This is a genomic window from Delftia sp. DS1230, assembly GCF_040112715.1.
Classification (GTDB): domain Bacteria; phylum Pseudomonadota; class Gammaproteobacteria; order Burkholderiales; family Burkholderiaceae_C; genus Comamonas; species Comamonas tsuruhatensis.
In genome coordinates, this window is the sequence record NZ_CP157763.1 from 3,867,166 (window position 1) to 3,922,978 (window position 55,813).

Annotated in this window: 52 protein-coding genes, 2 pseudogenes and 1 other annotated feature (2 of these 55 running past the window's edge); of the genes and pseudogenes, 16 read left to right on the forward strand and 38 right to left on the reverse strand. The window is 63.1% G+C overall.

The features are described from left to right. Both AAN986_RS17375 and AAN986_RS17380 read left to right on the forward strand, forming a co-directional pair. Positions 1 to 962, forward strand: partial view of an FAD-binding oxidoreductase gene (locus AAN986_RS17375; protein ID WP_034369195.1) — the 3' portion only. 49 nt of this gene lie to the left of the window's left edge; only the last 962 of its 1,011 coding nucleotides appear in the window; its start codon lies beyond the left edge, outside the window; the stop codon is at positions 960 to 962. 319 nt (positions 963 to 1,281) lie between these two features. Further along, positions 1,282 to 2,516 (forward strand): IS3 family transposase gene (locus AAN986_RS17380; RefSeq protein ID WP_287170391.1). Its coding sequence is split into 2 segments (ribosomal slippage): positions 1,282 to 1,564 and positions 1,564 to 2,516, totalling 1,236 coding nucleotides; the frame shifts between segments, so codons are not numbered across the junction. Next, positions 1,560 to 1,676, forward strand: a sequence feature (AL1L pseudoknot). It overlaps the preceding gene by 117 nt. Before the next feature lie 231 nt (positions 2,517 to 2,747). Here the strand turns inward: AAN986_RS17380 and AAN986_RS17385 are convergent. Next, on the reverse strand, positions 2,748 to 5,663 hold the full coding sequence (locus AAN986_RS17385; RefSeq protein ID WP_003049965.1) for a Tn3-like element IS1071 family transposase: 2,916 nt from the start codon (positions 5,661 to 5,663) through the stop codon (positions 2,748 to 2,750). Positions 5,664 to 6,051: 388 nt separating this feature from the next. Further along, positions 6,052 to 6,750 carry a YoaK family protein gene (locus AAN986_RS17390; protein WP_086265130.1) on the reverse strand — a complete coding sequence of 233 codons (699 nt, stop codon included), beginning with the start codon at positions 6,748 to 6,750 and terminating at the stop codon, positions 6,052 to 6,054. A 256-nt stretch (positions 6,751 to 7,006) separates the two neighbouring features. On the opposite strand from AAN986_RS17390, the pseudogene AAN986_RS17395 reads away from it, so the two are divergent. Further along, positions 7,007 to 7,189 (forward strand): annotated as a pseudogene (locus AAN986_RS17395) (Tn3 family transposase); the annotation flags it as partial. A gap of 35 nt (positions 7,190 to 7,224) precedes the next feature. Here AAN986_RS17395 and AAN986_RS17400 read toward each other — a convergent pair. Genes AAN986_RS17400 through AAN986_RS17425 form a run of 6 tightly spaced genes read right to left on the reverse strand, consistent with a single transcriptional unit; the run spans position 7,225 to position 17,330 of the window. Then, the gene (locus AAN986_RS17400) at positions 7,225 to 8,400 is read right to left on the reverse strand and encodes an RNA-binding domain-containing protein (RefSeq protein ID WP_166226536.1); all 1,176 of its coding nucleotides are present in this window, start codon (positions 8,398 to 8,400) and stop codon (positions 7,225 to 7,227) included. Next, positions 8,382 to 11,051, reverse strand: coding sequence for a TrlF family AAA-like ATPase (locus tag AAN986_RS17405; protein ID WP_116356570.1), 2,670 nt, complete (start codon positions 11,049 to 11,051; stop codon positions 8,382 to 8,384). Before AAN986_RS17405 ends, AAN986_RS17400 begins: the two co-directional genes overlap by 19 nt. Next, positions 11,048 to 12,259: a GIY-YIG nuclease family protein gene (locus tag AAN986_RS17410; protein WP_166226534.1), complete on the reverse strand. Its 1,212-nt coding sequence runs from the start codon at positions 12,257 to 12,259 to the stop codon at positions 11,048 to 11,050. Before AAN986_RS17410 ends, AAN986_RS17405 begins: the two co-directional genes overlap by 4 nt. Then, positions 12,252 to 14,306 (reverse strand): DEAD/DEAH box helicase, encoded by a 2,055-nt coding sequence (locus AAN986_RS17415; protein WP_166226532.1) that lies wholly within the window; start codon positions 14,304 to 14,306, stop codon positions 12,252 to 12,254. Before AAN986_RS17415 ends, AAN986_RS17410 begins: the two co-directional genes overlap by 8 nt. After that, entirely contained in the window at positions 14,303 to 17,071 is a 2,769-nt protein-coding gene (locus tag AAN986_RS17420; protein WP_166226530.1) for a class I SAM-dependent DNA methyltransferase, read from the reverse strand. The genes AAN986_RS17415 and AAN986_RS17420 overlap by 4 nt, the downstream gene beginning before the upstream one ends. Before the next feature lie 58 nt (positions 17,072 to 17,129). Beyond that, positions 17,130 to 17,330, reverse strand: coding sequence for a helix-turn-helix domain-containing protein (locus tag AAN986_RS17425; RefSeq protein ID WP_010378957.1), 201 nt, complete (start codon positions 17,328 to 17,330; stop codon positions 17,130 to 17,132). A 329-nt stretch (positions 17,331 to 17,659) separates the two neighbouring features. Between AAN986_RS17425 and AAN986_RS17430 the strand changes: the two genes are divergently transcribed. Continuing rightward, positions 17,660 to 18,028: an XRE family transcriptional regulator gene (locus AAN986_RS17430; protein WP_166226528.1), complete on the forward strand. Its 369-nt coding sequence runs from the start codon at positions 17,660 to 17,662 to the stop codon at positions 18,026 to 18,028. Further along, positions 18,025 to 18,384 (forward strand): transcriptional regulator, encoded by a 360-nt coding sequence (locus tag AAN986_RS17435; protein WP_047350575.1) that lies wholly within the window; start codon positions 18,025 to 18,027, stop codon positions 18,382 to 18,384. The genes AAN986_RS17430 and AAN986_RS17435 overlap by 4 nt, the downstream gene beginning before the upstream one ends. Positions 18,385 to 18,627: 243 nt before the next feature. On the opposite strand, the gene AAN986_RS17440 is transcribed toward AAN986_RS17435, so the two are convergent. From AAN986_RS17440 to AAN986_RS17470, 7 genes are all read right to left on the reverse strand, one after another. Continuing rightward, positions 18,628 to 18,858 carry a type I toxin-antitoxin system ptaRNA1 family toxin gene (locus AAN986_RS17440; RefSeq protein ID WP_010378963.1) on the reverse strand — a complete coding sequence of 77 codons (231 nt, stop codon included), beginning with the start codon at positions 18,856 to 18,858 and terminating at the stop codon, positions 18,628 to 18,630. A 62-nt stretch (positions 18,859 to 18,920) separates the two neighbouring features. After that, positions 18,921 to 19,199: a hypothetical protein gene (locus AAN986_RS17445; protein WP_047350574.1), complete on the reverse strand. Its 279-nt coding sequence runs from the start codon at positions 19,197 to 19,199 to the stop codon at positions 18,921 to 18,923. Further along, positions 19,196 to 20,794, reverse strand: coding sequence for a P-type conjugative transfer protein TrbL (gene trbL / locus AAN986_RS17450; RefSeq protein WP_166226526.1), 1,599 nt, complete (start codon positions 20,792 to 20,794; stop codon positions 19,196 to 19,198). The genes AAN986_RS17445 and trbL overlap by 4 nt, the downstream gene beginning before the upstream one ends. After that, positions 20,791 to 21,060: an entry exclusion lipoprotein TrbK gene (gene trbK, locus AAN986_RS17455; protein ID WP_026437069.1), complete on the reverse strand. Its 270-nt coding sequence runs from the start codon at positions 21,058 to 21,060 to the stop codon at positions 20,791 to 20,793. The genes trbL and trbK overlap by 4 nt, the downstream gene beginning before the upstream one ends. Before the next feature lie 15 nt (positions 21,061 to 21,075). Further along, on the reverse strand, positions 21,076 to 21,861 hold the full coding sequence (gene trbJ, locus AAN986_RS17460; protein WP_033996778.1) for a P-type conjugative transfer protein TrbJ: 786 nt from the start codon (positions 21,859 to 21,861) through the stop codon (positions 21,076 to 21,078). A gap of 265 nt (positions 21,862 to 22,126) precedes the next feature. Further along, positions 22,127 to 22,498 (reverse strand): conjugal transfer transcriptional regulator TraJ, encoded by a 372-nt coding sequence (traJ, locus tag AAN986_RS17465; protein ID WP_166226524.1) that lies wholly within the window; start codon positions 22,496 to 22,498, stop codon positions 22,127 to 22,129. A 319-nt stretch (positions 22,499 to 22,817) separates the two neighbouring features. Further along, positions 22,818 to 23,096 (reverse strand): TraK family protein, encoded by a 279-nt coding sequence (locus AAN986_RS17470; protein ID WP_047350570.1) that lies wholly within the window; start codon positions 23,094 to 23,096, stop codon positions 22,818 to 22,820. A gap of 692 nt (positions 23,097 to 23,788) precedes the next feature. Between AAN986_RS17470 and AAN986_RS17475 the strand changes: the two are divergent. Next, positions 23,789 to 24,549 (forward strand): annotated as a pseudogene (locus AAN986_RS17475) (IS5 family transposase). Positions 24,550 to 24,658: 109 nt separating this feature from the next. Here AAN986_RS17475 and repC read toward each other — a convergent pair. From repC to AAN986_RS17490, 3 genes are read right to left on the reverse strand one after another with little or no spacing between them, the layout of a single operon-like run. Next, a complete protein-coding gene (repC, locus tag AAN986_RS17480; protein WP_166226522.1) occupies positions 24,659 to 25,528 on the reverse strand; it encodes a replication protein C, IncQ-type in 870 nt (289 codons plus the stop codon). After that, positions 25,518 to 26,393: a helicase RepA family protein gene (locus tag AAN986_RS17485; protein WP_166226519.1), complete on the reverse strand. Its 876-nt coding sequence runs from the start codon at positions 26,391 to 26,393 to the stop codon at positions 25,518 to 25,520. The genes repC and AAN986_RS17485 overlap by 11 nt, the downstream gene beginning before the upstream one ends. A gap of 3 nt (positions 26,394 to 26,396) precedes the next feature. Continuing rightward, entirely contained in the window at positions 26,397 to 26,630 is a 234-nt protein-coding gene (locus AAN986_RS17490) for a plasmid-related protein (protein ID WP_033996783.1), read from the reverse strand. Between the two features lie 91 nt (positions 26,631 to 26,721). Between AAN986_RS17490 and AAN986_RS17495 the strand changes: the two genes are divergently transcribed. Both AAN986_RS17495 and AAN986_RS17500 read left to right on the forward strand, forming a co-directional pair. Next, positions 26,722 to 27,702, forward strand: coding sequence for a LuxR family transcriptional regulator (locus AAN986_RS17495; protein WP_240936558.1), 981 nt, complete (start codon positions 26,722 to 26,724; stop codon positions 27,700 to 27,702). 79 nt (positions 27,703 to 27,781) lie between these two features. Continuing rightward, a complete protein-coding gene (locus AAN986_RS17500; protein WP_015649464.1) occupies positions 27,782 to 28,027 on the forward strand; it encodes an AlpA family phage regulatory protein in 246 nt (81 codons plus the stop codon). An 89-nt stretch (positions 28,028 to 28,116) separates the two neighbouring features. Here AAN986_RS17500 and AAN986_RS17505 read toward each other — a convergent pair whose 3' ends face one another. The 5 genes from AAN986_RS17505 to AAN986_RS17525 all read right to left on the reverse strand — a co-directional run bounded on the left by AAN986_RS17505 (position 28,117) and on the right by AAN986_RS17525 (position 33,047). Further along, positions 28,117 to 29,319 (reverse strand): site-specific integrase, encoded by a 1,203-nt coding sequence (locus tag AAN986_RS17505; protein ID WP_166226515.1) that lies wholly within the window; start codon positions 29,317 to 29,319, stop codon positions 28,117 to 28,119. 307 nt (positions 29,320 to 29,626) lie between these two features. Then, positions 29,627 to 31,243 carry a glutamine-hydrolyzing GMP synthase gene (gene guaA / locus AAN986_RS17510; RefSeq protein WP_016448864.1) on the reverse strand — a complete coding sequence of 539 codons (1,617 nt, stop codon included), beginning with the start codon at positions 31,241 to 31,243 and terminating at the stop codon, positions 29,627 to 29,629. A gap of 31 nt (positions 31,244 to 31,274) precedes the next feature. Then, positions 31,275 to 31,709, reverse strand: coding sequence for a type II toxin-antitoxin system VapC family toxin (locus AAN986_RS17515; RefSeq protein ID WP_012204856.1), 435 nt, complete (start codon positions 31,707 to 31,709; stop codon positions 31,275 to 31,277). Further along, entirely contained in the window at positions 31,706 to 31,975 is a 270-nt protein-coding gene (locus AAN986_RS17520; RefSeq protein WP_016452372.1) for a type II toxin-antitoxin system prevent-host-death family antitoxin, read from the reverse strand. The genes AAN986_RS17515 and AAN986_RS17520 overlap by 4 nt, the downstream gene beginning before the upstream one ends. 142 nt (positions 31,976 to 32,117) lie before the next feature. Then, positions 32,118 to 33,047 carry a LysR family transcriptional regulator gene (locus AAN986_RS17525; RefSeq protein WP_047217240.1) on the reverse strand — a complete coding sequence of 310 codons (930 nt, stop codon included), beginning with the start codon at positions 33,045 to 33,047 and terminating at the stop codon, positions 32,118 to 32,120. A 93-nt stretch (positions 33,048 to 33,140) separates the two neighbouring features. On the opposite strand from AAN986_RS17525, the gene ilvD reads away from it, so the two are divergent. Continuing rightward, entirely contained in the window at positions 33,141 to 34,835 is a 1,695-nt protein-coding gene (ilvD, locus tag AAN986_RS17530; protein WP_047217239.1) for a dihydroxy-acid dehydratase, read from the forward strand. 112 nt (positions 34,836 to 34,947) lie between these two features. On the opposite strand, the gene guaB is transcribed toward ilvD, so the two are convergent. Continuing rightward, positions 34,948 to 36,423, reverse strand: a complete 1,476-nt coding sequence (gene guaB / locus AAN986_RS17535) for an IMP dehydrogenase (RefSeq protein WP_013803023.1) — start codon at positions 36,421 to 36,423, stop codon at positions 34,948 to 34,950. 84 nt (positions 36,424 to 36,507) lie between these two features. Here guaB and AAN986_RS17540 point away from each other — a divergent pair, with 84 nt between their 5' ends. Beyond that, the gene (locus AAN986_RS17540) at positions 36,508 to 37,062 is read left to right on the forward strand and encodes a DUF4124 domain-containing protein (RefSeq protein WP_034364364.1); all 555 of its coding nucleotides are present in this window, start codon (positions 36,508 to 36,510) and stop codon (positions 37,060 to 37,062) included. Positions 37,063 to 37,081: 19 nt separating this feature from the next. Here the strand turns inward: AAN986_RS17540 and AAN986_RS17545 are convergent, their stop codons facing one another. After that, a complete protein-coding gene (locus AAN986_RS17545) occupies positions 37,082 to 37,426 on the reverse strand; it encodes an RnfH family protein (RefSeq protein ID WP_016448868.1) in 345 nt (114 codons plus the stop codon). After that, a complete protein-coding gene (locus AAN986_RS17550) occupies positions 37,419 to 37,871 on the reverse strand; it encodes a type II toxin-antitoxin system RatA family toxin (RefSeq protein WP_016452375.1) in 453 nt (150 codons plus the stop codon). The genes AAN986_RS17545 and AAN986_RS17550 overlap by 8 nt, the downstream gene beginning before the upstream one ends. 168 nt (positions 37,872 to 38,039) lie before the next feature. On the opposite strand from AAN986_RS17550, the gene smpB reads away from it, so the two are divergent. The 4 genes from smpB to AAN986_RS17570 all read left to right on the forward strand — a co-directional run bounded on the left by smpB (position 38,040) and on the right by AAN986_RS17570 (position 40,453). Then, positions 38,040 to 38,513: an SsrA-binding protein SmpB gene (gene smpB / locus AAN986_RS17555; protein ID WP_016448870.1), complete on the forward strand. Its 474-nt coding sequence runs from the start codon at positions 38,040 to 38,042 to the stop codon at positions 38,511 to 38,513. A gap of 109 nt (positions 38,514 to 38,622) precedes the next feature. Beyond that, entirely contained in the window at positions 38,623 to 39,039 is a 417-nt protein-coding gene (locus AAN986_RS17560) for a hypothetical protein (protein ID WP_016448871.1), read from the forward strand. Between the two features lie 30 nt (positions 39,040 to 39,069). After that, positions 39,070 to 39,603, forward strand: a complete 534-nt coding sequence (locus tag AAN986_RS17565; RefSeq protein ID WP_016448872.1) for a sigma-70 family RNA polymerase sigma factor — start codon at positions 39,070 to 39,072, stop codon at positions 39,601 to 39,603. Positions 39,604 to 39,613: 10 nt separating this feature from the next. Then, a complete protein-coding gene (locus AAN986_RS17570; protein WP_047217238.1) occupies positions 39,614 to 40,453 on the forward strand; it encodes an anti-sigma factor in 840 nt (279 codons plus the stop codon). Positions 40,454 to 40,468: 15 nt separating this feature from the next. Here AAN986_RS17570 and AAN986_RS17575 read toward each other — a convergent pair whose 3' ends face one another. After that, positions 40,469 to 41,164: a hypothetical protein gene (locus AAN986_RS17575; RefSeq protein ID WP_047217237.1), complete on the reverse strand. Its 696-nt coding sequence runs from the start codon at positions 41,162 to 41,164 to the stop codon at positions 40,469 to 40,471. Between the two features lie 156 nt (positions 41,165 to 41,320). On the opposite strand from AAN986_RS17575, the gene AAN986_RS17580 reads away from it, so the two are divergent. Next, positions 41,321 to 41,986 (forward strand): TetR/AcrR family transcriptional regulator, encoded by a 666-nt coding sequence (locus AAN986_RS17580; protein ID WP_016448875.1) that lies wholly within the window; start codon positions 41,321 to 41,323, stop codon positions 41,984 to 41,986. A 75-nt stretch (positions 41,987 to 42,061) separates the two neighbouring features. Here the strand turns inward: AAN986_RS17580 and AAN986_RS17585 are convergent, their stop codons facing one another. The 4 genes from AAN986_RS17585 to AAN986_RS17600 form a co-directional block, all read right to left on the reverse strand. Further along, a complete protein-coding gene (locus AAN986_RS17585) occupies positions 42,062 to 43,153 on the reverse strand; it encodes an enoyl-CoA hydratase/isomerase family protein (RefSeq protein WP_349335425.1) in 1,092 nt (363 codons plus the stop codon). 153 nt (positions 43,154 to 43,306) lie between these two features. After that, the gene (locus AAN986_RS17590; protein WP_047217236.1) at positions 43,307 to 44,320 is read right to left on the reverse strand and encodes a tripartite tricarboxylate transporter substrate binding protein; all 1,014 of its coding nucleotides are present in this window, start codon (positions 44,318 to 44,320) and stop codon (positions 43,307 to 43,309) included. Positions 44,321 to 44,362: 42 nt separating this feature from the next. Continuing rightward, on the reverse strand, positions 44,363 to 44,860 hold the full coding sequence (locus AAN986_RS17595; protein ID WP_047217235.1) for a MaoC family dehydratase: 498 nt from the start codon (positions 44,858 to 44,860) through the stop codon (positions 44,363 to 44,365). Between the two features lies 1 nt (position 44,861). Then, positions 44,862 to 46,058 carry a CoA transferase gene (locus AAN986_RS17600; RefSeq protein ID WP_047217234.1) on the reverse strand — a complete coding sequence of 399 codons (1,197 nt, stop codon included), beginning with the start codon at positions 46,056 to 46,058 and terminating at the stop codon, positions 44,862 to 44,864. Between the two features lie 83 nt (positions 46,059 to 46,141). Between AAN986_RS17600 and AAN986_RS17605 the strand changes: the two genes are divergently transcribed. Next, positions 46,142 to 47,032 (forward strand): LysR family transcriptional regulator, encoded by an 891-nt coding sequence (locus tag AAN986_RS17605; RefSeq protein ID WP_047217233.1) that lies wholly within the window; start codon positions 46,142 to 46,144, stop codon positions 47,030 to 47,032. A 123-nt stretch (positions 47,033 to 47,155) separates the two neighbouring features. Here the strand turns inward: AAN986_RS17605 and typA are convergent, their stop codons facing one another. The 7 genes from typA to AAN986_RS17640 all read right to left on the reverse strand — a co-directional run. After that, a complete protein-coding gene (typA, locus tag AAN986_RS17610; RefSeq protein ID WP_026062109.1) occupies positions 47,156 to 48,985 on the reverse strand; it encodes a translational GTPase TypA in 1,830 nt (609 codons plus the stop codon). Positions 48,986 to 49,008: 23 nt separating this feature from the next. Continuing rightward, positions 49,009 to 49,974 (reverse strand): tRNA pseudouridine(55) synthase TruB, encoded by a 966-nt coding sequence (gene truB / locus AAN986_RS17615; protein ID WP_047217232.1) that lies wholly within the window; start codon positions 49,972 to 49,974, stop codon positions 49,009 to 49,011. Positions 49,975 to 49,978: 4 nt separating this feature from the next. Continuing rightward, positions 49,979 to 50,350 carry a 30S ribosome-binding factor RbfA gene (rbfA, locus tag AAN986_RS17620; RefSeq protein ID WP_016448883.1) on the reverse strand — a complete coding sequence of 124 codons (372 nt, stop codon included), beginning with the start codon at positions 50,348 to 50,350 and terminating at the stop codon, positions 49,979 to 49,981. Between the two features lie 6 nt (positions 50,351 to 50,356). After that, entirely contained in the window at positions 50,357 to 53,212 is a 2,856-nt protein-coding gene (infB, locus tag AAN986_RS17625) for a translation initiation factor IF-2 (protein ID WP_016448884.1), read from the reverse strand. 23 nt (positions 53,213 to 53,235) lie between these two features. Then, positions 53,236 to 54,723, reverse strand: coding sequence for a transcription termination factor NusA (gene nusA / locus AAN986_RS17630; protein WP_016448885.1), 1,488 nt, complete (start codon positions 54,721 to 54,723; stop codon positions 53,236 to 53,238). 86 nt (positions 54,724 to 54,809) lie between these two features. Then, a complete protein-coding gene (rimP, locus tag AAN986_RS17635; RefSeq protein ID WP_026062108.1) occupies positions 54,810 to 55,388 on the reverse strand; it encodes a ribosome maturation factor RimP in 579 nt (192 codons plus the stop codon). 278 nt (positions 55,389 to 55,666) lie between these two features. Next, a protein-coding gene (locus tag AAN986_RS17640; RefSeq protein WP_016452383.1) for a thioredoxin family protein crosses the window boundary here: on the reverse strand, positions 55,667 to 55,813 show its final stretch. It continues 255 nt past the right edge of the window; the window shows 147 of its 402 coding nt (coding positions 256-402); its start codon lies off the right edge, out of view; it ends in the stop codon at positions 55,667 to 55,669.

Genomic DNA, 55,813 nt, shown 5'->3' on the forward strand with positions numbered 1-55,813 from the left:
CGCCCGGGCAATCCGTGCTGGATGCCGCCCTGCAGGCTGGCATCGAACTACCTTATTCCTGCCGCAAAGGTAGCTGTGGCAATTGTGCGAGCACCCTGCTCGATGGAAATATTACTTCCTTCAATGGCATGGCCGTGCGCAGCGAACTCTGCACCTCGGAGCAGGTATTGCTGTGCAGCTGCACCGCCGCCAGCGATATCCGTATTCAGCCGAGCTCCTTTCGCCGCCTCGACCCGGAAGCCCGCAAACGTTTTACGGCCAAGGTGTACAGCAATACACTGGCGGCACCCGATGTCTCGCTGCTGCGCCTGCGCCTGCCTGCGGGCAAGCGCGCCAAATTTGAAGCCGGCCAATACCTGCTGATTCACCTCGACGACGGGGAAAGCCGCAGCTACTCTATGGCCAATCCACCCCATGAGAGTGATGGTGTCACATTGCATATCCGGCATGTACCGGGTGGCCGCTTCAGCACTATCGTCCAGCAGTTGAAGTCTGGTGACACATTAGATATTGAACTGCCATTCGGCAGCATCGCACTGAAGCCTGACGACACCAGGCCCCTGATTTGCGTTGCAGGTGGCACGGGATTTGCGCCCATTAAATCCGTTCTTGATGACTTAGCCAAACGCAAGGTTCAGCGCGACATAACGCTGATCTGGGGGGCTCGCAACCCCTCGGGCCTGTATCTTCCTAGCGCCATCGACAAGTGGCGCAAAGTCTGGCCACAGTTTCGCTACATTGCAGCCATCACCGACCTAGGCGATATGCCTGCGGATGCTCACGCAGGTCGGGTGGATGACGCGCTACGCACACACTTTGGCAACCTGCACGATCATGTGGTGCACTGCTGTGGCTCACCCTCCCTGGTTCAATCAGTGCGCACAGCAGCTTCCGATATGGGCCTGTTAGCACAGGACTTCCACGCGGATGTTTTTGCGACGAGCCCGACTGGTAGCCACTAGAAGTAGCTATTCATGCGATATCAACACGGCGGGATATGACGGAGGCTGAGCTTGCGAGTGACTTGATGGGGAATGTTTGATAAACACTGAAAGGGGCTTTATGCCTAATGCCAGTCAGTTAAGGTTCAGCTGCCTCTAGATGAGCTAAAAGGCAACGTGTTTACACGTTGCCTTTTTCATTGATGGGTATTCTCTCAGGCGCATTGCGCCAATGTCTCTCTCAAGCGCCAGATCAGCTTGATCAATTGGCAGCTTTCATTGATCGTTCTTGAATCGCCCCGGGTTTTGAGGAGGCTCCAACACTTGAGAAGATGGAGCTATGACCAAGTCAAACAAGTTCTCGCCCGAGGTGCGCGAGCGTGCCGTACGCATGGTGCAGGAGCACCGAGCCAACTACCCTTCGCTGTGGGCAGCCATTGAATCAATAGCCCCCAAGATTGGCTGCGTGCCGCAGACCTTGAACGATTGGGTCAAGAAGGCCGAGGTCGACAGCGGCCAGCGTGCCGGTACCACCACGTCAGAAGCCCAGCGCATCAAGGAGCTGGAACGTGAGGTCAAGGAGCTGCGCCGGGCCAACGACATCCTGAAGACGGCCAGCGCGTTTTTTGCGCAGGCGGAGCTCGACCGCCGATTGAAGTCTTGAAGAACTACATCGACCGCCACCGTGACGACTACGGGGTCGAGCCCATCTGCCGGGTGCTGCAGATGGCCCCATCGTGTTACTGGCGCCACGCAGCCCGGCAACGTAACCCGCAACTGCGCAGTCAACGCGCCCAGCGTGACGAGTGCTTGAAGGCGGACATCCAGCGCGTGTGGCATGCCAACTGGCAGGTCTACGGGGCCGATAAGGTCTGGCTGCAGATGAACCGCGAGGGCATCCCGGTGGCACGTTGTACTGTGGAGCGACTGATGCGTGCCATGGGCTTGCAAGGGGCTCGCCGTGGCAGGGCGGTACGTACCACCACGCCTGACACATCAGCGCCGTGCCCGCTGGACCACGTCAACCGGCACTTCAAGGCCAGCCGTCCCAACGAGCTGTGGGTATCGGACTTCACCTACGTCTCCACCTGGCAGGGCTGGCTGTACGTGGCCTTCGTGGTGGATGTGTACGCCCGGCGCATCGTGGGCTGGCGGGTCAGCCGCAGCATGCAAACGGACTTCGTGCTGGATGCGCTGGAGCAGGCGCTGTATGCCCGCCAGCCAGCAGCCCATGCCTTGACGCACCATTCCGACAGGGGCAGTCAATACGTCAGCATCCGCTACACCGAACGGTTGGACCAGGCGGGCATACAGCCCTCGGTGGGCAGCCGGGGTGACAGCTACGACAACGCGCTGGCCGAGACCATCAACGGTCTGTACAAGGCCGAGCTGATTCACCGCCGGGGACCCTGGAAGACCAGGGAATCCGTGGAACTGGCCACCCTGCAATGGGTGCACTGGTTCAACCATGTCCGATTGCTCACGCCGATTGGGGGCATCCCTGCGGCAGAAGCTGAGGCAAACTACTGGAGGCAACTAGCCGTCAGCGACACCTCTGCAGAGGTGTCAACTTAAACCAATCGGCCTCCTTGAAACCCGGGGCGATTCAGAACTGCTCAAGCGGGTCGACCTGAGCCGGCCGACCCTCTACCGCTTGCTCGATGGGGTCTCCTCGTTTTCAGTGCAATAAGTGACGGTACGAAAAGCTAGCACTGGCGCGGAGGTGGTGTTGGTAGATCGTTGATTTCATTGACTTTCCTGTTCACTTTCAAATCTGCGATTCGTGGCGTCAAACCGTGGTCGGTTTCATCCATTGGTGCCAGTTATCGATGCATTTGGCCGCGAAGGCAGGATTTGGTCAGCATAGCGGTCAACCGGGAAGCGAAACACACCCCGCAAGTTGATGCTCTCCAGCCTGGTGGGCGCAATCTTCCCGATCAGTTCCGGTGGAATGACCTGGCGGCGGTTCGACCAGCGATCCAGGACCGCCTGCATCTGTGAGGTATTCCACGCCATCACGATGTTGGCCATCAGGCTCAACGCATCGGCCACAGCCTGCATTTCATCGACACGTTTGGCCTGCGCCGGGCTGATCCGGCCGGTATAAATGGCGCGCTTGAGGGCGTTAACAGCCTCGCCCCGATTGAGCACCCGGCGCAACTCGTTCCTGAAAGCGTCCTTGACAAAGTAGTCAGCCAAAAACGCCGTACGCAGCAACCGCCCCAATTGCACGCCAGCCTCATAGATTGGATCGCCCTGGGCGGCAGAACCGAACCGCGCAAGAGCTGCCACCGCACTGGCATGTCCGCTCATGACCGAGGCTGCCAGGTGCACCAGACTATCCCAATGCTTTTCGATCAAAGCGACGTCGACATTGGCTTCGCACACCGCAGCGATTTCTGCGGGCACTTTGGTGCCGCGTGGCACAAAGAGGTGGCGCTGTTTGAGTTCCTTCAACCGCGGGCAAAGATCAAAACCAAGCAAACGGGCATGTGACATGGCAAAGTCGGTGTAGCCATGGGTATCCACAGCAAGCTGGCTGGTCTCCAGCTTTTCTTGGCGGATGACACCTTCAATGGCCACGCCCGCCTGGCGCTCATTGAGCACAAAGGGCTGCGCATGGAAGATGCCCCACCGGTCTTTTACATGGGAGTAGATTCCAATGGAAGGTGTGTTGCGCCGAGGATCAAGCCGGGCTTGCCACACCCGTTTGGTGGTCTCCATGCTCATCATGTCAGAAGATGCCAAATCGGACCGCCCCCAGGTGGCGGCAATCGGGTGTCGCTGCATGAATTCCAGCACAGCCTGGCAGGCCTGGCTCAGACGCCGTTCGTCCCGCGCCCAGCGCATGGCCTGGCGAATGCTGGTGGCAGACAATTGCGGAATCATGCGCGCGCATTCGACCGCAGTCAGACTGGTGCCGTGGGCCATGATGCCGGCATAGACCATCAGCAGCTCGTCGGTAGAGCGCGGCTCACGTCCGAGCATGATCCAGCTAAAGCGCACCTGGGCGTCAACGGCCAGAATCACTTCCGGCAATTGAACCTCACCGATGCGGTGATCCAAAGCCGCGCGCAGCTTGGTCACTTCTGGGTCTTCGTCCTCTGCGGGCAATGGCGACAAATGGAGTTCATCATCCACGCGCAGTACGCCACTGCGGGCTGCAGCGGCCACCGCATCGACACCGGCAGTTACTCTGGCCAGCAAAGGCTTCAAGAAAGTGGCAGCCTTGCTGGGTAACGATAGACGGGCATAGTGTTTCTTGGACTCTGCCTGCCAACGCTCGTCCGTGAAGAACAAGCGCGCACGACCCCGAAAGCTCAGGCTGTGCTCAATCCAGACCGAGCCATTGCGCACCGCGCGGCGCAGGGCAAACAGGGTGGCCACCTCCAACGCCTGAAACGCCCGTTCCCGGTCTGGGCTGGAGATCGAAACCTGCCAGATCATTCCCAGACTTGGTGCCACCACTTCAACTGGCAGCTTTCTGGATCCTTTGAGATATAAAGCTTGCAGCTTGGCAAGGTACTCGATGGCAGGATGCTCGCCGGTGGCCTGCCAGGGCAGCTTTGCAATGGCGACGAGCAACGACCGCACGGGGCGAATTCCATCAATCAATCCCTCGCGGACCAGGGAGGCCCTGCTCGGTGGTTTGCGTTTCTGGGTTTCGGTGATCAAGGCTTCAAGACGGGCACGCAACTCAGCATCTGGCACCGCACCTTGCGCGCTCAAGGCAACAAGTTCGCCGAGCAGCGTTTTGTACATTGCGGCCCAATTGACGGTAGCGGGGACATCGGCGGCAGCCTGACGCCACAGATCGGCGATCCGGCGCTGCACCATAAGGATCAACTGGTCTGTGGTGGTGAACAGGCAATACCGAAGAAAGCATGCGACCTCCACGGTGCGCGCTGGCTCTTTGATCTTGGCTCCGGCTGAGGGCGGCCTGGAGACAAGTCGGCGCGCGTAGCGGCGCAAGATGAGATCGGGGATGTCTGCCAGGTGCTTATGAACGTCCAGCGTGTAAAGCAGGTCGATGCGCTCCAGTACCTCGCTGATTTGGCGGGTTGAGTGTTTCGCCGGTGCAGCCCATAGCCAACTCTGCTGGGTTTGTCCATCTGGGCGCAGCTCTGAAACTGAGGCTCGCCAGCGATCAAGTGTTGCTGGATCAACGCTGGCGGCGATGGCGGTGCCTGTTTCAACTTCAAGCTGGGCAAGTGCCGCCGCAATCAGTGTCCGAATTGCCCGCTCGTGCACGATCACCAGCTTGTTCTTGTACAGCCATTGACGCGCCCGCACGAGTAGCTGATCGCGGTCGGCGCAGCGCGCCACTTCGTCGCGCAGTTCACGTACCAGTGAGCGGCGCTGGTGCTCGCTCATCCACTGGAATCCAAGGACCGTGCAGGCTACTTGTTGGTGATCGAATAGCGTGCGCCCGCGTTCATACATGGCTCTCAGCGAGGCGACTTCTGGTGCTGCAATGCCAAGCTCGTTGCCAAGGTGGCGCCACAAGGCTACTGGAATTACCCGAAAGGCACCGAGCAAACGCCCACTCATGCGCAGGAAACCAATATGGAGCGCCAGACCAAGCTTGTGGGAATCACCTCGGCGTGCATTGATTGCGTCGCGCTCGGCACCATCGAAGGTGAAAAATGCCTTCATCTCGAAGTCGCTGATATCGCGGGGGAGCCCACGCATCCCCAAAAACGTTGTGTGCCAACCCTGCATCGTGAACCTCAAAAGTGGGAGGCCACCATACCCGTTTACAAAGCGAACAGGAAAGTCAATGAAATCAACGGTCTACCCAGACCACCCCCGCGCCAGTGCTAGCTTTGCGTACCGTCACTTATTGCACTGAAAACGAGGAGACCCCGCGTACTGCTACATCTCAATGGTGGCCGAACGGTGGCATCGTAAGATGTGCCGGTGTCGATGAGGCCGATAAGGCTGACTCCGTTCGGTTCCGATACCCGCCAGATTAGCCTCTCCGGTGGTGGCCATAGCATCACTCTTCGGAGACAGCTCCATGACAATTCCCTCACAATCTGGCGGTAAATTTCAGCGGGAATCGTAGCCCGGCCAAGCAACGCGACGCCGAAATTAAATAACAGGCAAGTTATTTCTGATTATGCTCAGGAACTATTCTGTCGCTAAATTTCACACAATGAAACATAAGCAGCACGGCGGGAATAAATAGACCCAGAAAATCGACCCAGCGAGACAGAATAGCCATCAGCACCACACCACAGCAAAAGCTGCTATGCGCCTTAAGATAATGCGTTAACGTGCCTTTGTTCTCAGGTGCTCTGTGTTTCTGAGTTAGCCAGTTCACAAAACTACTGATCATACTGACGTAGTTACCGGTCATGACCACCGTACCGGTCTGTGATTTGTGGTTATGACTGATAACATAGTTCTGCAGATAAACAGGCAGCATCCCAAGACTGGCGACCAGGAACGACAGCCATCCATCCGGGGTTAATAACCCATGCCTGAGCGCGTAACTGCCAATGATAGCGTAAATAATAATCAGGCCGACCTGAATGCGAATATAGGTCTCGTTGGCAATGATTTTTTTCACGCTGGCTTTTTCATGCAACAGTTTCAGCAGAAAAACGGACACGATGAAAAATGCCACCAGATAAAGGTGCAGACCTATTTTAATACCAGACTCAGGATTGAAAAAACCGATCAAACCGTACATGGTATTAAACGTCATTAAACCCAGCAGCGTATGGAATAACAATAAAAAACTGATGCAGTCCATACATCCACCGACAAAACACAGCACATAAACCAAAGAACTCTTTTTCATACTACCCCGTAGACCCGCTTGCCAAAGGACACATCAACCATAAATTAACTAGCATTGATAGCTGCATTAATCTAGTTTTCTTGTGAGCTTTTGAAACGCCCAGGCTGACCTGCTTCCCGTTATTCATACAGAATGTTGTTAGAAATGTCCGTTTCTCGCTCAAAGCTGCCTGTCAAAGTGGTCAAGCTCTACCACAGCTCAGAGGTACAAAAAATCACCTTAACGTACAATAATTTTCGATATCCAAACTGACCCCTATCTGGAACGGGCTGCGCACGCGCTGCGTGGCAACGGCCATGCCGTTGATGACGCGCTGTTGCAGTACCTGTCGCCGCTCGGTTGGGAGCACATCAACCTCACCGGCGATTACCTCTGGCGCAGCAGCGCCAAGATCGGCGCGGGCAAGTTCAGGCCGCTACGACCGCTGCAACCGGCTTAGCGTGCTTTATTTTCCGTTTTCTGAGACGACCCCAGTCAAGAACTTCCGGCCGGCTCCAGCAAGCTGGGACGCGCCACGATAGCCTTGAACAGATTGGCGGACCGATCATCGATGAGTTCGATCTGCGGCCATGCCCTCAGTGAGCGCAGCAGGCCGCTACCCAATCCGCGATAAGGCAGGAGCTTGGCGGCAAAGGACGCCAGGATGGGGTTGCGCATATTGGAGTTGCCGGCCTTGATGTTCTCGATAGTCAGGTTGTTGGGCAGGTGGCCAGGGCTGATGATCTCGACACGATCCGCGAAGACCAGTACGCGGATCGGCGCGCTGACGAAGTAGTCGCGGTGAATGAGGGCGTTGGCGACCAGTTCTTCCCAGACGATGCGGGGAATCTCAGGCTGCCCCTGGGAGTTGAAGCCCTGCTCGCCCTGCGCGGCGCGGGTGTTAGCGACGATAAAGCCCAACGTCTGCTGGAACACGTCGGCCAGCTTGCCGACGATGTCGCGGCTGTCGATGTAGCGTTCGTCCTCAATCTGGGTGCCGACAAAGGCGACGGCCTTGACGACGAAGGCGGGTAGCGCGTAGTGCGGTGATTTGGCGAACAGCAGACCGCCCGCCACGTTGAGCTGCCCCTGGTTCATCAGGTTCATGTTGGTCAGCAACTGCGGCAGCGGCTGGTTATGCTGGGCGAGCGGCTCACCGAATTGCTGCTCGAAGAAGGTTTCGAAATAGGGCATGTCCACATCGCCCGCGCTCAAGCCCGCTACGGGCGTTTCGTCGGCGTGCACCAAACCCGCCTGCTGGAACAGGCGCTGCAATTCCTCGCGCGAGGTGGCGCGGCGCTTGTCCGAGCCGTTCTTCACCCAAATCGCGCCGTTCTTGTCCATGTAGGGCTTGTTGACGCCCTCAGCGATAGAGAGCACCAGCACCGTGCCTGCCGGGTGAGGCACGTTTTCCGTGAGCGGGTTCACGGCGGGACGCACGACCTGCGAGGCCACGTTGGCGATGAGCATGTTGAGACGAGCAACGTCGGCGCCGGATAGACCGCGCACCGAACCGTCGTCGTTCACCCCAATGAAGATGCGACCACCAGCGGTGTTGCTGAAGGCAACGATCTCTGCTGCCAAGGCGTCGGCATTGTTGATGTCCGTCTTGAACTGCTGCCGACTGTCCTCGCCCCGGCTGAGCAGGTCGATCAGCTCTGTGGTTTCCATAGGTTGTAGACCTCTTTGCGACGGTTGAAGGCTTCCTGGCCTCCTTCCATGATGTTGATGATGGCGTCCTGCACCGGGCGGGCGTCGATGCTGCCGCTTCGCGTGGCGACCTTCTCGTCCTGGTATTGGCAGGCGTGCACCTGTTCCGCGTCACCCAGCACCGGGAAGTTGGCGTTGTGGGTGGCGAAGATGAATTGGGCGTGAGGCTTCATTTCCCGTAGCAGCTTGATCACATCGTCGTAAATGGTCTGGTTGTCCAGATCGTCTTCCGGTTGGTCGATGATGATCACGTCGTTCTGGCGTTGACTGAGCACGTACAGCAACAGCGCCGAAGCGCGCTGCCCGAGAGAGTGGTGCTTCAACTCTTTGCCGCGATAGCGGATGACGAAGCGGTTGGGCACCTGCCAGGTGACGAAATCGGTCAGGTTCTGCATGAAGGTCTTTTCGAAGACCTCGGGGGTGCTGCCGGCCTTCGCCAAGGCTCCCGGCAAGGCACGTAGGAGGCCGCCAAAATCGGCATAGTCCTCCATCACTGCGCGCAGCGTGGTTTCGCGAATGTTGCTGCCCTTGAAGAGCTGCTGCATGAAGCTGATGGCGGCTTCCTTGTCGCCCTTGAAGTCCGCTTCGATCTGCAGGGCGGTGTGGCCAGCGTTCACGCGGTCCAGCTCTACCTTGATGGTATTGAACTCGCGCAGCCATAGTTCATTGAGTTTGTCGATCTCGGCAAACAGCGCGTCGCGGATGCTGGTCTGCTGTGATTCCTGCTTGGCCAGCGCCTCCAGCATTTGCTCCGCCTTGGTTTTGCGCTGCTGCTGGGCCAGGAAGTCGTCCGGCTGGATGGCAGTCATGCCGGTTTGCTTGAGCTCCTGAGCCAGTTGGCGCTCGACTTGTGCGAACTCCTCCTGAAGGCTCCTGCTTGCGCCTTCAAATTCGCCCTGTTTGGTCTTGAGGCGAGCTGCAATGACGTTCGCTTCTCGCTCGATCTGCTTGAGCTGATCGACCTTGGCAACGAGGCTGGAGAACTCAGCGTAGTAGGCCGTGAAGAAATCCGGGTTCTGCTTGGAAACGTAGCTCGTTGCGTTCCGCAGCTCGTCCTCATGCTCGGCAATCAGACTTCCTAGAGCGAGGATGAAGCTGTCTGCCCGCTCCATCATGCGCGCGAGCGCTGTGGCGTCCTGCTGGAAGCCAAGTCGCTTTTGGAGCTTATCGGCGACACCGTGCTCCGCGAACTTGGTCAGACGGAAGTTGGCATCATTTAGTTGGGTCTCGAAGTCGCGCTTGAGTTCGGCCGTGTTGCTGAGCTTGAGCCAGCGCTGAGCAGCGTCACGCACGCGCTGGCGTTGAACCTCTATTTCGTCACGCAGCACACGCAGCTTCTCGCCAACCAGCTTTTCCACCAGATCGGTCTCGAAGCCTTCGCCGGTGCTGGAAAGGTCCTTCTGGCCGAAGTAGATCGGACGGCGCAGTACGGTTTCCCGGATCGACACGCCGGGTTGCAACTTGCCGCCCAAATAGACATTCGGGGCTTCGCGGAAGATGCGGGAGATGGTGAACTCCTGTCCGTACACGTCACATGCTGTCAGCGTCACCTTGCCGCCGCTGCCAAGGGTATGGCGGATCAACTCATCCTTGTACTTGGTGTCCTGCGCCTTCTCGCCGCGTGGAATGTCGAGGGCGTAGCGTACTGCCTCCAGGATGGACGATTTGCCGCTGCCCCGGATGCCGATCAACGTGTTGAGTTCGGAAGAGAAATGCAGCACTTGCCCATCGAGGATGCCGCCGTCGAAGCGGATGCTGCGGATGTGCGACGCTTGATGTTTGGGCGGCTCCATGGCTACCCGCCCAGCGGGATCGCTCAAGGCAAACTTGACCGCCTCGAAGGACAGTTCGCCCAGCTTCAGGTAGCTGGCTTTGCCTCGACCGATTTCATCGACACTCTTAGGGTCGCTGCCTTCCAGTTCGGCGGGGTACCAGCTCTGTAGCCAGCTTTGAATCTTGGTGCGGCAGGGTTTGTCTTTGCCTGCGCCGTCGTGCGTGCGTACCTTCTGAAAAGCCAGCGTTCTGCGTCGGAAGAACTCGTTTTGCCCCAACTCAGTAAGCCGGCCGCCATCCAGCTCCGCCCACAGGCCACTCGGGGCTTCGACATGGGCGAAGACAAGGAAGAAGTCCCGGTGATAGCCTTCCAGCTTCTTGATGGTCTCCAGAAGCGACCATGAAGTGCGCCCGTTCTCCTGCTCGTACTGCGCGGGCGTTTTACCTTCGAATGCGCTGGTCAGAAAGGGGTTGATGTAATTGTGTTCATCGATCCATTCGTCGGAGAACACAACAAGCGTGTGGATGCCATTAGCCCCGTCATTGACCGACAACTCAACGCCTGGCAGCAGCGCAATACCCTTCTTCTGGGCCGTCTTGCGCAGTGCTTTGAATTCTTCGAAGTCGAACTTGTTGTGGTTGGTAATGACGCCCAATCGGATGTCCGCTTTCTCCAACGCATCCACATAGTTGCTGTTGTAGAAGTTGTCATCGCCCGTGAACTTGAATTCTCGGTCCGCTCGGGTATGCAGATGAAAGTCAGCACGGACCCACTGCGCCCCTTCTGCAAAGACCATGGATCGAGCCTCTGACTGCTTCGGTCGCAGACTTTCCATCATGGTTCATCCTTATAGTTAGTCCGCGCGTAGCCCACCAGTCGAGCGGTCTGCGGGTCATAGATAAACTCGGTGATCGATCCATCTCGAATGCGCTGAACCGCCTCGTCGATCACATGAAGTGGCACTAGGAACCATTCCTCAGGCTGCACAGGATGACCGAAGCGGTCGTTGATCGTGATGTTCAACCGCGCGGGCGCGAACAGTCTGTGGAACAGGTTCTCCATCCGGGTGCGGTTGACGCCCGCGAGCTTGTAGGTCGCTACCACTTCGACCTTCGCCAGCAGGTAGGTGGAGTCGTGTTCGGCGTTGGCAATGCGCGTCTCCACCCTGCCCCCGGTCACGCCCATCTTGTGGATGATGTCGCGGTGCTGCGCGACATAGGGATGATCGGAGAGGGAGCGCAGGACGTAGATCGTGCCGCTTTCGACATCATCGGCCTCAAGCTCGCCGCCGAAGGAGAGTTGTCCGCTCTCGGGCGAGGCCAGCCGCCGCGCGGCGGGGTCGTTGTAGAAAGCGCGCTGGAGCGAGCGCAACAGCAGATTGCTTTCGGTGCCGTTGGAGAAGATGAGGCGCAGGCGGCGGTCCACTTCCCCGGCGGTGGTTCTCAGCGGTTCGCCGACGTCTGCGACGTAGAGCGTGATTCCATCGAGAACGAAAAAGTCCCCGGCCTCAATCGCGCGGCGGCCCGCCTCTATGGGCTGGGACTGGCGCAATCCGGTCTTGACTTCCGTCGCTACGCGCTCGAACAGTGGCTTGAACGCCTCGAAGTCTTCGCAAGGCTTGCGATCCGCGATCTCCTCGGCGGCGCGCTTGTCGGCGCTGGTGCGGACATGGCGTAGGACCGTGATGTCGTCTGCGTCGGCTACGCCCGCCAGCTCGGCGGCCAGGTCGTCGATGTCGATGGCTTCATCTGCCGAAGCGGCAACGGTAGGCGCCCCGGCAAGCAAGCCCTGATGGTCCAGCGGCTCCAGCAGGGCGCGGCAGTCCGGGAGCGCACGCAAGCGGTCCAGGCGCACGGCATAGAGGCGCTCGAAAATATCGCGATCCTCACCATGCTGCGGCGCACGCCCGTGCTTCTCGGTGAAGCGTTGGATTTCCTCGAAGCCCGCGATGACGCGCTCCTCACTGGCCGGCCGTCCGGCCTTCGCCTCGGGCGGTGCGAACTCGGCAAGCTCCGCAGCGAGTTCGTCAAGATCGGAGTTACTCATAGCGCCCCTCCGCCTTGAATCGCATAAAGGCGGCCGCGCCTTCGGCCATGCGTCGCTCCCAGGCATCCTGGGAATCGAGTGCAGGAATGCGTCCGCGCTCCTTCTTGAACTGAACGGCGCGAACAGCCATCTCCTTCGCCTCGTCCGGCGTCAGACTCGTGCGCTTCGCCGAGATGGCCGCCGCGACCTGCTTCAAGCTGTCCTCGCTCATGGTCTTGGCGAGGATGGCGTAGGCTTCGCCAAAGGGGTTGATGCGGTCGATGAGGTCAATGTCCAGCTCGCGCACGTCCATCGCGAAGCGGCGCACGCCGTCGATCAGGGCGGTGTTGGGCGACCCGTCGCTCTCGCCTTCGGTGACAAGCCGCTTGGCCTGTTGCGTCAGGTTGAGGGCGGCGATGGCATGCTGGCGCACGGCCTCCTGATCTTCGGCGTCAAGCTCGGGATACTTGTCCTTGATGATCTTGCCCATGCGAACCTGCGTCAGCTCCTCGGGCACCAACTCCTCATCGAACAGGCCGCGCTCAATGGTGGGCTTGTCCTGCACGAAGGCCGCGATGACTTCGTTCAGGTCTTCCTGACAGATTCGCGCCGCCTCCTTGCTCTTGGGCTCGGCGATGCCCTTGATCTCGATTTGGTACGCCCCTGTCTGCTCATTGACGCCGATGTTGCAGCGATCCGGGTCGTAGCCACCCTCGCCGTAGTTAAAACCCGGCACCGGGCCACTGTCGGGGTTCTTGGGCTTGAACTCGAAGCGCGGAGCAAGAACCTGCTCCATCAGCAGGCTCGCCGCGATGGCCTTTAACGTATCGTTAACGGCCTCGGTGACAGCTTCCTCGGCTGCGTCCGGCTCGGCGATCAGGTTGGTGAACCTCGCGCGGGTCTTGCCGGGCGCGTCGCGGGTAGCTCGGCCGATGATCTGCACGATCTCGGTCAGGCTGGCGCGGTAGCCCACGGTCAGTGCATGTTCGCACCAAATCCAATCGAAGCCTTCCTTCGCCATGCCCAGCGCGATGATGATGTCCACATGGTCGCGGCTGTTCTTCTGCGCCGGGTCTTTGAGCGCGGCGGACACGCGGTCGCGCTTGGCGGCATCGTCATCGACGAGATCGGCGATCCGCAGCACGCGGCCATCGGGGCGCTTGACACGTTGGAAGCCGGTCGCAGGGTCGATGCCTTGCCATTCACCCAGCGCCTCGATGATGTGCTCCACTTCCCGCATCTTGTCCTTCGTGCTCTCGCGCGAATTGACATTCGGGATGTGGATGATGGTCTTCTCGGCGGGATCGAGGACATTGAGGATGTCGTCGACGTAAGGCCCGCTGTAGAAGAAGTAGCCGATGTCGAGTTGCTTGAGGTACTCGTAGCCGTTGAGCTGCTCGTAGTAGGTGTAGGTGACGGTATCGAACTTCGACTCATCCTGCGGCGCGAGCACGGCCTCGGCGTCGCCACGGAAGTAGGAGCCGGTCATGGCGACGATGTGCGTCTTGCCCCGCGCGAAGAACTGCCCCAGGTGCAAGCCGAGCTTGTTGTCCGGATTGGCCGAAACGTGGTGGAACTCATCGACCGCGATCAATCGGTCGTCGAACGCCTCGACGCCGTAGGCATCGACAGCGAAGCGGAAGGTCGCATGGGTGCAGACCAGCACCTTGTCCTCGCCTTCGAGGAATGCGCCCAGCGACTTGACCTTGCCGCCGTTGTCGTTGCCTGGCGCATTGCACAGGTTCCACTTGGGTTCGACCTGCCAGTCCGCCCAGAAGCCGTACTTCGACAGCGGTTCGTCGTTGAAGCTGGCACCGATGGACCTCTCCGGCACAACGATGATGGCCTGCTTCAAGCCTTGGTTCTTGAGCTTGTCGAGTGCCACGAACATCAGCGCACGGCTCTTGCCCGATGCGGGCGGCGACTTGATAAGCAGGTATTGCTCGCCCCGCTTCTCGTAGGCCCGCTCCTGCATGGGCCGCATCCCAAGAGCATTGGCCTTGGTCGATGCGCCGTTTCGGGCGTAGGTGACGGAAACGGACGGTACGGACTTGATCTTGTCGCTCATGCGTTGGCTCCCGCCTTGCGTTTCTTGCCCTTGGCCGGTGCAGCCGAAGCGGTCATCTTGGTATAAAGGTCAAACAGCTTTTCCAGCCGCTCAGTGTCGTTCTTGAAGCGCCGACCGATGTAGATGCGCTCCAGCACTTCGTCGTTGCGATCATGTGCGGCACGCAGGTCAGCGGGCATGTTCTCGGGGTCGTACAGGTCCGCGATGGTCGCGGGGAAGTGATGCTCCCGCGCCAGCAAGATATCCTCAGCGCAGCGCGTGAGATCGACCTTGTTCTTGTCGGTGAGCGTGGGCACGGGGAAGGTGTTCCAGCCGAGGGTATTGGAGTAGCGAATATCGGTCTTCAGCCTGCCACAAACGGTGGCGATCCAAACGAGATGCAGGCGTGATGCAATCAGTGCCAAGTTCCAAAGCGGCGCATCGTAAATCACCGACGCGAGATTGGAGACAACGGTGTCATATCCAGTTATCTCGCACGGAAGAAACAACCTTCGTTCCGACGACACATTCGGAACTGCGATTGCAGCGTGGCGACTATGAGGGGCGAAAACGAAGCGATGCGGCGTGGCAGCGTTCTCGTTGGCTTGAGCTCCGTTACTACTCAAGCGCATTTCGCGAACCTTTTCGAGGCGGTCACGAAGAATATCGATGCGATTTACCTCTTCAAGATCGTCATCCTCGATCCATATGCACCAGCGAGCTCCACCGTTTATCAATTCGCGCGATCCAACGTAGCGCTTTAGGAAGCGTCTGGCATCTGGACTCGCTGCAATTATTTGATCCTTCTCTTCAGTAGATGGTGTCAGATGACCTCCATCAGTCGGCTTATTCCCCGACTGCATATGTCCGATGGCTGAAAGCGCACTCGATCTCTTCGTGACAATCACGGTATCAGCAGCGACAAGATACGGACTAATGTTGGCGCATGATCTAACAGTGCCTTCGCCGAACAGTTTCCTTTCAGAGCCAGGGTTGGTCGTCAGGCCGAGAATCACACACGTGACAGCAGCTTTGTTACTAGCGAGGTTGCTCCACAAGAACGATGTGTGCGCAAAGTTGATCGTGTTGCACTCTTTAAATACGAGCGGCCAAAGCATTGCAACTTGCTCTCCTTGAGTGATGGAGTTAGTCGTTACGAATGCGCTTGCCGCCCCAGTAAAATTGTTGAACTGAGCTGCTTTCAGAACGAACGCGGCTACATAGTCCAAATCCTTGTAAGTCTTTAGAAGGGGCGCGAGGACTCGCGCCATGTCTTCCTTCTGCTGCGCTGTCTGACCAACGCTTCCTTGGTACGGCGGATTGCCGCAGATGTACGTCTCGCCGCCTTCGTTCTCGAAGTCAATCTCCGCTTGGTCGAGCGGCGTCTCAAACAGATCATCCGCCAGCACCTTCACGTCCGTCCCGGTGGGCGGGCAAACGCTCAACCAGTCGAGCCGCAGCGCGTTGCCGCAGGTGATCCAGTTCTCGTTACGCAGGGGCAGAAACTCGGCCAGGGCCAGCTTCTGCCCCCGGTACAGCACGTCGCACTGATACTCGGCGATGACCAGCGCAAGGCGGGCAATCTCCGCCGGGAAGTCACGCAGCTCAATCCCGCGAAAGTTGGTGAGCGGGATCTCCGACGCGCGATCCGGCTCGCCGCGCCGCCGATTGATCTCGGCCTCGATGGCGCGCATTTCCTTATAAGCGATGACCAGAAAATTGCCCGAGCCGCAGGCCGGGTCGAATACCCTGATCTTGGCAATGCGCTTGCGCAGGTTGAGCAACACGCGGGCGTTGTCGCCCGCCTCCTCCAGCTTCGCCCGCAGGTCGTCGAGGAACAGCGGATTGAGCACCTTCAGAATGTTGGGAACGCTGGTGTAGTGCATCCCCAGCTCGCCGCGCTCCTCGTCTTCGGCCACGGCCTGGATCATCGAGCCGAAGATGTCAGGATTGATCTTGGTCCAGTCCAGGCCACCAACGTGCAGCAGGTAGGACCGGGCGATCTTGCTGAATCGCGGCACCTCGTCGCCGCCGGAGAACAAAGCCCCGTTGACGTAGGGGAAATCTTCGGCCCATCGAGGAATCTTGGCGGCAGCCCGGTCCTCGCGCTTGGTGTTCATGGCGCGGAACAGCGTGGCGATGACCTCGTGCGTGTTGGACGAGTCCTTGGCGCTCATCTGCGCAACGGTTTCGGTGAAACGCCCCTTCCCGATGAAAATGTCGGTGTCCTCGGCGAAGAAACAGAAAATCAGCCGCGCCATGAGCTTGTTCATGTCGTGGCGGCGCTCCGCCGTGCCCCATTCAGGGTTGTCTTTCAGCAGTTCGACGTACAGACGGTTCAGGCGGCTGGTGGCCCGAATGTCGAAGGCGTTTTCGCTGATCTGGCGGACGGTACTGATGCCCGCCAGCGGCAGGAAGAAGCCGAAGTGGTCGGGAAAGTCTTTGAAGGCACAGGCGACGGTCTCACCGCTGGCCAGGTCTTCGGCCTCGAAGTCCGCACCGTCGGTGGCGAGGATGAACTTCGCCTTGGCCTTGGCCGTCGCCGGGCTGGCCTTGAGAGCGGCCAGCGTCTGTGTCACCCGCCCTACGTCGCAGGTCAGGATGTGGATATTGCTGGTCTGGAGAACACCGCCGAGGTCGGACTTGTTCGACGCCCCCGCGCGCAGGCGCTTGATGGTGGTCGCTTTGTTGCCGAACGCCTCAAGAAAGGCATAGGGGAACTCCGCACGGTCGAACGGCTGCTCCGCGAGGTCGGTGATGGCTTGTTCGATTTCTACGGCGTTCATGGACGTGCAGCCCCCTCTCGGGGCGAGGCCGCCTGGTTGCTATCGTTTTTCGGGGCGCTCATGTCTTGTCCTGCGTTTTCTCGGCTATCTGCGCGGCAATCCAGCGATCCAGCTCGCTGCGACGAAACCGCCAGGTGCCGCCCAGCTTGAATCCCGGTATCTCCCCCTGCTGGGCCAGCCGGTAAACGGTCTTCTTCCCTGCCTTGAGGTAGACCGCCACTTCATCCAGCGTGAGAATTTCGCTATCAGGTTGGTTCATGTCAGGCGGCTCGCTTGGTGTCGCGCGGCGAAGTCTTCCAAAGTTTGGCCAAGTTTACCATCTGATCCACCCAAGTGAACCCCGAATCTCATGTGCGCGACGCCATGGATTCGGCCGGCGCCATGCGTTGCGGCGGGCTCGCGGCACCGGCTCGATGGCAAGGCCATGTGCTTTAGCCACCGGGTCGTAGATGGTTTACGCCAAGAAGGTGGTCGGCGTGTCTTCTTCCGGGGAAAACACGCAACGTAGTACTCTTTGGCCTTCACAGCCGCGCTCTCTGTGGCCTCATCTGGATGAGACGGGCTAGGCAAATCAGCGTGAGGTGTGCGATGGGCAGGAAGGAAACCGAGGAAGCAATTGCAGACAGCCGCGCCGGCCGTGTCTCGGGGCGGTTCGCCACAGTCGCCGAGCTGCTGGCCGACCTGAACGCTGACGACACCCCGAACATTCAGCACGGCAGCGCCAACGTCTATGCCGACCTGGGCTATCCCGACGCCGGCGAAATGCTGGTCAAGACCCGACTCGTCACCAAGATCGGCGAGGCCATCAAGGCGCGACAGTTGTCGACCGAGCAAGCGGCTACGCTTCTCGGATTGACGCCGGCCGCGCTGCACGAGCTGCTGACCGGCCGCTTTCGCTCGCAATCGGTCAATGACCTGGAGCGCCTGGCATCCATGCTTGATGAGGCCAGTCGATGACAGGCTCGAAGAACCTGGAAAACTGGCTGCATGAGAAGGTCGGCCCGGCCTATGACGCCTTGAAGGCCGATCCCGCCCGCGCCGTCACGCCTGACCAGGTGCGCTACACCCTGGCCGAGCTGCTGGCCGAGGCCGAAGCCGCCGGCGTGTATCCACTGCCGCCGGAACAACGCGAATGGGTGGATGCGCCGGCCGTTGGCCGTGAGCTGACGCCTTTCGACCCGGCCGAGACGCTGACCTCGGCCGAGGCGATCAGCACCTTCCTGGCCGAAGCCGAGGCCACAGCCGACCCGGCCTATATCGAACACGCACAGGCCGTCGCAGCGCGGGCGAAGGCCATGCACGGCATCGAGTAGGAGAGCTGGCCAGCATCGCCATTCCTGGCGGTGCTGCAGCTCGACGTGCGCCGTTCTGGTGCGCTGGATCTCATCGCTAGAAGCGACGATGCGATCCACGCCAAGGGAGAAGGCCAGAGCGGCCGTCATCGTCCGATCTGGCGATGCTCGAGCACGCCAGCGCACATCGTCACCTTTGACGATGCAGGCCCGGAAATGACAAGGGCGGCCAATGGCCGCCCTTGCTGCTCCTGGTGCGCGTGCCTACGCGGCGCCGAGTGACTGCCGCACCGCGTCCAGGGCCTCGCGAAAGTCGGCAGGTGTCGCCTGGCCCGTCTCGGCCTGGTAAAACACGACCATGAAAGCGTTCGCCACGGCCTCGGCGAGCGGCCCGAGCTGCCGCGCCGCGTCCTGGTCTAGCCAGTCGAGCGCGGCGAGTTGCACGGCTGCATGATGAACGGCCTGCGTTGCATTGGTAGGATTCAGGGTTGCCATGATTCACCTCTCTAACAGGTGGGTTGTGGAAGTGTCGGCCGGCCCCACGCCGGCCGACGCGCTTATCGGCTGCCGGTGCCGTAGAAGCCGGCGGCCTCGGCCAGCGGCGTGCTTCTCGCGCTGCTGCCGTAGCTGCTGGCGTAGCCGCCCGACCTGGCCGCCAGCTTGGTGGCCTCAATGACGGGCGGAGCAGGTCGATCAACAAAGGCCGCAACTTCTGCCGCCGGGTCTGCATCAGTCGATTGATCGTCGACCGGCTCAACCTCAACCGCCTGCGCCTGGCGCTGCTCGGCAGCGGCAACGTCCAGGCAGTCGAAAAATCCTCTCGGCGTCATCGTCATACCTCCTTGTCGCGGTTGGCGAACGCGACCACTTCATCATCAGGATCAGCAGCAGCCGAATCGGCCCCTGCCAGGCTGTTGCCGCCGAAGCTGGGCACATCGTCGACCGCCCGGTCTGTCTGGCTGCTCGCCCGGATTGCGGCGGCGATCTTCCCTCCGGTGGTGTCGGCGATGCGTTCGGCGGCGGCGTCGCGGATGCTGGCCGCCTTGGCCTGCGCAACGTCGCCAATGCCTTGCACCAGGTTCGCAGCCGTCGCAGCGACAAGGCCTCCCGCACCTCGGCCGGCTTGGCCGCCAGCGTCGCTGCCGCCGCCGGCCTTCGAGCCGCCGACATCGCCGCTACCCTTCGAGCTGGAGCCGGCTTTGTCGCCGCCCCTCGATTCGCCGCCGCTGCCGCCCGAATTGCTGGAGCTTCCAGAGCTGTAAAAGCCAGCCGCCTGGCCGAGCGGCGTACTTGTGCCGGCACTGGAACCGCCGCCACCAAAGCCCGCCGCCTGCGCGAACGGTCCAGCATCGGAATCACCGCCAGCACCACCACCAAACATGGGCACTCCGCCCGATTCGCCACCGGCGCTAGCCCCTGCTTTCTCGAACGCCGCCCTAATCGCCGACATGCCGCCGGCGGCCGAGGCCGCACCGCCCATCACGGCCGCGCCAGCCACGCTGGCCGCTCCGGCGGCCATACTCGACGCGCCCATAGCCGCACCGATGGCGGCACCTGCACCGAAGTTGCCAATGCCGCCAGCGCCACCGATCCCCGAGCCGGTGATGATGCCGGCGACAAGCGGGGGCACACGATTGACCAGCATGAGCAACGCCACGCAGAACACCAGCATCACGCCCAGCTCTTCAAAGTTCAGGGTGCCGGTGTTCATCCTGGCGTAGAAGCTGGAAAGCAGGTCGTTCCCGATGCCGACCAGGAGCACCATCGTCATGATCTGCGCGGCCACGCCCAGCACGGTCTTGTAGTAGTTGATCGCCATGTCGGAAGTCCAACGGCTTCCACCGAAGCCGAGGAAGAAGATTCCGGCGTACATCAGCAGCCAGCCTGATACGAGCAGCAGCAACATATTCACGGCGACAACAGCCAGCAGGATCAGGATGCCGACGCTCAAGGCCACACCGATGAAGCTATCCACGGGCGACCAGATCGACGAGTTCCTGAATGCCTGCTTCAAGATCATGAAGCCGATATCCACAATGCCCGAGGGTGTCACCGACGCCACCCCGGACGCCTGCTCGCCGATCCGGGCCAGTGACTGGATGATCGAGTTGGCGAAGGCCGGGCCGTTGCGCAATAGCCAGAGGAAGAAGCCGAAGAACAGGATGAACCTGATGAACTCGGCGAAGAACTCGCCAATGTCAGCCTTGCGCAGCGCCATGAAGCCGAAGGTGAAAACCAGCGAGATCGTGCCCAGCGTCCAGAACAGGAACATCGCGGCATTCATCACCACCGTCTGCCAGGACGTGGCTCGCGTGGCGAACTCCGTCACCACCTGGTCAAGCATCCCCTGATTGGTGAGTTGGGCCGATGCGGCGGTGGAGTAAAGCGCGAGGGCGACGCCGATCAGCGCCGCCTTGTGCAGTGTTTTCATGGCTTCGCCTCCTTCTGGTCTTTCGGGTCGGCCAGTTCGAGCCAGTTCATGGGCTTCTCGGTCGGCGCGATGCCGCCGGCGGCCGGCGACCGGCGCGAGCACAGCCCGGCGAATTTCTCGCGCGTGGCCCTGTCCTCGATCTTCTTGATCGCCTCGATCTGGCAATTGGTGTCATTGACCTCGGGCATGGGCGGGATGGCCGGCTTGTTGTCGCAACCAGCCACCAGCACCACCACGAGGCCGGTAAGCAGCATCGTTTTCTTCATGGTGCAGGGCCTCCGTCAGCGGGTCAGTTCGAGCCAGTTTCTCGGGTTGGCCGTCCGCTCGATCCTGGACTCCCGGGAAGTCGCGCCGGCGGCCTGCTGTTGCGCCTCTAGGTCGGCCTGCGCCTGCATCCTGGCCGTCGCGGCGTTCTGCTGTGCGATCAGCAGGCCACGGATTTGCAGAAGCTGGTTTGCCTGGTTGGCGGCGAGCTGGTTGGCGTAGCCGATGGCCTGCATCTGCCCGGTCGCGCCCTGCGCGGCGGACTGGAGCCGTTCGAGCTGGCGAGCATCGGCGGAAAGGTTGCGCTGCTGTTGCTCCAGGCCCTTGAAAAGCGCGTCGTTCGCCTTCTTCTGACTCTCGCTCGCCAGGCTGCGGTTTTGCTCCATCGCAGCGCGCTCGGCATCCGAGCACCCAGCGGCCGAGAAGCAAGGCGAACCACGGTAATAGGCCACATCCTGGAACTTGCCCAGGTACGCATCGATGCTGCCGAGCTGATTCCGGTAGTAGTTCAGCGTGTCGGTGGCGGCCATCAGTCCATTGATGGTGGACTGCGCCTGGTCCCAGATATAGGCGGCCGGAGCCATGGTGTTTTGCAGCATGTTTTCGTACTGCTGCAATTGAGTCTGGTACTGCTCGATCTGCTTGAGCGTCTGCGCCACCGACTCAATGGCGGTCATGACGTTCTGCACCAGGTTGCCGCCGTCGATGACGGGGATGCCGGCCTGCGCCGGGGTGACGATGATGCTGCCGGCCAGAGCGGCGGCGAGCGCGGTTTTAGCCGCTAAAAAACGGACGTGCTTCATGGTCGCAATCTCCATTCGATGAAAGAAAGGCAATGCCTTGACCAAGCTCGCGCTTGCCCACGGCAAGGTTTCATCGAAGAGCTACGCCACTAGCTAATCGGTATCGCCCTTGGCACTGAGGCCCGGGCTTCGGTGATTCTGCTCTCGGCCCTTACGGGGTGTCCCTGGCCTTATGCGTCCTCCCGAGAGTTGATAACGCTCAGGCCGGCGGCCTGGAAGTGCCTCGTGTCGCGTCCGGCACACGGAAATTTAGCCGCTAAAACTCTCAACGGTCGGCCCTCGGCTGCACCACCGATTTCATAAGCCGACTCATTTCATCCTGAGTAGCTTCGATCCGAGCCAACAGGGCGAGAATCGTTGCATCGCCGAAACGGGCAGTGCGCGGATCGTCGGTCAGCCAGAGCTTGAGCAATCCGCCCAGCCGGCCAAGGTCGCCATTCACCCGCGCCAGCTCGCGTACGTAGTGGTAGTCCATGACTCCCTTGACCTGGTAGCCCTGGCCTACGTCGCGCAGATAGCGCGCCACGCTGATCCCCGCCATCTTGGCGTTCGCCTCAATCAGTTCGCGTTCTTCTGGAAGGCAGTACACCTTGATCGGCGGGCTGCCCTTCCTGGTGATTCGATTCTCGTCACCCATGTGTCCTCCAACCGGCGGTAGCCGGCAGCCTCGCAGAGCAGGATGCCCGTTGAGCGCCCCGCGCGAATAAGGGACAGTGAAGAAGGACAACCGGCTTGCCGGTGGGCCTACTTCACACATCCTGCCCGCCTTACGGCGTTGTTTTTGCCTCGTATGACTCATCGAACTTCGCGCTGTAACCGCACCGTTGCTTCGCAACAGCGCGCCAACAGCGGGAAAACCAACGGAAATTGCCAATGTCCGCGTGCTTGCAGAGATCCAAGAGGCCGGTAACAGCGTTTCAGCCATGCGCTTGCAGCGATTGAGCATGGAACTTTGCTTACTTCGTACCCTGCCCCATTGAGCTAGGCCGCGCATTGGTGATGTGCTGGCGAACGTACTTCAGGAACGTCTCATACCGGAAAGGGATGCGCCCGACCTCGCGCAGGTGCTCCCAGATGATCTTGAGCGCGTAGCCGGCCTCCATCGCTTCCTTCACGTCCGAGCGCACCGCCATGAAAGCGGCCAGGTAGTCCCTGCGCTTTGTTTGCGAGGTCTTCTGCTGAAGAGCCAGCCGTGCGGCCAGCTCCTCGGGGTAGCTGCTTTCTGTCGTCGCCATGTCCGTAAACCTCCGTTATCAACTGAACTACTCCGAAGGTTACGGAGTGCTGGCCTACACAACATTCCAATAATTGGCCGAAATGGTTGACATAGAGCCGATGACACAGGCACGCCCATCGAAACAGGGATGGCAGCTCATTCAGCACGGAAAATTGAACGCCAAGAGGGGAGTAGGCCGGGAGATCCCCGCCGCTCGGCCCCTCAAGTGTCAAAGAGAGGATCGCATCGTCAGAAGTGGCGATGCGAGCTCCAGCGCCGGCGGCCGTCATCGTCAGAACTGGCGATGGGGCCCTCGGTGCATCGTCGGACGTGGCGATGGTCGACCATGGCCCGGACATGGCCAGCCTCGCCGGAGATGACGATGCTGCAGCTCGACGTAGCGCGCGAAAGAAAGGCCGATCTCATGACGTGGCCAGGGCATTGAATTGAACTGTTGTATGTTGTAGCGCGCTACAACATACAACATACAACATCTTATTGACACTTGAGGGGCGCAGCGTTTTAGCCGCTAAAAAGAACCGGCCGGAGCTGACCGCCCTTCTGGCGTACAACTCGGCCGCAGGCCGACCATCGGCAAGGACTTGGCGTCGCCCTAAAGGGCGGCGGCAAGTGCCGCGCCTAGGCTGAATCGACATTCAGAGCAATGCGCATGGGAGATGAGACGATACAGGTAGGAGGAAGCCAGCCTGAATGTCTCGCCCGAGCCGCTACGAACTGACAAATCACCAATGGGAACGTCTTGAGGGTTTGCTGCCCGGCAAAGTCTCGGATCCTGGGCGCAGTGGCGCAGACAACCGCGTCTTCGTCAATGGCGTGCTCTGGGTACTGCGCTCGGGCGCGCGCTGGAGCGACCTGCCGCAGCGCTACGGCAAGTACAAGAGCGTGCATAAGCGCTTCACGCGCTGGGCCGCTGCCGGTGTCTGGGAGCAGGTATTTGCCGTGCTGGTCAAGGATCGGGGCAACCAGTACCTGTTGATAGACAGCACCATCGTTCGCGCTCACCAGCAAGCCGCGACTGGAAAAGGGGGGCCAAGAATCCGGCTCTGGGGCGTTCCCGAGGTGGGCTGAGCACAAAGATCCACATGGCCTGCGATGCTCAGGGCAGAGCCTTGAAATTGATCCTCACGCCTGGGCAAGTCAACGACATCACTCAGGCTCCAGAGTTACTCAAAGGACTCAGGCCAACGCATGTGCTTGCCGACAAGGGCTATGACAGCCGCGCCTTTGTGGCGCAGATCGAGGCGGCAGGCGCTCAAGCCGTGATTCCGCCGCGCAGTTGCCAGCAGCCGCGGCCCTTCGATGCCAAGCTATACCGGGCTCGCAATGCGATCGAGCGATGCTTCGGCCGACTCAAGCAGTTCCGACGCATCGCCACGCGCTACGACCGCAAGGCCGCCCACTTCATGGCATTCCTCTGCCTCGCTGCAAGTCTGGCTTGGCTGACAGATTGAATGTCGATTCAGCCTAGTGGATGATCTTGGAAGATCATGGATGGAATTTGCGGACTAGCCGCAAGCCCGCGCCGTTGCTCTGTTTTCCGGTTTGAGGCGGGGAACGTTGCTACGGGTGAAGGGGAACGTTGCTACGGAGCTTGGGGAACGTTACTACGGGCTTCGGCCTGCCAATTTCCCACTTCCCTGCCGCATACTCGCTGACCTTCCATCCCACGGTGGCAAGCTCGGCCAGAGCCTTGCGGGCCTTCTGGCGGCGCTTCTTCATGGCCTCGGCGTTCGCCTCGTCCGGCCAGACGTAGCCAGCAAGGGTATCGAGTTCCACGCGCCCGGCTTTGCCGGGGTCGATCCAGCCGCATAGCCGTTGGTGAATCAGGCGGGCCGGGTCGGTTTGCAGCGCCCGCACCTCGACCATCTCGATGCGGGTATATGGGCGCCGCCCAAGAATCGCCTCTGCAATCTGAGGATTCAACGCGACAAACAGCCGTCCGTCATCCTCATCGAAGGCATAGCTCATCAGGTGAAAAGACCTTTGCCGGCTTCCCTTGGTGAGCACCACCGTCACGTTTGCCATGCGCAGCAAGCACGCCTTGATCGCCCGGATGTTGTCACCGCCATCGGTCAAGCCGATTTCGCCTAGCAGGCGGGTCATGCTCTCTCGCACGACCAGCGCATCCTGCCCCACCGCGTCGAACTTCGGCTCAAGGAATAGACGGAGTTGCTTCGGCAAGTCCGCTGTTGGCTCTGGCGTCAGGATGATGCCCTTCGGCCCTCCAAGAGCCACAAGACCTTGCAGCAGCCGCATGTCATCAGCGCCAAGAGGCTCGAAACCGACGAACCGCGCTTGTTCAGTCCCGGCGTAGTGATACGTCACATCGAGCTTGAGTTTCTTCCGTTCACCGCGCTTGAGACTGCGGAACAAGCCGGGGACCAAGCAGTGCATTGGGTCGTGCCTGGCATGGGTGAGGTCAAAAGCCATCGCCTCGCCTCCGACTATTACGTCTTTCCTCATTCCTGCTGGCCTCATACAGCTCCACCGGCACCAGCACGCCGCCGGCGTGCCGCATGTACCAGCGATCAAGCGGCGTGGCGTCGTAGTTCTGCTTGCTGACGCCGAAACGCACGAAGAAGCCGCGCCGCTCATCGCCGATGGGCTGCCGGTCATGGGCGCGGTCGCTGAGGCGCTTCGCCTCGTCCTCAGTCATGCGGGCGACGTAACCGCACCACCTGGCGTTGTCGATCAGCGCGGACGCGCCACGCGCGGCCTGCTGCTGGTCGGTCTGCCCTTCGCGGGCGCTTCCTTTGCTGACGTGGTGCAGGTAGAGCACGGATGCGCCCGTGGTAGCCGCGACCTGCTCCAGCACGGCCACGAGGTGGGCCATGTTGCCGTTGCTGTTCTCATCGAGGGCGTGGATGCGGCTCAGGGTGTCCAGCACGATCAGCCTCGCCCCGGCGCTGTACTCGATGACGCGGCGCAAGTGAGCCTCGTCCATGACGTTCAGGCGCTTGCCCATGATCGGCTCAAGCACGAGGTTCTCGGCGATGGCTTGGCGGGCTGTATGCCCAAGGTGCTGGCCGATGGCGTGAATGCGCCGGACAAGCGCGGGCGGCGGGTCTTCCCCGGCCAGATAGACCACGCGCCCGGTGTGTGCGGGGGCCAGGCCCACGAGGTCGCCGCCGGCAACGCTGCATGCGATGCTCATGGCCGCTTCCAGCGCCCAGAAGCTCTTGCCCGTGGCCCCTGGGGCGACGAGCGCGCCGACGGTTCCCGCGAGGAAGCCCGGCCATATGAAGTCCAGCACCGGCGGTTCGCACTCGAACGCCGCCAGGACGTCAATCGCCACGACTCAGTTCCCCGTTCCGTACAGGGATTCGTCGCTCAGCACCTCGGCGATCTGCGAGGTTCGAAAGTAGACGCGCCGACCGATCTTCAAGCGAGCCTTGTTGATTCGCCCCGCCCATTCGCTCGTCGTGCGCAAACTGACCCGCAGGCCATCCGGTGATCGATCCAGGACGGAGGCGAGCTGTGCCATGCTCAGCAGCGGGCCGAAGCGTTGCAGTAGCGTGTCTTCTATCGTCATTGCGTAAACCTCCGTTATCAACTGAATTGCTACGAAGGTTAGGCGTTATTGGGGGTTGCCTACATCTTATTAGTTGTCCAAAATGGTTGACATGAAGAACGATCCAACCATTGTCATCTGGGAAGGCTGCGATCCCACTGTCTCGGAAGCCATCGGGCAGTTTGAGGATCGCTGGCGGCCGTATTCCGCCTCCTCGCGGCGCTACCCCATCGTTGGGCTGTTACAGGAACTTATTGACCCCGCCGTGGCTGCGTACACGGCGACGCTGCCACAACGCTACTTGGGCCATATCCCCGGAGCAGGAACAGGGGTGAGCTTCAGCGGAATCATTCGACTGATTGGACTTGATGCGATGGTTCGCATGCAGCGGCAGTTGCTGCGCCAGTTCATCAAAACGGAGGATAGGCAGACGCCAAGAGATCGGCGGTTTGTTGCAACACTCGAATCGTTGATCGGGCTTGTATGGGACTGCGCCTGCAAACGGCCGGTGAAGTCGAAGGTGCGCGACACCCGACTGAATGGCGAACGCCTCCAGGGGTTCTGCCGGTTCTGCGGATCACTCGCCGAGCTGACCTCATTCGCCGGCGGGAGCGATGATCCGAAGGCGGACGATCCAGAGGAAAGGCTTCGACTAAGCAGCCTGTATTGCCTGGATCACCGGCCTAAATTGCCGAGCGGCGCATGGAACCCTGTCTACAGACAAGCAAGGCGATCCCTCGCGCAATTCGACCTCGAACTGGCGAGACTCAACCAGCAATGCGCGAAGCCGGCCACTGCCCAAGTGAAATCGGGCGATCAACTGGTTGACAGCTACTTCTTCCACTATGTCGCAGGCCAGACCTTACAGCCGGCGGACAAGGCAGAGCTGCGCAATCAAGCACGGCTGATGGTGGACTCAAAGCTATCGGATCGCAAAAAGCAGATGCTGATGCTCCAGCGGTCTGGACTCAACCAGTCGGAGATTGCGCGAAAGCTAGGTATAGAACGCCAAGCCGTATCGAAGGCACTGACGTCGATCCCTGCGATGTTCCACTTGAGTTCAAAGTCGCGCTCGCGGCGTCAACCAAATTGACCAACTAATAGGACGAAACAATCCGCATTCACAGGCACCATCAGGCACATGTTCGCAAGTGACTGAAAGAGGCCAAGGGATGCAGACAACGACAAGTAAGACGCTCATCAACCGCAAGAAGCTACTGGCGATGATCCCGCTGTCTGAGCGCACGATTTTCAATATGGAGCAGCGGGGGGAGTTTCCGCGTCGCATTGCGCTCACCAGCCGAAACGTCGCCTGGGACTTGGCCGAGGTCGAGGAATGGATCGAGGCGCGCAAGGCATCGGGCACTCAGGCCATGCGTCCCGGCTTCACCCCGTCGGTCGCAGCAGCCACTTTTTAGCGGCTAAAACGCTACGCCCCTCAAGTGTCAATGAAACCCGGGGCCATGCCTCGATGTTCGGGCAGGCGAGCGAACTGTAATCTTCTGGCTTACGCCTTCGGCCGCTTCAGTGTCCATTCGTCGATCATGTCCGCCCAGTCTTGCAACATCGCCGTCCGCTGCTCGCGGTACTCGGCCTTGTTGTAGACGGCCCTGACGCCTCGCTGCTCGTGCGCAAGGCACTTCTCAATCCAGTCCGTGTTGTAGCCGGCCTCATGCAACAACGTGCTGGCCGTGCGCCGCAAGTCATGTGGCCCGAACTTGGCGAGCGACTTCCCTTCCTTCTGCGCCAGCCGATACGTCAGCGTCAGCACCTGGTTGAGCGTGGCGCTGCTCATGGGCAAGTCCGAGTCGTACCGCGACGGCAACACGTAGTCCGATCCGCCGGCAAAGGTCTTGAGGGCAATGAAGATGTCCAACGCCTGCCGGGACAGGAACACCAGGTGCGGATTGCGTCGCTTCATCCGCTCCTTCGGGATGGTCCAAAGCGCCTCGCTGAAGTTGATCTCGCTCCAGGTCGCGTTGGTCAGCTCGCTCTTGCGCACCATCGTCAGCAGCAACAACTTGGCGGCAGCCCGAATGGATGGCGTTGTGCCGATGCGCTCCATGTACTGATACATCAGACCGATCTCGTCGGGCGTCAGCGCACGGTCGCGCGGCTCGAACTTGGCGATAGTCGTCGGCCGCACCAGCTCTGCCGGGTTCTCGACCTTCTGGCCGCGCTCGATGGCCCAGCGAAAGACCTGCAACATCACCTCGCGAGCATGCACTGCGGTCGCCGGTGCACCGCGCTCCACGATGGCATCGGTCAGCGCCCGCAAGTCCTCGTGGGTGATCTCTCCCAGTTTCTGATTGCCGAATTTCGGCTTCAGCTCGCGCTCGTAGACTGAACGGCGCATGTCGCGGGTGGAGTCAGCCATTTGGTAGCCGCGCAGCCACTTTTCCGCCCACGCCCCGAACGTCTCCGCATCCTTGACGCGGGCCTTGTCCCGAGCCTTCTCTTTGGCCGGCGACTTCCCGGCTGCGATCATCTTCTTAGCCTCTCCCAACCGCTCGCGGGCTTCCGCAAGGGTGATGCCGCCGACGCCATAGCGGCCGAAGGTGATGGTCTCCTGCCGACCGTGGATCGAGTAGTTGTAGCGGAACGAGATCGCCCCAGCGGGCGTGACGGCCACATAGAGGCCGTCACGGTCATTTTCCTTGTAGAGCTTGTCCCTCGGCTTGAGGTTACGCAGCTTGGTATCGGTCAGCATGGTTCTCGCCCTGATTCGGCTTAAATACCATGATCTGGAACCAACCCCACCTTGGCGTAAAAACACAATGAAATCATTGCACTACGCTATATCAATACCATGATCACCAGAAAGGCGGTTACATGGCATCGGCGGCATCTCATGGCATCGAAGCATTCAATGCCATTCATCATGCCATGAAAAAACGGTGCTTGGCGATACCAAAGATTGCCAGCCAGTGCCGGAAGAAATCACAAAAAAGCCCGCAGTGACGCGGGCTTAGGTGTGTTTTCGTGCTACTCGGTGCCAGCCGATGCCAGACGCCAAATCACTCCCACTCAATCGTCGCCGGCGGCTTCGTCGACACGTCGTAGGTCACGCGGTTGATGCCGCGCACTTCATTGATGATCCGGCCAGACACCTTCTTGAGCAGGCCGTAGGGCAGCTCGGCCCAGTCGGCGGTCATGAAGTCGCTGGTCTGCACGGCGCGCAGGGCCACGACGTAGTCGTAGGTGCGGCCGTCGCCCATGACGCCCACGCTCTTGACGGGCAGGAAGACGGTGAAGGCCTGGCTGGTGAGGTCGTACCAGTTCTTGCCGGTGGCTTCGTCCGTCCAGTTGCGCAGTTCTTCGATGAAGATGGCGTCGGCGCGGCGCAGCAGGTCGGCGTATTCCTTCTTGACTTCACCCAGGATGCGAACGCCCAGGCCCGGGCCGGGGAAGGGGTGGCGGTAGACCATTTCGCGCGGCAGGCCCAGGGCCACGCCGAGTTCGCGCACTTCGTCCTTGAACAGGTCGCGCAGGGGCTCGAGCAGCTTCAGGCCGAGCTGCTCGGGCAGGCCGCCGACGTTGTGGTGGCTCTTGATGGTGACGGCCTTCTTGCTCTTGGCGCCGCCCGACTCGATGACGTCGGGGTAGATGGTGCCCTGGGCCAGGAAGGTGGCGCCCTTGTGGCCTGCATCGCCGGCCTTGAGCTTGGCGGCCTCGGCCTTGAACACGTCCACGAACAGGCCGCCGATGATCTTGCGCTTGGCCTCGGGTTCGCTGACGCCGGCCAGCTTGCCCAGGAACAGGTCGCTGGCGTCCACGCGGATGACCTTGGCGTGCAGCTTGCCTTCGAACATTTCCATGACCATGTCGCCTTCGTTCAGGCGCAGCAGGCCGTGGTCCACGAAGACGCAGGTCAGCTGGTCGCCGATGGCGCGGTGGATCAGGGCTGCAGCCACGGACGAATCCACGCCGCCAGACAGGCCGAGGATGACTTCCTCGTCACCCACCTGCTCGCGGATTTTGGCGACGGCTTCCTCGATGTAGTCGCCCATGATCCAGTCGGCATTCGCCGCACAGATCTCGCGCACGAAGCGGTTGAGCAGGGCCGCGCCCTGCACGGTGTGCGTGACTTCGGGGTGGAACTGGACGGCGTAGAAGCGGCGCGCCTCGTCGGCCATGCCGGCGATGGGGCAGGACGGCGTGGAGGCCATGACCTTGAAGCCCGGGGGCAGCTCGGTGACCTTGTCGCCGTGGCTCATCCAGACCTTGAGCATGCCGTGGCCTTCGGCCGTGGCGAAGTCCTCGATGCCCTTGAGCAGTTCGGTGTGGCCATGGGCGCGCACTTCGGCGTAGCCGAATTCGCGGGTGTGCGAGCCTTCGACCTTGCCGCCCAGCTGGGTGGCCATGGTCTGCATGCCGTAGCAGATGCCCAGCACGGGAATGCCCAGCTCGAACACGGCGTCGGGGGCGCGGTCGTCCACTTCGTAGACGCTGGCGTGGCTGCCCGACAGGATCACGCCCTTGAGGCGGCCGTCGGCGGCGAATTCGCGCACCCAGTCGCTGCTGACGTCGCAGGGGTGGACTTCGCAGTAGACATGGGCTTCGCGCACGCGGCGGGCGATCAGCTGGGTGACTTGGGAGCCGAAGTCAAGAATGAGGATCTTGTCGTGTTGCATGGTCATCTCAGGCAAAGGTGATGGGAGGGGATCAGAAATCTTCAGGGGCCAGCAGCGCCAGCCCGCGCTTGCGGGCGGCGGCGGCCTGGGCCGCGTCAAAGGTGGCCAGCGGCAGGCGCAGCGACTGCGCCAGCCACAGGTAGGCCGCGTCATAGACCGGCAGGCGGGTGTCCAGCGCCACGTCGAGCACGGCCTTGTGCTGGGCGGGTGCCAGCTCGTGCAGTTCCACGCGGTGGCGGATGGCCTCGAGCACGCCCCACAGGCCCTCGACCGAGCTGTGCGGAATGCGGCCGCCGTGCACGCCCGAGGCGATCAGGTTGCCGCATTCCCACTGCCAGAGGTTGGGCGCCTGCGGGTCCACTTCATGGCGGCGGATGCGGGTATACAGGCGCTGGGTGTGCACGCTGGCGGCATCGGGCAGCAGCCAGGCGGCGGTGACGGAGGCATCGAGCACGAAGGAGGTCATGCCTGGCTCCGGCCTGCGTGGCGCAGTCGGGTGGTGGAGTCCGGCGCCTGTGCCGGCTGGGCCGGCCGCACCGTGGCCTGCAGCGCCTGCATCTGCTCCAGCTCGCGGGCGATCTGCTCGTCGGTGATCACGGGGCGGCGGCGCACCGGCAGCATGCGCACCACTTCCTTGCCGTGGCGGGTGATGCGCACTTCCTCGCCCTGCTCGACAAGTTCGATCAGGGCGGAGAAACGGGTCTTGGCTTCGTAGATGCCGACAGATTGCATGGCGGGGCTGAAAACAAAAGCAGGCCTGGTGTCCGGCCTGGCCCGAATTCTATCATTCTGGCCAGAATTTCCAAAAATTCAGACCAGAACCATGCGGATATTCGCGGGCCTTGCCTCGGGGGGGGCTGTCGGTGAACGCCACTCAGCGCTGTTCGCGCACGAAGCCGACAAACCGCGCCAGCGCGGGCGACATGGCTCCGGCCGGCCAGGCCAGGCTGGTCTCGCAGACCGGCAGGGCAACGGCCTTGCTGCCTGCACGGGCGCTGGCGAAAACCGCCTCGCGGTAGACCACGCCGGGCCTGCAGAACTGCATCACGCTGGCGGGCACCCAGGCCAGGCCGATGCCGCCCCAGACCAGGTTCACGATGGTCTGCATCTGTATCGCCTGCTGCGCGATGCGCGGCACATGTCCGTGCCGTCGGTACAGATCCGTCACCGCGTCATGGAGCGAGGGCATGATGCGGCGCGGAAAGATCACCAGCGGCTGCTCCAGCACTTCGTCGAGCATCAGCCGGTCCGCACCGGCAAGCGCATGCTGCTGCGGCAGGGCCAGCACCATGGCTTCCCGTCCCACGGCCAGGCGCTCCAGGCCGGCCGGCGCATGCCCCGGGGCATGCAGCATGAGCCCGGCATCGATCTGCCCGCGCTCGAATGCCTCCATCTGCACATCGCTGGTGGCCTCGACCAGCTCCAGCGCCACACCTGGCGTGCCTGCCACGAAGTCCCGCACCCACAGCGGCAGCCGGGTGAAGCCGATGGTGGAGACAAAGGCCAGCCGCACGCGCCCCACTTCTCCCGCTGCCGCAGCCCGCGCAATCCCCGGCAGCGCCGCCGCCCGCGCCAGAAGCTCACGCACCTGCGGCACAAGCGCCTCGCCGGCGGGCGTCAGCGCGACGTGGCGGCTCGAGCGCTCGAACAGCGCCACGTCCAGGCTGCGCTCCAGCTGGGCGATGGCCTGGGTGAGCGGCGGCTGCGTCATGTGCAGGCGCGATGCGGCGCGGCCGAAGTGCAGCTCGTCCGCCACGGCCAGGAATTGCCGCCAGACGCGCAGATCAATGGGGGGCTCATTCATATGTGCAGCATATCAATCATGCCGATGAATAGGATTGGATCAGATGAATCAGTCGGCCCATACTCATCCAACCCCCACAACGAGAGACATGCCATGACCCCGCCGAACCAGATCAACCGCCGAAGCGCCCACATCACCGAAGGCAAAGCGCGCGCCGCCAACCGCTCCATGTTCTACGGCATGGGCTACAAGGAAGAGGATTTCAAGAAGCCCATGGTCGGCGTGGCCAACGGCCACAGCACGATCACGCCGTGCAACTCCGGCCTGCAAAGGCTGGCGGACGCGGCCATCGCAGGCATCGAGGAAGCCGGCGGCAACGCGCAGGTGTTCGGCACGCCGACCATCTCGGACGGCATGTCCATGGGCACGGAAGGCATGAAGTACTCGCTGGTCAGCCGCGAGGTGATCGCCGACTGCATAGAGACCTGCGTGGGCGGCCAGTGGATGGATGGCGTGCTGGTGGTCGGCGGCTGCGACAAGAACATGCCGGGCGGCATGATGGGCATGCTGCGCGCCAATGTGCCGGCCATCTATGTCTACGGCGGCACCATCCTGCCCGGCAGGTGGAAAGGCCGGGACCTGAACATCGTCAGCGTGTTCGAGGCCGTTGGCGAAAACGCCGCAGGCAAGATCAGCGACCAGGAGCTCAAGGACATCGAGCAGCACGCCATTCCCGGCACGGGCTCGTGCGGCGGCATGTACACCGCCAACACCATGTCCAGCGCGTTCGAGGCGCTGGGCATGAGCCTGCCCTACTCCTCCACCATGGCCAATCCCCATGATGAAAAGGAGAACTCGGCCAAGGAATCCGCCAGGGTGCTGATCGAGGCCATCAAGATGGACCTCAAGCCGCGCGATATCGTGACGCGCAAGTCCATCGAGAACGCGGTCTCGGTGATCATGGCGACCGGAGGCTCCACCAATGCCGTGCTGCACTTTCTTGCGATCGCCCATGCGGCCGGCGTGCCCTGGTCCATCGACGACTTCGAGCGCATCCGCCAGCGGGTGCCGGTGCTGTGCGATCTCAAGCCCAGCGGCAGATACCTGGCGGTGGACCTGCATCAGGCGGGCGGCATCCCGCAGGTGATGAAGATCCTGCTGAATGCGGGCCTGCTGCACGGCGACTGCATCACCATCTCGGGCCAGACCATCGCCGAGACCCTGGCCGGCGTGCCTGACGAACCGCCCAACCCCCAGGTCATCCGCCCCCTCTCGGATGCGCTCTACCCGCAGGGCCACCTGGCCATCCTCAAGGGCAACCTGAGCCCGGAAGGTGCGGTGGCCAAGATCACGGGCCTGAAGAACCCGGTCATCACCGGCCCGGCACGCGTGTTCGACGATGAGCAATCGGCACTGGCTGCCATCCTCGACGGCAGGATACAGGCCGGCGACGTGATGGTGCTGCGCTACCTGGGCCCCAAGGGCGGCCCCGGCATGCCGGAAATGCTGGCCCCCACGGGCGCCCTGATCGGTGCCGGCCTGGGCGAGAGCGTGGGCCTGATCACCGATGGCCGCTTCTCCGGCGGCACCTGGGGCATGGTGGTCGGCCACGTGGCGCCGGAAGCGGCCGTGGGCGGCAACATCGCGCTGGTGCACGAGGGCGACTCGATCACCATCGACGCGCACGCATTGCAGCTGCAGCTGAACGTGCCCGAAGACTTGCTCGCCCAGCGCCGTGCGGCATGGAAGGCTCCCGCGCCCCGCTACACGCGGGGCGTGCAGGCCAAGTTCGCGTTCAACGCATCGAGCGCCAGCTCGGGCGCGGTGCTGGACAACTTCGCCATTTGAGCGTCGTCATCTGAGCTTCGCCATCTGAGCTTCGAGAGCGCACAAAAAAAGAGGTCCGGGCAGCGGCTGCCCGGACCTCTTTTCCATCTCGCGCCAAGGCGCTGGCCCTGGGTCAGTCGGCGCGGTAGTTGGGCGCTTCCTTGGTGATCTGCACGTCATGCACGTGCGATTCACGGATGCCTGCGGCGGTGATCTCCACGAACTCGGCCGTGTTGTTCATCTCTTCGATGGTGGCGCAGCCGCAGTAGCCCATGGCAGCGCGCACGCCGCCGGCCATCTGGTAGACGATGGAGACCATGGAGCCCTTGTAGGGCACGCGGCCTTCGATGCCTTCGGGCACGAGCTTGTCGGCATTGGGGTTGCCGGTGCTCGATTCCTGGAAGTAGCGGTCGGCCGAGCCCTGCTGCATGGCGCCGATGGAGCCCATGCCGCGATAGCTCTTGTACGAACGGCCCTGGTACAGGATGACTTCGCCCGGAGCCTCTTCGGTGCCGGCGAACATGCCACCCATCATGATGGTCGAGGCGCCAGCGGCCAGGGCCTTGGCGATGTCGCCCGAGAAGCGGATGCCGCCGTCGGCGATCAGCGGCACGCCCGTGCCTTGCAGGGCCTGGGCCACGCTGTCGATGGCCATGATCTGGGGCACGCCCACACCGGCGACGATGCGCGTGGTGCAGATGGAGCCGGGGCCGATGCCGACCTTGACGGCGTCGGCGCCTGCCTCGGCCAGTGCCAGCGCAGCGGCGCCGGTGGCGATGTTGCCGCCGATGACGTCCACCTGCGGGTAGTTCTGCTTGACCCAGCGCACGCGGTCGATCACGCCCTTGCTGTGGCCGTGGGCCGTGTCCACCACCAGTGCATCGACGCCGGCCTTGACCAGCAGCTCCACGCGCTGCTCGGTGCCCTCGCCCACGCCCACGGCGGCGGCCACGCGCAGGCGGCCTGCGCTGTCACGCGCTGCGTTGGGGAAGGTGGTCTGCTTGGTGATGTCCTTGACGGTGATCAGGCCCTTGAGTTCAAAGGCGTCGTTCACGACCAGGATGCGTTCGAGCTTGTGCTTGTTGAGCAGGGCCTTGGCTTCCACGGGCGTGGTGCCGTCCTTCTCGTTGACGGTGATCAGGCGCTCGCGCGGCGTCATGATCTGGCTGACCTTGACGTCGTAGCGGGTCTCGAAGCGCAGGTCGCGGCTGGTGACGATGCCCACCACCTTGCCGCCGTCGCAGACGGGGAAACCCGAGATGCCGAGATTCTCGGACAGCTGCAGCACCTGCAGCACGGTGTGCTCGGGGGTGATGACCACGGGGTCGTGCACCACGCCGGATTCGTGGCGCTTGACCTTGGACACTTCGGCGGCCTGCTGCTCGGCCGTCATGTTCTTGTGGATGACGCCGATACCGCCCTCTTGCGCGATGGCAATGGCCAGACGCGCCTCGGTCACGGTGTCCATGGCGGCGGACACAAGGGGAATGTTCAGGGAGATGTTGCGCGAAAAGCGCGTCTTGAGCGAAGTGTCCTTGGGCAGGACCTGGGAGAAAGCGGGGACCAGAAGGACGTCGTCGAAGGTCAGGGCTTTACCGAGAAGGCGCATGTGAGAGCTCCAAAAGAAGGATTGTACCCGTGCGCCGGATCACAATGTATGCTGTAGGCCATTCGGCCCGATCCCCAACTCACCATGCACGCCATCAAGCTTGTTTTGCTAGTCACGCTTGCCGCCTGTTCGCTGCCCGCAGCCGCCCAGTGGCAATGGGTCGACGCCACAGGCCGCAAGGTCTTCAGCGACCGCGCACCGCCTCCTGACATTCCAGCCAAGAACATCCTGCGCCAGCCTGGCGGCAGCACACCGCCGCCTGCCGCCGCGCCCTCCGCCGCTGCGGCAGCTGCGGATGCAGGCACGGCGCCTGCGGCGGACGCCGCGGCACCGGCAGCACCTGCCGCAGCCGCCAAGGACACCAAGCCCGCAGGCACCGACAAGGCACTGGAAGAGCAAAAGCGCAAGGCCGAAGCCCAGGAGGCCGCCAAGGCCAAGGCGGAAAAGGAACGGATTGCCAAGCAGCGCCAGGACAACTGCGCACGCGCCAAGCAGTCCAAGACCGCGCTGTCTTCGGGCCGCCTGCTGGGCTACACGAATGAGCAGGGCGAGCGCGGCTTCATGGACGACGCCACGCGCGATGCGGAACTCAAGCGCGCCGACGCCATCATCGCCTCCGATTGCGGCGCAATGCGCTGATCGCCGAATCCGGGCCGGCTCAGTAGCCGGCCTTGGCTCCAGGCCTCTGGCGCTGGAACAGCCCCGTGGCCCGAGCGCCCTGGCGTGCGAAACGCTCGCGGCGCGCCACCTTGGGGTCCACGGTCAAGGGCCGGTACAGCTCCACTCGGTCACCGTCGCGCAGGGCTTGCGTCAAAGGCGCGCTGCGGCCCCACAGGCCTGCCGGCCCGGCCTGCGCAAAGCCCAGCGCCTGCCAGCCGCCCGCCGCCGCCACCGCATCGGCAATCGTGGCACCGGCCGGCAATTGCAGAAACAGCTCGACGACTTCGCCGGCGCGCGCACTGCAGGCCAGCGTGATGCGCACAGCGGGCTGGGGCTCAGCCATAGACCTGCTCGGCACGCTTGATGAAGGCATCGACCATGGAGCCTGCAATGCGGTCGAACACCGGGCCGACCACGGCGGCCAGGGCCATGTTGTCGAAACCGTAGTCCAGTTGCAGTTCGACACGGCAGGCGCGCTGCGATCCGTCGCCCACGGGGCGGAACATCCAGTGGCCCTCCAGCCGCGAGAACGGCCCCTTGATCAGGCGGATGCTGACCTGGCGCCCGCCATCGTCGAGCACGCTGTGCGTGTTGCGCGTGACGAAGGACTTGCGCATGCCGCCGAATGCAATGCCCACCTCGGCCGTCATGCCCTGCTCGTCCTGCTCCAGCACCCTGGCCTGATCGCACCAGGGAAGGAAGTCGGCATAGTGGGCCACGTCCGTCACCAGGGCAAACATTTCTTGGGGGCTGTACCAGATCAGGACGGACTTGTTGACTTTTTTCATGAATGGGGCGGGCTGCACGGCATGCAAAACACCGGCAGCGCCGCCATGGCACAGCCGGCTGTCACAATGACGGCAAGGCGAAACTAAAATCCCGCACGGCGGGAAGACGGCAATCCAGTATTGTAGGGAGACCTTTCATCTCCAGGTTTTCGCCGCATCTATTACTCCATGGCCAAGAAACCTGAAACACAGTCGCGCATCGCCGACAACAAAAAAGCCGCATTCAACTACTTCTTCGAGGAACGCTTCGAGGCCGGCATCGTGCTGCACGGCTGGGAAGTGAAGGCACTGCGCAGCGGCAAGGTGCAGTTGACGGACGGCTACGTCATCGTCAAGGACGGCGAGCTGTTCCTGCTCGGCTGCCAGATCAACCCGCTCAAGACCGCCTCCACCCACGTCAACCCCGACGCGGCGCGCATCAAGAAACTGCTGCTCAAGAAGGACGACATCCTGCGCCTGATCGGCAAGGTGGAGCAAAAGGGCTTCACCCTGGTGCCCATCAACCTTCACTGGAAGAACGGCTATGTCAAATGCGACATTGCCCTGGCCAAGGGCAAGGCCGAGCACGACAAGCGCGACGTGATCAAGGACCGCGAAGGCAAGCGCGAGGTCGAGCGCGCCATGAAGAGCTTCAACCGCTGACGGGCATCCGCAGCTTTTTTTGCACTGCTGCGGAATAAACCGGCACGGCCCAGTGTTCATTGCAGTGTCCGGCCGCAATTTCGCGCGCCGGCAAGCACCGGAGACAGCGATGAAGAAGCTCGGCATGAAACTTGGTACCTGTGCCTTCACGGCAGCCCTGACATTGGCCCTGGCAGGCTGCTATTCCGCGCCTGCGGCCAACGCCTCTGGCCAGACGCCGCCCAGTGCGGTCAGCGTACAAAACGGCATTCTGGTCGGCGCCAACGGCATGACGCTCTATACCTTCGACAAGGACACGGCCGGCAGTGGCAAGTCCGTCTGCAATGGCCCCTGCGCGACCAACTGGCCGCCCCTGATGGGCAAGCAGGCGCCCTCTGGCGGCAACTACAGCGTGATCCAGCGCGACGATGGCAGCAGCCAGATCGCCTACAAGGGCAAGCCCCTGTACTACTGGGTGAAGGACGGCAAGGCCGGCGATACCACGGGCGACGGCGTCATGGGCGTCTGGCATACCGCACGCCCCTGATTCCAGCCGCATCCGCCTTCGGACCTGCCCATGGACCGCAGCCAGATCCTGGAGCACCTGCCCGGCCTGCGCCGCTACGCGCGGCTGCTGGCAGGCGATGCCTGGGCAGCCGACGACCTGGTGCAGGACACGCTGGAACGCGCCTGCCGCAAATGGCTGCTGTGGCGCTCCGATGGCGATCTGCGCGCCTGGCTGTTCACCCTGATGCACAACCTCTACCTGAACCAGCGGCGCTCTGCCGCACGAGGGCAGTGGCTGGACATCGACAGCCTGTCCGAGTCCCTGGCAGCGCCCGAGGACAGCAGCGACGCTGCCCTGGACCTGGAGCGCTGCCTGCAGCGCCTGCCCGCCGAGCAGCGGGCCGTGCTGCTGCTGGTCAGCGTGGAGGACATGAGCTATGCCGACACGGCGCGCGTGCTGCAGCTGCCCCTGGGCACCGTGATGTCGCGCCTGTCGCGCGCACGCTCCCGGTTGCGCGAGCTGATGGAGGCACCGCCCGCAGCTTCGCCCGCCCAGACTGCTGCACCCCAAGCCGCAGCCCCGTCGCTGCGCCGGCTCAAATGACGAGGCCGCCATGACTGCCCCCGCCCCCACCTCCCCCTCCTCCTCCTGTGTCTCGGCTGCCACGGCCATCCCCGACGAGCAGCTGCATGCCCTGGTCGATGACCGCCTGCCGGCCCCACAGGCACAGGCGCTGCGCGAGCAACTGGATGCAGACAGCGCAGCACGCGTGGAGCAATGGCAGCGCCAGCGGCAGCTGCTGCGCGCCCTGCACAGCGCCCGCAGCGAACCGCCCATGCCCGATGAAATGCGCGCCGCCGCCGAGCAGCTGCAGGGCCTGCAACAGCGCCAGCAGCAATGGTGGCGCTGGGGCGGCATGGCCGCAGGCTGGCTGCTGGCCTTCGGCCTGGGCTGGCTGGTGCACGGGCAGCAGGCAGCGCCTGCGGCACCCTCAACGGCGGACACGCTGGCCGCTGCCGCACCTGCCCGCTTCGCCCATCAGGCAGCAGTCGCCCACGCGGTCTACCAGCCCGAGCAGCGCCACCCGGTCGAGGTCGAGGCAGCGCAACAGGCCCATTTGCTGCAATGGCTTTCCAAGCGCCTGGGCCGGCCGCTGAAGCTGCCAGCCCTCACGGAACTGGGCTATGAGCTGGTGGGCGGCCGGCTGCTGCCCGGCGACAGCGGCGCACGCGCCCAGTTCATGTACCAGGATGCGGCCGGCGAGCGCATCACCCTGTATCTGGGCGCGCTGGAGGACCCGGCCACGCGTGGCGAGACCGCCTTTCGCTTCAGCAGCGACGGCCCCGTGCCCAGCTTCTACTGGGTGGACCAGGGCTTTGGCTATGCCCTCAGCGGCGCCCTGCCGCGCAACCGACTGCTGCAGCTGGCCACGGCCGTGCACCAGCAGCTTTGAAGCCTGGGGCCACGGCTACCAGGGCAGCGGCGCCGCCTCGCCGTTGCCATGTTCGCCGTAGTACAGCGAGGGCAGAAAGCGCGACAGGTAGGTGAACTCCGTGTAGCAGTGGCGCAGCAGGCCCAGGCCCAGCGCGTCGGGCAGCTCGGCCGCCGGGTCCGTGCAGGACTGCCCCAGCAGGAAGCGGCTGCGCAGCACGCAGCCAAAGGGCGTATCGCGCGCCAGGTGCACCATCTGCCCGTCCATCGGGTCCCCGCTGGCATCCAGCTGCACATGCTCGCCGAAGCCGATACGCGCATACACGGCGGCCGAGGCGCGTTTTTCGGCAAAGGCCAGCTCCAGTTGCGCAGGGTCGAACAGCTCGCGCGGATCATGGAACTTGAGCTTGGCCGCCACGGGCGGAATATCGGCCAGGGACTCCACGGCCTCGATGGAAGCGCCTATGTAGCTCTCGCCCTTCTTCCATTGCGCATCCCAGCCGCGATGTGCGATGTGGTCATGCGGATGCCACCACTTGATGTGCTGCGTGGTCTCGAAGAACTTGAACCACCAGTCCAGCATGCGGCCGCTGCAGCCGTGCAGGTCGGTGCGGCAGGCCACCACCAGACAGCCGCTGGGCAGGCGCTGGATTCCCGTCTCCAGCCGCAGCGGCGTGATGTGCAGCAGCTCGTCGATGCGGGAAATGTCGGGCTCGAAGGCATGGGAGTTCATGGGTGTTTTCCGTTCCTGGGTTGATGAGGAAAAGCCATCTTATATTAAAGAAACGAACAACGTTTCCAAACAATCGGATAATCCCAGCCGGGTAACAAAATGCTGCACAACCAGGCACGACCCTGCACAACACCGAACGGAACGACAAGAAATCCAATGGAATCCGAAATCACTCCTGCGGCCCCCAGGCCGCGCGGGCGGCCGGCCCGGCCCGAGCACGAGGCCAACGATGCCGCCCTGGCCGCCGCCACCTGGCTCTTGCTCAACGAAGGCTATGCCGCCACCACCATGGAAGCCGTGGCCAAGCGCGCGGGGCTGGCCAAGAAGACGCTCTACCGCTTTGCCGCCAACCGCGAGGATCTGGTGGCCCTGGTGGTGCGCAGCTGGACCGACGGTTTCCGCCCCGCCCTGTCGGCCGATGCGCAGTCGGCCTCAGAGGTGGCTCCGGCGCTGGCCGAGATCCTGCGCGTGATTGCCGCGCGCGTGCTGTCGGCCGAGGCGGTGGGGATGTTCCGCCTGCTCACCACCGATTTCCCCGCCAAGCCCGAGTTGCTGGAGGTCTACCAGCGCAACGGCATAGAGCGCGGCCGCGGCATGCTGGTGGACTGGCTGCGGCGCCAGTGCGCGAAGGGGTTGCTCAGGGCAGAGCAGCCCGATGTCATCTGCGACCTGTTGCTGTCCATGGCCATTGCCGAGCCGCTGCGGCAGATGGCCCTGGGCCTGACGCCGCCCGTGCCCGAATGGGATCCGGGCCCGCGCATTGACGACGCGGTACGGCTGCTGGCAGGCCATTCCTGCCGCATGGAGCCCGCTGATTGCTGAACCGAAAAAAAGGCCATCCGGCGCGGTGCCGGATAGCCTTTTGAACCCTTGGAGGTTTGAGCAACCGCCGCGCGATCAGTCCAGCGCCGCCAGCGGGTGCGAGTGCACGGGCCAGGGGCTGTCGAAGAAGGCACGCCATTGCGCGTCCTGCACGTCTTCGATGCGTGCGGGGTTCCAGCGCGGTTGGTGGTCCTTGTCCACGGCCAGGGCGCGAATGCCTTCGATGGTCTCGCTCTGGCCGGGGCGCAGGTAAAAGCAGTGGCGCACCATGTCGCGCTCCATGCGCAGGTCCTGGGCCAGTGTCATGCCGCGTGCGCGGCGAATCTGCTCCAGCACCACGTGCAGCATCAGCGGCGAGCGCTTGCGCAGCGTGGCTGCCGTGTGCTGCGCCCACTCGCCATCCGCCGCTTCCAGTGCCTGCACCATGGCAGCCACCGTGGGCAGGGCAAACACGCGGTCGATCTCGGCGCGGGGCTGGGCCGCTGGCTTGGCCGGGGCCGTGAACTTCGACTTCACCAGCGCCTCGACGGCCGCTGCATCGGCAAAGCTGTCGGCGGCCAGGGCATCCCACAGCGCAGGCTGCTGGTCCGAGGGCAGATAGCCATCGGCCAGGCCGAAGTCCAGCGCGTCGGCCGCGCCGATCACGTCGCCCGTCAGCGCCAGCCACTCACCCGCGTGACCGGGGCAGCGCGATAGGAAGTAGCCGCCACCCACATCGGGGAACAGGCCGATGGCCGTCTCGGGCATGGCCATCTTGGTACGCTCGGTGACGATGCGCAGCGTGCCGCCCTGGCTGATGCCCATGCCGCCGCCCATGACGATGCCGTCCATGAAGGCGATGTAGGGCTTGCCGAAGGTGTGGATCAGGTGGTTGAGCGCGTACTCCTCGGTGAAGAAGTCCTCCAGCTGGGGATTGCCCGTGCTGCCTGCGCCGTGCAGAAAACGGATGTCGCCGCCCGCGCAGAAGGCGCCGAAGGCCCCTTCCTTGCCCATGCCGCGGATGGCCACGGCCAGCACCTGATCGTCCTTTTGCCAGGCCAGCAGGGTGGCCAGCAGATCGCGCACCATGCCCAGCGACAGCGCGTTCAGCGCCTTGGCCCGGTTCAAGGTGATCATGCCAATGCGGCCCCGCACTTCGCTGAGGACTTCGCCGGCAGCTCCCGTCATATCTTGCTCCTTGTTGCTATGCATGCCCTGCCCCGGCAGCCCGGGGCGATGAGCCGCAACCATAGCTGAAAATCCGCGCCCACCCCTGACAAACAGGTGCCAATTTGCGCAAGTGCACGACAGGGCGGGCAGCCGCCGCGCACCGCAGCGCACTCAGTCCAGAGAGACGCCCGTGCTCTTGACCACGCCGGCCCAGCGCTTGATCTCGCTGCGGATGTAGGCGCCGTATTCCTCGGGCGAGGAGCCCAGGCCTTCGGCGCCCTGCAGCTGCAGCTTCTCGACCACGCCCGGGTCCTTGAGCGCGCGCATCAGCTCCTGGTTGAGCCGCTGGATGATGGCGGCTGGCGTCTTAGCGGGCACCATCACGCCCTGCCAGGCCCCGGCCTCGAAGCCGGACATGCCGCTTTCGGCCAGCGTGGGTGCGTCGGGGAAGTTGGGCAGGCGCTTGGAGGAACTCACGGCCAGCAGCTTGAGCCGTCCCTCTTTGATGAAGGGTGCGACGGAGTTGATGGTGTCGGTCATGAAGTCGATCTGCCCGGCCACCAGATCCACGTCGGCCGGCGCGCTGCCCTTGTAGGGCACGTGGCTGGCCTCGATCTGGTAGTGCTGCACGACCTGGAAGGCCGCCAGGTGCGTGACATTGCCGTTGCCGGCCGAACCATAGGACAGCTGGCCCGCCTTGTCCCTGGCATGGCGCACGAACTCCTGCACGTTCTTCACTGGCAGCTTGGGGTTGACCACCAGGCCCAGCGGCACCACGGCCGTCAGCGCCACGGGCATCAGGTCCTTGTTCACGTCGTAGCTCATCTTCTTGTAGAGCGACGGGCTCAGCGCAATCGACGAAGTGTTGTAGAGCACGGTGTAGCCATCGGGCGCGGCCTTGGCCACCAGGGCGTTGCCGATGTTGCCGTTGGCGCCGGGCCGGTTGTCCACGATCACGGTCTGGCCCAGTTGCTGCCCCACCTGCTGGGCCAGCACGCGCGCCACCAGGTCGGTGGGCCCGCCCGGCGGGAAAGGCACGACCAGCGTGATGGGCTTGCTGGGCCAGGGCTGCTGGGCCAGGGCCGCTCCCGGCACTGCCGCTGCGGCTGCCATGCAGGCCGCCACGGCGGCCAGCATCCTGCGCCGCCCTTGTCTGCCTGCGGCCTTGTTGCCTTTCTTGTCCATGCTGTTGTCTCCTGGTGTCGTTATGGGAATTCTTTTGTCCGCCTAGCTGTGCCCTGCCAGCAGGCGCACGGCCGTGTACTCCATGACCTTGTGGTGGCCCTGGTTGAAGACCTCGATGCGCGAGGTGACGACGGCGCGGTTGCCCTTGGAGGTGGGCTTGATGGCGGTGACTTCGACCAGGGCTTCGATGGTGTCGCCCACCAGCACGGGGCCGAGGATCTTCTGGTGCAGCTCCAGCATGGCCAGGCCCGTGCCCTGGATCATGCTTTGCAGGATGAAGCCTTCGATCAGCGTATAGGTCAGCGCGCCCGGTACGGGACGGCCTGCGATGGCGCCGCCGTCATAGCCGTCCTCGATGAAGATGGCCTCCAGCATGCCGGTGACGTTGATGAAGGCGACCAGGTCGGATTCGGTCACGGTGCGGCGGAAGGTGCGCAGCTGCTGGCCAACCTGCAGGTCCTGCCAGAAAAAGCCCTGGCCCATGCGGGGCACGGCGTTCCAGGCGGCGCCAGGGTGGGGCTGCGGGGTGTTCACTGTCATCTCATGTCTCCTGTTGCGTGGTCTGCAGGCCGGCGATGCGCTCGGCGCTCCAGCCCGCCTGGGCCAGCAGCGCCGCCGTGTGCTCACCCAGGCGCGGGGGCATGCCCATGGGCGCCTGCCGGCCATCCATGCGCACGGAGGAGCGAGGCAGGTGCACCGTGCCCATGGCGGCGTCGTGCAGCGGCACGAAGAACTCCGTGGCCTGCAGGTGTGGATCGGCAGGCAGATCGTCCATGCGTGCCACCGGGGCGGCAGGAATCTCCAGGCGCTGGCAGGTGTCCAGCCAGTGCTGGGTGCCGTGCAGGGCCACATGCTCGCCTGCGGTCTCCAGCAGCTCGGCAATGTGGGCCGTGCGGCTGGCCTGGCTGGCAAAGCGCGCATCCAGGGCCAGCTGCGGCTGGCCCACGGCGGCGAAGAAGCGCTGCCAGTGCGCATCGGTGTACGGCATCATGCAGACGTGGCCGTCCAGCGTTCGGTAGGGCTTGCGCCAGGGCGCCATCACGCGCGGGTAGCCTGCGCCGCTGAGCGCGGGGCTGAAGTGCATGCCGTAGAAATGCTCGACCAGGTTGAAGCCCACCATGGTCTCGTACATGGGCACTTCGACAAAGCAGCCGTGGCCGCTGCGCTCGCGCTGGAACAGCGCCGCCAGCACGGCATGCGCGGCCACCAGGGCGCAGGTCTTGTCGGCCGCGATGGTGGGCAGGTAGCGCGCCTCGCCCGTCTGGCGCTCCATCAGGTCGGCCAGGCCGCTCATGCCCTGGATGACGTCGTCGTAGGCGGGCATGCCCGCATAGGGGCCGTCCTCGCCAAAGCCATGCAGGCCAGCGTAGACCAGGCGCGGATAGCGCTCGCGCAGCGTGTCGGGGTCCAGGCCCAGCGGGGCCAGCTTCTGCGGGCGCATGCTGTGCATGAACACATCGGCCGTGGCCAGCAGCGCATGCAGGGCCTGGCGCGCCTCGTCCTGCTTGAGATCGAGCACCACGCTCTTCTTGCTGCGGTTGGTGCCCATGAACATGGCCGCCATGCCGGGCTCCACGGCAGGGCCGGTGTGGCGCGTGGAGTCGCCGGCCGGCGGCTCGATCTTGATGACTTCGGCGCCATAGTCGGCCAGCACCTGGCTGGCCAGCGGCCCGAACACCACGCTGGACAGATCCAGCACCCGAATCCCTGTCAACGCAGCCTGCACTGTGGTCTCCATGTTGCTTCAGGGAGCCAGTATTTGATATCTTTGAAGTCGCGTCTAAGACTTAATTCAGCATCGCTGATACACGGTGGATATCAATGGACCTGCGCCAACTGCGTCACTTCGTCACCCTGGCCCGCACGCTCAACTACCGGCAGGCGGCCGAGCAGCTGCACATGTCGCAGCCGCCGCTGTCCCAATCCATCCGCCGGCTCGAAGACAGCCTGGGCGTGCAGCTGTTCCAGCGCGACCGCCGGGGCACGGAGCTGACCGAGGCAGGCCGGGCGGCCCTGGAAAGTGCCGAGCTGGCACTGCACCATGCGCGCCAGGTGCAGGAGGTCTCGCAGGCCACGGCCAGCGGCGAGCGCGGCCGGCTGCACATAGGCTTCATAGGCTCGGCCACGTTCTCGCTGATTCCACGGCTGGTGCAGGCCTTTCGCAGCGAATATCCGCTGATCGACCTGGTGCTGACCGAATCGACCACGCGCGAGATCTGCGCGCAGGTGGCCAGCGGCGATTTCGATGCCGGCCTGCTGCGCTACCCGGTGACGCAGGCCACCGAGCTGTCCATCACGCCCGTGGAAAAGGACGAACTGGTGGCCGTGCTGCCCGAAGGCAACCCGCTGCTGCAGCGGCCCGCCTTGCGGCTGCGGGATCTGGCCGACCAGCCCTTCGTCAACTACCGCCCCAGCGAAGTGCCCGGCCTGCATGCGCTGGTGGTGCTGGCCTGCCAGAACGCGGGCTTCATGCCCCAGGTCAAGCAGCATGCGGTGCAGGCCCAGACCCTGGTCAGCCTGGTGGGCGCGGGCCTGGGCGTGGCCCTGGTGCCGGCCGTCGTGGCCAAGGGCAGCACGCCGGGCGTGGTGTTCCGCACGCTGCAAGACGCCGGGACCCTGCCCTCCATCGGCCTGGCCCTGGCGCTCAACCCGCAGCAAAGCGCAGCGGCCGGCCAGCGCCTGCGCGAATTGCTGCTGCGGCTGAACGCCTGACGGACGGCCTGGCGGACGGCGTGGCAGAAGCCGCCGCAGAAAAGACAAAGGCCGCGGATGCGGCCTTTGACAATCAGGGCGACGAAGCCGGCTGGCTTGCGCGCGCCCTCGGCGCCACGGCGCTTATGCGCCTGCGCGCGAAGCGCGCTTGCGCTCGTTCTCGGACAGGTGGCGCTTGCGCACGCGGATGCTCTTGGGGGTGATTTCCACCAGCTCGTCGTCCTCGATGAATTCCACCGCGTATTCCAGCGACAGGTCGATCGGGGGCGTGATCTTGATGGCATCTTCCTTGCCGGACACGCGGAAGTTGGTCAGCTGCTTGGTACGCGTGGCGTTGACCACCAGGTCGTTGTCACGGCTGTGGATGCCGATGATCATGCCTTCGTACACGGGATCGTTGGCCTTGACGAACATGCGGCCACGGTCGTCCAGCTTGCCCAGGGCGTAGGTGAAGATTTCGCCTTCGTCCATGGAGATCAGCACACCGTTCTTGCGGCCGCCGATTTCGCCCTTGTGCGGCTCGTAGCTGTCGAAGATGTTGGAGATCAGGCCGGAACCACGGGTCAGGTTCAGGAATTCGTTGGTGAAGCCGATCAGGCCACGCGCAGGAATGCGGTATTCCAGGCGCACGCGGCCGCGGCCATCGGGTTCCATGTTGACCAGCTCGCCCTTGCGCTCGCCCAGGGCCTGCATCACGCCACCCTGGTGGCCTTCCTCAATGTCGGCCGTCACCAGCTCGATGGGCTCGTGGCGCACGCCGTCCACGTCGCGGTAGACCACGCGGGGCTTGGACACGGCCAGCTCGTAGCCTTCACGGCGCATTTCTTCCAGCAGGATGGTCAGGTGCAGTTCGCCGCGGCCCGACACTTCGAAGATGCCGTCTTCGTCGGTTTCCTTGACACGCAGGGCCACGTTGGAACGCAGTTCCTTTTGCAGGCGGTCCCAGATCTGGCGGCTGGTCACGAACTTGCCTTCACGGCCCGCCAGCGGCGAGGTGTTGACGCAGAAGTTCATGGTCAGCGTGGGCTCGTCGATCTTGAGCATCGGCAGCGGCCGGGGGTTCAGCGGGTCGGTCAGCGTGACGCCCATGCCCAGGTCGGCGATACCGTTGACCAGCACGATGTCGCTGGGGCCGGCTTCGGTCACCTGCACGCGGTCGATGCCCTGGAACTTCAGCACCTGGTTGATGCGGCCCTTGTAGCTCTTGCCGTCAGGACCTTCCATGACCAGCACGTCGGTCGAAGGCTTGAGCGTGCCGGAAGTGATGCGGCCCACGCCGATGCGGCCCACGAAGGTGGAGTAGTCCAGCGCCGAGATCTGCATTTGCAGCGGAGCGGCGGGATCGCCCTTGACCGAAGGCACGTGCTTCAGGATGGTGTCGAACAGGGCCGACATGTCGGGGCCCCACTGCTCGCCCGGAGCGCCTTCTTCCAGCGAGGTCCAGCCGTTGATGCCCGAGGCGTACACCACGGGGAAGTCCAGCTGCTCGTCGGTGGCACCCAGCTTGTCGAACAGGTCGAACGCGGCGTTGACCACGTAGTCGGGACGCGCGCCGGGCTTGTCCACCTTGTTGACCACGAGGATGGGCTTCAGGCCCAGGGCCAGCGCCTTCTTGGTCACGAAGCGCGTCTGGGGCATGGGGCCTTCCTGCGCGTCGATCAGCAGCACCACGCCGTCGACCATGGACAGGGCACGCTCCACTTCACCGCCGAAGTCCGCGTGGCCGGGTGTGTCGAGGATGTTGATGTGCGTGTCGTTCCAGCTCACGGCGCAGTTCTTGGCCAGGATGGTGATGCCACGCTCGCGTTCGATGGCGTTGTTGTCCATCACCGTGTCCACGACTTTCTCGTGCTCGGCGAAGGTTCCGGATTGACGCAGCAGCTGGTCCACCATGGTGGTTTTGCCGTGGTCCACGTGGGCGATGATCGCGATATTGCGGATTTGTTTGCTCATAGTGTTTTCCCATTGCCGCTGCGTCATGGGCGCGGCGTGTCTTCCAAAATCTGTTGAATTTCCAGTGAACTGAGCAGGCGGGCGGGGATGAGTTCCCCACGCACCACGCGCCCCACCCCCAGCAGAGCCTGGGGGTTTTCGCCATACACAGCCACCGCCTCGGCATCGGCCCAAGCGCCCTTGCGGGGCAGGCCCGTGAGAAAACGGGCCGCATCTTGCTCGCCCAGCGTGACAGCCGTGTGGCTGGCCAGCAAGGCATCGACAGGCTGCAACTGCTGCAGACGCTCGTCCTCGCCCATGGCGGCCAGCGCCTCCAGCGAGATACAGCGCTCGACACCCAGCCCGCCGGTGTCGATACGGCGCAGCGCGCGCAGGTGCGCGCCGCAGCCCAGGGCCTCTCCCACGTCCTCCGCCAGCGTGCGGATATAGGTGCCCTTGCTGCAGGTCACCAGCATCCGGATCGCCGGCTGGCCTTGGCTGTCTTGCGTCAGCGAAAGCTCCAGTGCGTGGATTGTCACTTCGCGCGCCGGACGCTCGACTTCGATGCCGGCACGCGCATATTCATAAAGAGCCTTGCCGTCCTTCTTGAGCGCGCTGTACATGGGCGGCACCTGGCGGATGGAGCCCGTGAACTGCGCCTGCACGGCGGCAAGCCGCTCGGCCGTGAGGGCGGCGGGATCGATGGCGCGCTCGCGCAGCACCTCGCCCTCCGCATCGGCCGTGGTCGTGGTCTGACCCAGGCGCGCAATCGCCTCGTAGGTCTTGGCAGCTTCGAGCTGCAACTGGCTGAACTTGGTCGCCGCACCGAAGCACAGCGGCAGCACGCCGGTGGCCAACGGGTCCAGCGTGCCGGTGTGTCCGGCCTTTTCGGCGCGCAGCAACCACTTGACCTTCTGCAAGGCGTCGTTGCTGGACAGCTCCAGCGGTTTGTCGAGCAGCAACACCCCATGCACAGGGCGCCGCTGCACCCTTGTGCGTGGCGCGTTCATGGGGCTACTCTTCCTTCCCGCGCGAGGAGACGGCCTTGGCGATCAAGGCGTTCATGTCGGCCGCACGCTCGGTGGTGCGGTCGTAGATGAAGTGCAGCGTGGGCACGGTATGGATGTGCAGGCGCTTGAACAGGCCGTTGCGCAGGAAGCCTGCGGCCTGGTTCAGGGCGTCCTGCGTCTCCTGCGGATCGCCGATCAGCAGGCTGAAGTAGACCTTGGCGTGGGCATAGTCCGGAGTCACCTCCACGCTTTGCAGCGTCACCATGCCCACGCGCGGGTCCTTCAACTCGCGTGCGATCAGCTCCGCCAGATCCCGCTGGATCTGGTCGGAGACTTTGAAGCTGCGGTTCGGCGCAGCGGACTTGCGTGTTGCCATGTCGAATTACAGCGAGCGCGCGATTTCCTTGATCTCGAACACTTCGAGCACGTCGCCTTCGCGAATGTCGTTGTAGTTCTTGAGCTTGATACCGCACTCGAAGCCTTCCTTGACTTCCTTGACGTCGTCCTTCAGGCGCTTGAGCGATTCGATCTCGCCCGTGTAGATGACCACGTTCTCGCGCAGCAGGCGGAAATGCGCATTGCGCGTAACCTGGCCTTGCGTGATGTACGAGCCAGCCACGGTGCCGATCTTCGACGCCACGAACACGGTACGGATCTCGGCCATGCCGATGATCTCTTCCTTGCGCTCGGGAGCCAGCATGCCGGACATCGCTGCCTTCACCTCTTCGACGGCGTCGTAGATGATGTTGTAGTAGCGCAGGTCCACATCGTTGCTCTCGGCCGTCTTGCGCGCCTGGGCATCGGCCCGGACGTTAAAGCCGATGATGATGGCCTTGGAGGCCAGCGCCAGGTTCACGTCGGACTCGCTGATGCCGCCCACGCCCGAGTAGACCAGCTGCACGCGGATCTCTTCGGTGGAGAGCTTGAGCAGCGATGCGCCCAGTGCTTCCTGCGAGCCCTGCATGTCGGCCTTGACGATGATGGGCAGGGTCTGGACCTCGCCCGCACCCATTTCGGCGAACATGTTCTCGAGCTTGGCAGCCTGCTGGCGAGCCAGCTTGGTGTTGCGGAACTTGCCGGCGCGGTAGGTCGCGATTTCGCGAGCGCGGCGCTCGTCCTGCAGCACCATGAAGTCGTCGCCGGCCTGGGGCACGTCGGACAGACCCTGGATTTCCACCGGGATGGAGGGGCCAGCGGACTTGGTCTGCTTGCCGTCTTCGTCCAGCATGGCGCGCACGCGGCCGTAGGTCTGGCCTGCCAGCACCACGTCGCCCACCTTCAGCGTGCCGGACTGCACCAGCACCGTGGCCACGGGGCCGCGGCCCTTGTCCAGCTGCGCTTCGATGACCAGACCCTTGGCAGCGGCTTCCACGGGAGCGGTCAGCTCCAGCACTTCGGCCTGCAGCAGGACCTGTTCCAGCAGCTCGTCGATGCCCTGGCCGGTCTTGGACGACACGGCGATGAACGGGGACTCGCCGCCGTACTCTTCAGGCACCACCTGCTCGGCCACCAGGCCTTGCTTGACGCGGTCGAGGTTGGCATCGGGCTTGTCGGCCTTGGTGATGGCAACCACGATGGGCACACCCGCCGCCTTCGCGTGCTTGATGGCTTCCTTGGTCTGGGGCATCACGCCGTCGTCGGCAGCGCACACCAGGATGACGATGTCGGTGGCCTGTGCACCACGGGCACGCATGGCCGTGAAGGCCTCGTGGCCCGGGGTGTCCAGGAAGGTGACGATGCCGCGGGGCGTCGTCACATGGTAGGCACCGATGTGCTGGGTGATGCCGCCGGCTTCGCCCGACGCAACCTTGGTGCGGCGGATGTAGTCCAGCAGCGAGGTCTTGCCGTGGTCCACGTGGCCCATGACGGTGACCACGGGGGCGCGCGACTCCTGGGCAGCTTCCTGCTGGGACACTTCCTCGGCCGTGAAGGCTTCGGGATCGTCCAGCGCAGCGACCTTGGCGGTGTGGCCCATTTCCTCGACCACGATCATGGCCGTGTCCTGGTCCAGGGGCTGGTTGATGGTGACCATCTGGCCCATCTTCATCAGCACCTTGATCAGCTCGGATGCCTTGACCGACATCTTGTGCGCCAGCTCGGCCACGGTGATGGTCTCGGGCACGTGCACTTCGATGGCGCGGAATTCCGTTGCCGCGCTCTGGTGCTGTCCGTCATTGCGGTCATTGCCACGACGCCCGCCACGCGGGCCGCCGCGCCAGTTGGAACGGCCGCCCACGCCACCGGAGCTGTCGCCACGGGTCTTGATTTCCTTCTTCTTGCCATCGCCGGCCCAGCTCGAGGAGAGCTTGGCGGACTTGACTTCCTTGCCGGCGCCGGCAGGCGCGCGCGCACCGGCTCCGCCGGCGGTCGTGCCAGCGGGCTTGTGCAGCGTGGTCTTCTTGGCATCGGCGGCAGCAGGCGCTGCAGGCTTTGCCACGGGCTTGGGCTCTTCGGGCTTCTTGGCCACGAGCACCTTCTTGGGCGCGGCCATCATGGCGCGAATGGCTTCGGCTTCGGCCAGCGCCTTGCGGCGGCGGTCTTCCAGATCCTTGGCGCGTTCGGCTTCCTCGGCCGCACGGGCCTTGGACTCTTCCTCGGCCTTGGCGCGTGCCGCGAGCTGGGCTTCGGCGCGCGCTATCTGGCCGGCAGCCTGCTCGCGCGAGGCTTCCTGCTTAGCGCGGTTGGCCTCGACAATCTTTGCGGCTTCGGCAGCCGCATAGGCGGCTGCGCGCTCTTCGGCTTCGCGCTCGCGCTGTTGGACTAGCTCGCGCTCTTCGCGCTCACGGCGTTGCTGTGCCAATTCTTCCTCCTCCCGGCCGATCATTTCGGCCTGGCGACGTGCTTCCCCTTCGCGGCGCACCAATTCCTGAGATTCGCGCTCCGACGCCGCGCGCTGCTCCTGGGCAGCCGCAACGGCAGCGGGGTCGGAGGCGCCTTCGGCGGCCTCGTCGCGCTTGACGAAGGTGCGCTTCTTGCGCACTTCCACCTGGATGGTGCGGGCGCGGCCCGACGAATCGGCCTGCTTGATCTCGCTGGTGGACCGTTTGGTCAGCGTGATCTTCTTGGCGCCACTTCCGTGGCTGGCCTGCAGATGGCTGAGCAGTTGCTGCTTGTCGCCGTCGGTCAACGCATCCGATGCGTTGTCCTTGGCGACGCCTGCAGCCTTGAGCTGCTGCAGCAACGTGTCAGGGGTCTTGTTGAGCTCTTTTGCAAACTCGGCAACCGTATTACTGGACATAAATGCTCTGAACCTCCCTGACCTTACTCTTGCCCTTCGGTGAACCAGTGCTCACGCGCCTTCATGATCAAAGCCTTCGCTTCTTCCTCGGTCTGCCCGGTCAGCTCGGTCAACTCATCGATGGCCAGATCGGCCAGATCGTCGCGAGTGTGCACATTGGCCTCGGCCAGCTTGTCCACGATCTCCGGAGTCATTCCCTCGAGCGTCAGCAGATCCTGCGACACCTTGCCCACGTTTTCCTCGTGCGCGATTTCCTGCGTCAGCAGGGCATCCTTCGCACGGGTGCGCAGCTCGTTCACCGTCTCTTCGTCGAACGCCTCGATTTCGAGCATTTCCTGCAGCGGCACGTAGGCCACTTCTTCCAGGGTCTCGAAACCTTCCTCGATGAGGATGTTGGCGATTTCCTCGTCCACATCGAGCTTTTCCATGAACAGCTGGCGCGCAACGGCAGACTCGTCCGCCTGCTTTTGCGCAGACTCAGCCGCGTCCATGATGTTGATCTTCCAGCCGGTAAGCTCGGAAGCCAGGCGAACGTTCTGGCCGCCACGGCCGATGGCGATGGCGAGGTTTTCCTCGTCAACCACCACGTCCATGGCGTGCTTTTCCTCGTCCACAACGATGGACGACACATTGGCCGGAGCCAGCGCACCGATCACGAACTGTGCGGGGTCCTCGGACCACAGCACGATGTCCACGCGCTCGCCAGCCAATTCATTGGTGACGGCGTTGACGCGGGTGCCCCGCACGCCGACACAGGTGCCGATGGGATCGACACGCTTGTCATGGCTGAGCACGGCGATCTTGGCGCGGCTGCCGGCATCGCGAGCACAGCTCTTGATCTCCAGCAGGCCCTGCTCGATCTCGGGCACTTCGTTGCGGAACAGCTCGACCATGAACTCCGGCGCCGAACGCGACAGGATGATGGGCGCGCCGCGCAGCGTGGCGTCCACTTCCATGATCATGGCCCGCACGCGGTCGCCGTTGCGCAGGTTTTCCTTGGGGATCATTTCGCTGCGGCGCAGGCGTCCTTCGACACGGCCGGCCTCGACGATGATGTCGCCCTTGTCCATGCGCTTGACCGTGCCCGTGAAGATCCGGTCGCCGCGCGACAGGAACTCGTTGAGCAGCATTTCACGCTCGGCATCGCGGATCTTTTGCAGGATGACCTGCTTGGCCGCCATCGCACCGATGCGGCCGATGGGCACCGACTCGATCTCTTCCTCGATGTACTCGCCTTCGGAGATGCCGGGGACGCGGTCCTGTGCGTCCATCAGCATTTCTTCGGCATCGGGGTTTTGCAGGCCCGCATCATCGGGCACCACCAGCCAGCGGCGGAAGGTGTCGTAGTTACCGCTGTCGCGATCGATGGCCACGCGGATGTCCACTTCACCTTGGTACAGCTTCTTCGTGGCTTGGGCCAGGGCCGATTCCACTGCACCGAACACCAAATCGCGCTCCACGTTCTTTTCGCGCGAAATGGCTTCTACCAACATCAACAATTCGCGATTCATGCGACGACTCTCCTATTTCAATCACGCAGAAAGGGGATGGCAATGCCCTTCTGCCCCAATGATTCGACGTACCCTGCCCGCTCCGATCAGACCGGCTTGGCAGAACGCCCCTTGAAATCCACAAGGGGAGCCAGACGCGCCTCGCGCAGCTCCTCCAGCGTGAAACCCAGCGCCTGCAGGGGCGCGGGAACACGCTTCTTGCTGACCCTCTGGCCAGGCTTGACGGGTGGCTCGTCGCTCCAGACGATCTGCCAGCCACCACCTTCGGCACGCTCCAGCGTGCCGCGGAATTTCTTGCGATTGGCGCTGACCTGCCCTTCAGCGGCAGCGCCGATGGGCTCCTTGAGGGTCAGGTCGATGACTTCCCCGACAAAGCGGATGAAGTCCTGCTCATGCCGCAGGGGGCGGTCGATGCCCGGGGAGGAGACCTCGAGGCGCGTGTAATCCGTGCCATCGACCTCCAGCGCGAACTGCAGCTGGCGCGTGATCTTCTCGCAGTCCTCGACTGTCACGAACTGCTCCGGCACCACCGGCTCGCCCTCCACCGGGGGCTGCCAAGGCAAATCAATTGTGACGCGCAACAGCCCGCCTGCCGAGCGTTCTATTTCCACCAGGTCATAGCCCAGACCTGTCACGGTTTGTTCAACGATTTGCTGTAGTGCCACGTGTAATTAAATTCAATCCTGCAAACACAAAAGACCCGGAACGCCCCTGGAACCTTGGCAGCAGCCATGTCCCAACAGCGCCGAGCCCCATGGCAATCCCTAAGGTCGCCCGAAGATCGCCCAAAAAAAAGGGCGGTTGGTACCCGCCCGTTTGGTCGTGAATATGCCATTGTATCCGCAAACGACCTCCAGGCCAAGTTCGCGCCGTACAAAAACAGGCGCTGGCAGGCACTGCGCAAGGCAGCCCAGGCCAGGGCGGACACCCCTCCGCCGGATGCTCAGGCGCCCACGCGCTCAAGCGCCTGCGCCGACTGAAGCCGCCGCAAAAGGGCCTGCGCTTCGGCGGGGTCGGCCGGGGCCGCGCCAGGGTCCTGGGCCAATGACTGCAGCATGCGCGCCACAACGCCCGGCTGGGGCAGCACCGG

Bases quoted from the DNA above. Each gene is read 5' to 3' on its own strand.
- traJ (WP_166226524.1), bottom strand. From the start codon at position 22,498: ATGGGTGACGAGAATCGAATCACCAGGAAGGGCAGCCCGCCGATCAAG.
- ilvD (WP_047217239.1), top strand. From the start codon at position 33,141: ATGACCCCGCCGAACCAGATCAACCGCCGAAGCGCCCACATCACCGAA.
- typA (WP_026062109.1), bottom strand. From the start codon at position 48,985: ATGAGCAAACAAATCCGCAATATCGCGATCATCGCCCACGTGGACCAC.
- AAN986_RS17580 (WP_016448875.1), top strand. From the start codon at position 41,321: ATGGAATCCGAAATCACTCCTGCGGCCCCCAGGCCGCGCGGGCGGCCG.
- AAN986_RS17470 (WP_047350570.1), bottom strand. From the start codon at position 23,096: ATGGCGACGACAGAAAGCAGCTACCCCGAGGAGCTGGCCGCACGGCTG.
- smpB (WP_016448870.1), top strand. From the start codon at position 38,040: ATGGCCAAGAAACCTGAAACACAGTCGCGCATCGCCGACAACAAAAAA.
- AAN986_RS17605 (WP_047217233.1), top strand. From the start codon at position 46,142: ATGGACCTGCGCCAACTGCGTCACTTCGTCACCCTGGCCCGCACGCTC.
- AAN986_RS17490 (WP_033996783.1), bottom strand. From the start codon at position 26,630: ATGACGATAGAAGACACGCTACTGCAACGCTTCGGCCCGCTGCTGAGC.
- nusA (WP_016448885.1), bottom strand. From the start codon at position 54,723: ATGAATCGCGAATTGTTGATGTTGGTAGAAGCCATTTCGCGCGAAAAG.
- AAN986_RS17550 (WP_016452375.1), bottom strand. From the start codon at position 37,871: ATGAAAAAAGTCAACAAGTCCGTCCTGATCTGGTACAGCCCCCAAGAA.
- AAN986_RS17430 (WP_166226528.1), top strand. From the start codon at position 17,660: ATGGGCAGGAAGGAAACCGAGGAAGCAATTGCAGACAGCCGCGCCGGC.
- AAN986_RS17415 (WP_166226532.1), bottom strand. From the start codon at position 14,306: ATGAGCGACAAGATCAAGTCCGTACCGTCCGTTTCCGTCACCTACGCC.
- AAN986_RS17600 (WP_047217234.1), bottom strand. From the start codon at position 46,058: ATGGAGACCACAGTGCAGGCTGCGTTGACAGGGATTCGGGTGCTGGAT.
- trbL (WP_166226526.1), bottom strand. From the start codon at position 20,794: ATGAAAACACTGCACAAGGCGGCGCTGATCGGCGTCGCCCTCGCGCTT.
- truB (WP_047217232.1), bottom strand. From the start codon at position 49,974: ATGAACGCGCCACGCACAAGGGTGCAGCGGCGCCCTGTGCATGGGGTG.
- trbK (WP_026437069.1), bottom strand. From the start codon at position 21,060: ATGAAGAAAACGATGCTGCTTACCGGCCTCGTGGTGGTGCTGGTGGCT.
- repC (WP_166226522.1), bottom strand. From the start codon at position 25,528: ATGGCTTTTGACCTCACCCATGCCAGGCACGACCCAATGCACTGCTTG.
- AAN986_RS17575 (WP_047217237.1), bottom strand. From the start codon at position 41,164: ATGAACTCCCATGCCTTCGAGCCCGACATTTCCCGCATCGACGAGCTG.
- guaB (WP_013803023.1), bottom strand. From the start codon at position 36,423: ATGCGCCTTCTCGGTAAAGCCCTGACCTTCGACGACGTCCTTCTGGTC.
- rbfA (WP_016448883.1), bottom strand. From the start codon at position 50,350: ATGGCAACACGCAAGTCCGCTGCGCCGAACCGCAGCTTCAAAGTCTCC.
- AAN986_RS17595 (WP_047217235.1), bottom strand. From the start codon at position 44,860: ATGACAGTGAACACCCCGCAGCCCCACCCTGGCGCCGCCTGGAACGCC.
- trbJ (WP_033996778.1), bottom strand. From the start codon at position 21,861: ATGAAGCACGTCCGTTTTTTAGCGGCTAAAACCGCGCTCGCCGCCGCT.
- guaA (WP_016448864.1), bottom strand. From the start codon at position 31,243: ATGCAACACGACAAGATCCTCATTCTTGACTTCGGCTCCCAAGTCACC.
- AAN986_RS17565 (WP_016448872.1), top strand. From the start codon at position 39,070: ATGGACCGCAGCCAGATCCTGGAGCACCTGCCCGGCCTGCGCCGCTAC.
- AAN986_RS17435 (WP_047350575.1), top strand. From the start codon at position 18,025: ATGACAGGCTCGAAGAACCTGGAAAACTGGCTGCATGAGAAGGTCGGC.
- AAN986_RS17385 (WP_003049965.1), bottom strand. From the start codon at position 5,663: ATGCAGGGTTGGCACACAACGTTTTTGGGGATGCGTGGGCTCCCCCGC.
- AAN986_RS17545 (WP_016448868.1), bottom strand. From the start codon at position 37,426: ATGGCTGAGCCCCAGCCCGCTGTGCGCATCACGCTGGCCTGCAGTGCG.
- AAN986_RS17570 (WP_047217238.1), top strand. From the start codon at position 39,614: ATGACTGCCCCCGCCCCCACCTCCCCCTCCTCCTCCTGTGTCTCGGCT.
- AAN986_RS17420 (WP_166226530.1), bottom strand. From the start codon at position 17,071: ATGAACGCCGTAGAAATCGAACAAGCCATCACCGACCTCGCGGAGCAG.
- AAN986_RS17590 (WP_047217236.1), bottom strand. From the start codon at position 44,320: ATGGACAAGAAAGGCAACAAGGCCGCAGGCAGACAAGGGCGGCGCAGG.
- AAN986_RS17405 (WP_116356570.1), bottom strand. From the start codon at position 11,051: ATGATGGAAAGTCTGCGACCGAAGCAGTCAGAGGCTCGATCCATGGTC.
- AAN986_RS17525 (WP_047217240.1), bottom strand. From the start codon at position 33,047: ATGAATGAGCCCCCCATTGATCTGCGCGTCTGGCGGCAATTCCTGGCC.
- AAN986_RS17425 (WP_010378957.1), bottom strand. From the start codon at position 17,330: ATGAACCAACCTGATAGCGAAATTCTCACGCTGGATGAAGTGGCGGTC.
- AAN986_RS17400 (WP_166226536.1), bottom strand. From the start codon at position 8,400: ATGGAAACCACAGAGCTGATCGACCTGCTCAGCCGGGGCGAGGACAGT.
- AAN986_RS17445 (WP_047350574.1), bottom strand. From the start codon at position 19,199: ATGACGATGACGCCGAGAGGATTTTTCGACTGCCTGGACGTTGCCGCT.
- AAN986_RS17410 (WP_166226534.1), bottom strand. From the start codon at position 12,259: ATGAGTAACTCCGATCTTGACGAACTCGCTGCGGAGCTTGCCGAGTTC.
- AAN986_RS17390 (WP_086265130.1), bottom strand. From the start codon at position 6,750: ATGAAAAAGAGTTCTTTGGTTTATGTGCTGTGTTTTGTCGGTGGATGT.
- AAN986_RS17500 (WP_015649464.1), top strand. From the start codon at position 27,782: ATGCAGACAACGACAAGTAAGACGCTCATCAACCGCAAGAAGCTACTG.
- AAN986_RS17440 (WP_010378963.1), bottom strand. From the start codon at position 18,858: ATGGCAACCCTGAATCCTACCAATGCAACGCAGGCCGTTCATCATGCA.
- AAN986_RS17585 (WP_349335425.1), bottom strand. From the start codon at position 43,153: ATGACGGGAGCTGCCGGCGAAGTCCTCAGCGAAGTGCGGGGCCGCATT.
- AAN986_RS17520 (WP_016452372.1), bottom strand. From the start codon at position 31,975: ATGCAATCTGTCGGCATCTACGAAGCCAAGACCCGTTTCTCCGCCCTG.
- AAN986_RS17505 (WP_166226515.1), bottom strand. From the start codon at position 29,319: ATGCTGACCGATACCAAGCTGCGTAACCTCAAGCCGAGGGACAAGCTC.
- AAN986_RS17560 (WP_016448871.1), top strand. From the start codon at position 38,623: ATGAAGAAGCTCGGCATGAAACTTGGTACCTGTGCCTTCACGGCAGCC.
- AAN986_RS17515 (WP_012204856.1), bottom strand. From the start codon at position 31,709: ATGACCTCCTTCGTGCTCGATGCCTCCGTCACCGCCGCCTGGCTGCTG.
- AAN986_RS17495 (WP_240936558.1), top strand. From the start codon at position 26,722: ATGAAGAACGATCCAACCATTGTCATCTGGGAAGGCTGCGATCCCACT.
- infB (WP_016448884.1), bottom strand. From the start codon at position 53,212: ATGTCCAGTAATACGGTTGCCGAGTTTGCAAAAGAGCTCAACAAGACC.
- AAN986_RS17540 (WP_034364364.1), top strand. From the start codon at position 36,508: ATGCACGCCATCAAGCTTGTTTTGCTAGTCACGCTTGCCGCCTGTTCG.